This window comes from Bifidobacterium sp. SO1 (genome assembly GCF_018555335.1).
In the GTDB taxonomy this organism is placed as follows: domain Bacteria; phylum Actinomycetota; class Actinomycetes; order Actinomycetales; family Bifidobacteriaceae; genus Bifidobacterium; species Bifidobacterium simiiventris.
The window spans coordinates 173,015-230,685 of sequence record NZ_JAFEJR010000003.1; the positions used below are offsets into that span (position 1 = coordinate 173,015).

Below are 57,671 nucleotides of genomic sequence, written 5' to 3' on the forward strand. Positions count from 1 at the left end.
CACCGGCTCGGGCAAGTCGCTGGTCGCACTCGGCATGCATTTCGCCGCGCTGTGCACCGGGCGGCGCTCGTATTACACCGCGCCGATCAAGGCGCTCGTCTCGGAGAAGTTCTTCGATCTGGTCGACGTGTTCGGCCGCGACAACGTGGGCATGATCACCGGCGACACGCATATCAACGCGGATGCGCCGATCATCTGCTGCACGGCCGAGATTTTGGCGAATCGGGCGTTGCGCGAGGGCCGGCATGCCGACGTCGGCTGCGTGGCGATGGACGAATTCCATTACTACGGAGACCCGGAGCGCGGCTGGGCGTGGCAGGTGCCGCTGCTGACCTTGTCGAAGACGCAGTTCCTGCTGATGAGTGCGACGCTCGGCAACGTGGATGCGATCGCCGACAAGCTCGAGGACATGACTGACACGGACGTGGACATCATCGCCGACGCGCCGCGACCGGTGCCGCTGACGTATGAATACACGCTCGATCCGCTCGAGAAGACCGTCGAGCTTGCGTTCCGCGAAGGTTCCACGCCGATCTACGTCGTGCATTTCTCGCAGGATGCGGCGTTGGAGACCGCGCAGGCGCTCGCCTCGACCGGCGTGTCGAGCAAGGAGCAGCGTGCGGCCATCGCCGAGGCGATCAAGGGCGTCAAGTTCACCACCGCGTTCGGCAAGATCCTGCAACGACTGCTGCGCACCGGCGTCGGCATCCATCATGCCGGCATGCTGCCGCGCTACCGTCGTCTGGTCGAACAGCTTGCCCAGCAGGGCCTCTTGCCGGTCATCTGCGGCACCGACACGCTCGGCGTCGGCATCAACGTGCCGATCCATTCGGTGGTTCTCACGGCGCTCACCAAGTTCGACGGCACGCACATGCGCAAGCTGCGCGCGCGTGAGTTCCATCAGATCGCCGGTCGTGCGGGCCGCATGGGATTCGACACGGAAGGGCTTGTGATCGCGGAGGCCCCCGAGTTTGAGATCGAGAACGCGAAGGCCGTGGCCAAGGCCGGCAATGATCCGAAGAAACTCAAGAAGGTCAAGCGCAAGAAGGCGCCGGAAGGGTTCGTCACGTGGAATCAGGCCACGTTCGACAAGCTCATCGACGCGGCCCCCGAAACGCTCGTGCCGCACATGAAGATCACGCATTCGATGGTGCTGAACGAGGTCGCGCAGGGCGGCGACGCGCGCTACCGCGTTGACCGGCTCATCGACGACTCCGCGCAGAGCCCCGACCAGAAGGAGAAGCTGCACCAGCGCGCCGACGAGATCTTCCAGACCCTGTTCGACACGAAGGTCATCGAAACCGAGGATCGCGACGACGGCGGCAAGAACTACTATCTCGACGTCGACGTGCCCGACGATTTCGCGCTCGACCAGCCGCTGTCGCCGTTCCTGCTCGCGGCGTTGGAACTGCTCGACCCCGAATCCGATACCTATGCGCTCGACGTGATCTCGATGGTCGAAGCCACGCTCGAGGACCCCAAGCAGGTCCTGAAGGCGCAGGAGCGGCAGGCGCGCGACAAGGCGCTTATCGAGATGAAGGAAGACGGGCTCGAATACGACGAGCGCATGGACAAGCTGCAGGAGATCACGTACCCCAAGCCGCTTGAAGACATGCTGCAGGCCGCGTTCGACCAGTACCGGCAGGACGTGCCGTGGGCGAACGACTACTGGCTGTCGCCGAAGTCCGTCGTACGCGACATGGTCGAGACCGCGTCCGATTTCACGGGGTATATTGCCCGCTACAACATCGCTCGTTCCGAAGGCACGCTGCTGCGCTACCTGTCGGACGCGTACCGCGCGCTGGCGCGCACCGTGCCGGCCGAGAAACGCGACGAGCAGCTGGACGACATCATCTCGTGGCTGCGCGTGGTCGTCCGTTCGATCGACTCCAGCCTCGTGGACGAATGGGAGCATGCGGGCGACGAATCCGATGCGGCCGCCGAAGCCGCAGCGAACCTGGCCGCGCCGGGCGGCGCTCGCGAGGCCGTGGTCGAGGACCGTCGCGGACTGATCGTGCTCATCCGCAACGCGATGTTCCGCCGCGTGCAGCTCATGGACTTGGACAAGCCCGAGGAACTCGGCGCGCTCGACAAGGACTGGGGATACGGCGTGCACGAATGGGAGGACGTGCTCGACGATTATTACGACGAGCACGAGTACGTCGGCATCGATGCGGCCGCCCGTTCCGGCAAGCTGTTCATCCTCGACGATTCGCTCGAACAGAAGGAACATGCGTGGAAGGTGCGGCAGATCATCGACGACTCCGACGGCGACCATGACTGGGCCATCACCGGCACCGTTGATCTCGACACCACGCAGGAGACCGGCGAGGTCGTCTTCTTCGACTACCACGTCGGCAACTGAACCCATCGCGTGGCGGTTTGCTCTCACGGGGTTCGGCTCAGTGAGAGCAAACCGCCACGCGACCTTGGTCATAAACGGGAACGTATCGCGCGGGCGATGAACCGCACGATCAGCACCACACCGTAGCCGAGATAGCCGGCGACGAGATACAGCACCAGAAACGACGGCACCGTATCGACCAGCGTCGTCCAGTCGATGAACCAGCCGTTGCCGATCGGCGTGCACACGCCGTTGATCGGGCATTCATCCTGATACGGTGCAGCCAACACGAATACCGCGACCGCGCCGATCAGCGTGCACGCCGCAGGGAACAGCAGCGAACGCAGCCAATCGGGAACCACTCGCTGCCTGCCGCCGTCCGGTCCGGCTTCGCCGGCGTTCGTTCCCGGGCCGGCGACCCGGCATCCGCCCGGCATCGCCGCGTCACGGCTCGCGTATGCGCCGCACGTCACCAGCAGGACCGGCGGTACCACGAAATTGATCATCAGCGCCGCGGCCATCGCCAGCTGCCCGCGTATCAGCGAGAACGCGATCACCAATCCATAGGTGATCGCCAGCGTCAGCCAGCAGCCGAACCGCACCGCGTCACGCCGCGCCCACGTGACCATCCGGCCGCTCGCGCTCGTCTCAGATGGGGCAATGAACAGTCGGCGCAATCCGTATCGGCCAATCGCAAAGCAACAGAACGCCACTGCGGCGTACGCGAGCAGCAACACCGCGCATCCGCCCAGCGCCTGCACGGCCAACTCCCCACCATGCTCGCGCATCAGCTCCAGCCAGTCGTCCCACCGGTAGTATTCGACGTAGCCGAGCATGCGCAGATGCGCCCAGCCGAAGCCAAGCGGTCCCATCAGCGCGCTGACCAACGGAAACGAGAGCGAGCCGGAACGGATCGAGCCGAGAACGAGATTCGCGACACCCAATCCGACCGGCCAGTAACCCGCCGTCATGACGGGCGTCCAAACGAAACCATCCGGAATCGGCCGGCCGTCGAGTTCGGGCAGGAACGTGGCGAGACGGGAATACGAGATCAGCAACAGAAGGACCGCGAGGGCGATGACGCCGATCCAGTGGGCGCGGTTCCACGAGCACTGTTGCGCGAAACGGCTCACGACGCCGTGTGCGGGACGCGTCGTGCGGCGGTCGGCGTTGCCGTCCGGAGGCGTGTTCGGGCCTTGCGCGGCGGGATTGGTGTGTACCGAGGTCATGATGGCCTCCTTTCCGGTCGGCTGTGACGACCGTCCAAGCCGGGCGGCGGGCCACGTCGGATAATCGACACGGTGATCGCCCACTCGCTCGGCGTGTTGTGGTGATTCCAGTATGGAACAGACGCGAGCCGTGGAATGATGGATGTCATAGCCCGTATGACGCGGCGCGACGGTGCGGCCGCGCGGGCGCGCATGATGGTGACACGGGGAGGTGCGCATGACCGGGACGTCTGGAGAGCGGTATGACCATGCTGCTGCTGACGGTGCAAACGCGCGTATTCATATCGGCATCGTCGACAACGATCCGTACGCGGTGGCCGTGCTCTCGACGATGATCGCGCGCATGGACGCGCGGTTTGACGTGGTCTGGACGTGCGAACTCGGCGCGGTCGCGATCAGCAGATGCCTGAACCGTGCGCAACGGCCGGACGTGCTCGTGACCGACATGTCGATGAACGACGTGCCCGGCACCGAGGTATGCCGGGCGATCCGCGTCAAACGCGCGGACGTGGGCGTGGTCGGCGTGACCTCGTACGCGGTCGACTCGTTTCTGGACGAGGCGACGCGCTGCGGCATGCAGGCGTTGGTCAGCAAAACCGATCTTGCCGGTATGGCCGTGGCGATCCGACGCGCCGCGCTGGGGCTGGCGACGAACGCGAATACCGGACTGCCACAGTTCCTCGACGCCGCCGAAGCGCACACCTTACTGGAGGATGCGTCGTACGACGCCGGCCGCGGGGCGCTTTCGCCCAAGGAACGGGACGTGCTGCGGCTGTACGCGGACGGGCTGACCACGCGCGAGATTGCGGATCGGCTCGGCATCGGCACGCCGACGGTTGCCACGTTCGAGCGGCGGGCGCTCGCCAAACTCGGCGCCCGCAGCCGCGCCCACGCGATCTCGATCTGCGTGCGACGGCATGTGTTCTGATCCTGCTGCCATGTCGGGCGAAAGCCCAATGAACCGGCTGTATCGATGGGGACGACCAAATGAATTTGTCATTTCGAGCGAGGCGAAGCCGAGTCGAGAAATCTTTCTTGTCGTTGTCGCGCTGGAAAGATTTCTCCGTTCGCTTCGCTCGGTCGAAATGACATATATGTGAAAGCGAGGTGACGGAGGATGACTGAGTGGCTGGAACGGTTGGACGACGCCGACCGGCGGACGGACAACGCGTGGCTGCTGACGGCGGTGCTGGTCGTGGCGCTGGTCTGCGCCGGCGAAACCCTGGGAGCCGTGACATCCGGCGTGATGCCGGCCGCGGATGCGGCGTGCACGTTCGCTGTCGTGGCGGCGACGATGCTCATGGCGTTCCGCCCGGTGACCGGCGCGTTCACGGTCACGGCGCTGTGGTCGTCCCTCAGCGTCGCCGCGGTCGACATGCCGTCGGCCATGCTGCTGTGTCTACTGGCCGCCATCGGCATCCTCGGCTACGCCTATCGTCGCACGGCCGTGGCCGTCACCATCATCGCGCTGGCCGTCTGGATGTTCACCCAAGGCGGCGTCGCATTGCCATCGGGAAATACCGGAACCGGATCGTCGTACAGCAGTAATATGGACTCGCCATCGTCAGACAGCCAGCCGGATCAATCGAATCAGTCATCATCCGGCAACGCCGACGATCCGGCGAATACAGCCACCGATCCCAATGATCACGTTCTGCTCGGCACGGTCGCGATGTCCGGCATCGCGCCGGTCGCCGTCCTGTTCGCGGGATTCCTGCTCGGCGGCATGGCCGCACGCTGGAACCATGAGCGGCACAGCGAGCGCATGGAACTCGCCTACCGCCGCCAACGCGCCCGCGCCGCGCAGGACATCCACGACTACGTGTCGAACGATCTCGCGTACCTGATCCTGCGACTGGACAAGGATATCGCCGACGGCAAATCGCCCGGCGTCGAAGAATTGCGCGAGCTGCGCGACGTGGCGTCCGGCGCGCTTGACCGCACGCATCAGGTCATCGGCGTGATCGAGGGTCGGGAAACCGGGCAGCAGGCGACAGCGGCAAACGGTCGCACCGGTGCCACCGCTCCATCCGTGGCACCATGCATCGACGATCGGCCATCCGACCATTCCGGCGCGTCGTCGTCGTTCGGAAGTCATCATGCGCGGCGATCATCCGGATTATCCGTCGTCAATCCGAACGCCGAACGCGACGACTGCCCGCTCGCCGAGCAACTGCGTACGATTGCATACGCCGGCGATCATCGGCTCAAGGAACTCGGTTTCGACGGCCAGACGATCATCACGAATGCGAACGATAGCGCCGAGCCGGACGATCTGATCGCGGGATTCCTCGAGGAACTGTACGGCAACATCGCCAAACACGCCGATCCCGCCGGCGGCTATGTGCTTACGATCGGCATCGGCCGCGACGCCGTGCAGATCGCGCTCGTGGACACGGCGCTGGATAATACGTCATCTCACGCAAGCCTGTCTCTTGGTACCGGGCTCGATAGATATCGGATGCGGGTTGATTCTCGTGGTGGCGTGTTTGATATCAATGCGCGAAACGATGAATGGACGCTGTCAGTGTTGATTCCCCTGCGGTAGCAGAAGCGTGGGGTTGCCAGCAATTTTTGTGGCCACCGTTGCTAGTGACAGAGAAGGCTCGTCTGACATACATCAGACGAGCCTTCTCTGCCACTAATGGTAAGAGATCAGCCGACGGAGCGCTGGGAGGTTTCGGCGCCGAAGAAGCCGACGATGAGCATCGAGAAGATGGCGATCACGCTGATCGACACGAAGATCGAGGTCGCGCCGAGCGCGGTGAGCATCCAGCCCACCACCATCGGCATCAACACGTTGAGCAGCTTGGCGATCGCGTTCGCGAGTCCCACGCAACGGAAGCGGACCTTGGTGGCGAACAGTTCCGGCGCGTACACGGCCACGACCGACGCCATCAGCGTGTACAGGCACATCATGAGCAGGAAGCCGACGATGATCGCGCCGGCGGTCGAGGTCTGGAACGCGTACGCCATGCCGAACACGCCGGTGAACAGGAACGCGGGCACGATCGTGCGCTTGCGGCCGATGCGGTCGATGAGCAGGGACCCGATCAGGCAGCCGACCGGGGCGCCGAGCATCATGAGCGTGGACGTGGTCAGCGACGCAGACAGGTTGATGCCGCGCTTGACGAGGATCGTCGGCACCCACGAGGTGAACGCGTACGAGCACACGTTGGTCGCGCCCACGGCCACGATCGCCACGAGCAGGCAGATGCCGAGCGAACGGCCGCCCGCGTTGCGGTTCTGCGCGGCCGCGTCGGCGGCGGTGTCGAATGCGGAAGCCGGTTCGGAACCGTTGGCCTCCATTTCCTTGACGATCGCGTCCGCCTCATCGTAGCGGCCATGCACGGCGAGCCAGCGCGGGGATTCGGGGATGTCGCGGCGCAGCCACCAGATCACGGCGGCCACCACGCCGATGCCGACGAACAGCGGGCGCCAGCTCCAGCGCGGGATGATGAACGCGCACAGCAGCATGGCGATCGGCACGCCGCAGTTGGCGACGAGTGAGACGATCGCGCACCAGTGGCCGCGGCGGTTCATCGGCGCGAACTCGTTGACCATCGCGAAACCGGTCACGATCTCGGCGCCGAGGCCGAGACCCGCGCCGAGACGGCACAGGGAAAGCACGGCCATGTTCGGAGCGAACGCGCCGAGGAACGTGAAGCCGCCGAACAGCAGCAGGTTGATCTGGTAGGCGGTGCGGCGGCCCTTGAGATCGCCGACGAAGCCGGCCAGCAGGGAGCCGATGAGCAGGCCGAGGAAGCCGGCCGACATGAACGTCGAATTCTGCTTGACGGTAGACCAGCCGGTGGCCAGCGCGCTGGACGCGACGGCGGAGCCGATGTACACGTCGATGCTGTCCATCAGCATGCCGGCCGCGACGAGCGCGACGATGCGATGGAACATCGTGGTTTCATGGGCGCGATCCACGCGCGAGATGATGTCCTGCACTTGTGCCGGATCCGCGGTTGCCTCGCTGGTGCGGGCGGCCGCGGCGGCGGAAATCTGCTGTTCTGCAGCAGTCATGATCTTCAAACCTCTACTTGGGAATCTTGGCTGGTCGATCGGCGTCCTAACGATCCCATTGTGTGGGATGCGCGGTGTGCGCGAAAACCGGCCTTGAACCCGGAACGCCCGCCTATTGTGTAGGCGAGCGTTGTCCTTGTCGATAGATTAGGTTTGTGTGCGCCGGATGCCCGGGAACGGTCACATAGTGGACGGATCAGGCGTTCTTGCCTAGAATCTCGTCGACGATCTTGGGCTTTTCCGTGAGCTGGCCGGTGAATCCGGGGCGGATATCCATATGCAGCACGAGGCTCGTGCGGTATCCCTGCTCGGCGAGCTTCTTGGCGGCCTCGCCGGCGACGTGCAGCACCTCGTCAAGATCGCCCTCGACATCGGTGAACAGCGCGTTGGTCTCCTGAGACAGACCGGATTCGCGGATCACCTGAATGGCCTGGGCCACGTACGGCGAGACCTCGGAGCCAGCGCCGGAGACGGACACCTGAATCGCGGCGACCGTGTTGAGGTAGGGCTTGCCGGTCTTCGGGTCGATGGGGACTTCCTGCTTGACGGCATTGCGATCAATAGGCATGATGGTTGCTCCTTTGTGTTCAACGGCTCGGTCCTGCAATTACGGACGCGCCGTTGGCGCGGCGGATTTTTGCCTTCGTTCGGCTTTCGCCTCGCTCAGGGCTCGCCTACAGGAAGCCCACAGGGCTTCCTGCTTAACGGCTCGCCCATGCGTGGTCCATCGGGCCGGAACCGTGGCCGAGATTGAGTTGGGCATTGAGCGCGCCGGTCAGATAGTTCTTGGCGTGCCGGATCGCGTCGGGCAGCAGCTCGCCTTTGGCGAGGTTCGCGGCGATGGCCGACGACAGCGTGCACCCGGTGCCATGCGTGTTCGGATTATCGACGCGCGTACCCGGGAACCATGTCGCGGTGCAGTCCGGTCCGACCAGCAGATCGTTCGCGTCGGTCACGCCGTGCCCGCCCTTGACGAGTACCGCGCAGCCATATCGGCCGGCCACGGTGCGGCCGGCCTGTTCCATCGCGGCATGCGCGTCATCGGCCTGTGCGAGCGGCGAGACGGCAGGGGAGAACCATTGCGCGGTGTCGAGCGCGGCGGACTGATGCTGGATCAATCCGACCAGCTCCTCGGTTTCGGGGATGTTCGGCGTGACCAGCGTCGCCAGCGGGAACAGCCGTTCGGTGAGGGCCGCGATCGCGTCATCGTCGATGAGCTTCGCGCCGGACGTGGCGACCATGACCGGGTCGAGCACGATGTTGCGCGCGTGATGCGCGGCGAGACGGTCGGCGATCGTCTCGATGATCCCGGCCGACGAGACCATGCCGATTTTGACGGCCGCCGGCGGGATGTCCGCGAACACCGCGTCGATCTGCGCGGCGACCATGCTCGCCGGCACGTTCTCGACCGCGGTGACGCCCATCGTGTTCTGCGCGGTGATCGCCGTGATCGCGGACATGCCGAACACGCCGTTGGCGAGCATGGTCTTGAGATCGGCCTGCATGCCCGCCCCGCCGGACGAATCCGACCCGGAGATCGCCAGTACGGCGGGAAGCGTGGTGGGCATGCAAGTTCCTTTCTGTTGATGGATACGGGTCACTGGGCGGTGGTGTAGAGCTTGCCGCCCTGCTCCTTGAACTTCTCGCTCATCGCGGCCATGCCCTTGGCGATCTCCTCGGCGGACTCGTTGACGATCTGCTCCTGCTGAGCGGCGTTGCCGAACTGCTTGCGGATGTTCTGCGAGATGGCCATCGAGCAGAACTTCGGGCCGCACATCGAGCAGAAGTGCGCCATCTTCGCCGGCTCGGCCGGCAGCGTGTCGTCGTGGAACGCGATCGCGGTGTCCGGATCGTAGCTCAGGTTGAACTGGTCGAGCCAACGGAACTCGAAGCGGGCCTTCGAGATCGCAAGATCACGATCCTGCGCGTGCGGGTGGTGCTTGGCGATGTCGGCCGCATGACAGGCGATCTTGTACGCGATCACGCCCTGCTTGACGTCGTCCTTGTTCGGCAGACCCAGATGTTCCTTCGGCGTCACGTAGCACAGCATGGCCGTGCCGTAGCGGGCGATCTCCACGCCGCCGATCGCGGACGTGATGTGGTCGTAACCCGGCGCGGTATCGGTCGTCAGCGGCCCCAGCGTGTAGAACGGCGCGTCGTTGCAGATCGCCTTCTCCATCTCGATGTTCATGCGCACCGTGTCGAACGGGATGTGGCCCGGGCCTTCGATCATGACCTGCACGTCCTTGGCCCACGCGCGCTTGGTCAGCTCGCCCAGCGTCATCAGCTCGGCCAGCTGCGCCGGATCGTTCGCGTCCGCAAGCGAACCCGGACGCAGGCCGTCGCCCAACGAGAACGCGACGTCGTACTTGGCGAAGATGTCGCACAGCTCGTCGAAGTGCGTGTACAGGAAGCTTTCCTGATGATGCTGCAGGCACCATTCGGCCATGATCGAACCGCCGCGCGAGACGATGCCGGTCACGCGGTTCGCGGTCAGCGGCACGAAGCGTAGCAGCACGCCCGCGTGGATGGTCATATAGTCGACGCCCTGCTCGCACTGTTCGATCACGGTGTCGCGGAACAGCTCCCAGCTCAGCTTCGACGCGTCGTCCTCGACCTTCTCCAGCGCCTGATACATCGGCACGGTGCCGATCGGGACAGGGGAGTTGCGCAGAATCCATTCGCGCGTGGTATGGATGTCGTTGCCGGTGGACAGGTCCATGACCGTGTCCGCGCCCCACTTGGTGGCCCACGTCAGCTTCTCGACCTCCTCGTCGATGGACGAGGTGACGGCCGAGTTGCCCATGTTCGCGTTGAGCTTGGTGAGGAACGCGGAACCGATGATCATCGGCTCCGCCTCGGGGTGGTTGATGTTGCACGGCATGACCGCGCGGCCAGCGGCGAGTTCGGAACGCACCAGCTCGACGTCGCAGTTCTCACGCTCGGCCACGTACTTCATCTCAGGGGTGATGATGCCGTGGCGGGCGTACCACATCTGCGTGATCGGGTGGTCCTTGGCCTTGAGCGGGTTGTGCTTGCGGCCGCGCCATTCCTTGGTGGCCTTGCCGCGCTTGATGGCGCGCTTGCCGTCGTCCGCGAGGTTGCGTTCGCGGCCCTCGTACTCCTCAACGTCGCCGCGGTCGAGGATCCAGTCGAGGCGCAGGGGCTTCAGACCCTCCTTCGGATCGCACTTGGGGCCTTCGGTGTTGTAGTCGTGGAACGGCGGGTTCGGGCCGACGCCGGGCGTGTCCGAGAGCTTAATCTCGGTGTACGGCACCTCGAGATCGTAGGAGCCGAACTGGTTTTCGAAATGCACCGACTTGGTTTTGCGGATATGCGCCTTGTCGCGCTGCTTGGAGCCGCGGGCTGCGATGTCGACGCGCTGCTGCTTGGCGAGCTTCTGCGCCTCCTTGGCCTCCTTCGCGTTGGTGAACTTCGGCTCGGCGGACTCGGCGGCTGCGCCTTCGCTGGTTTCCGGCTTGGCGATCACGCGCTTGGCGTAGCCGTGCTTCGCGTCGCCGCGCACGGCCTTCCAGCCCTCGACCATCGCGCGGGTCGCGGCCTGCGGATCGTCCGCACCGGCGATCGCGGAGACAGCGAACCAGCCGGCGGCCTTGGTGTGCGCGAGCATGTCCATGTCGGCCGCGGTCACGCCGCCGCCGACCACGACCGGGAAGTCGCAGGCCGAGCAGATCGTGTTGATCTGGTCCGCGTCGAGCGTGCGGCCGGAACCGTCATTGCCACCGACCGAAGCCTCGGGCTTGGTCGTGGAAACGTGCAGCGGACCGGCGCCGATGTAGTCGATGCAGCCGTCGGGCAGCTCGTTGATGATCTTGACGAGGCTTTCGGTCTCCGCCGACAGGCCGACGATCGCGTCGTCGCCGAGCATCGCGCGGGCCTCGCGCGGCTCCATGTCGGTCTGGCCGATGTGCACGCCGTCGACCTTGATGCCCTTGTTGCGGCACTGCCACACGACATCCACGCGGTCATCGATCACGAACGCGACCGAATCGGACTTGTCGTTGTCCTCGATGATCTGCGCGATGTCCTGGGCAAGCGAGGTGATCTCCTTGGCGTCGGCATCCTTGGCGCGCAGCTGGATGAACGTCGCGCCGCCGCGCAGCGCCTCCTCGATCACATCGGTGACCGGTCGGTCGTGCGTGTCCTGCGGGCCGACGACGAAATACGCGGACAGGTCGAACGAGTCGCGCATCGATGCGAATGGATAGTTGTTCATGTGGTTTTCCTTTTGGGTTGATTAATAGGAAAGTCTTGGTTGATGTTGGATTGGTGCTGGCGGAGCCTTGGCTCCCTCGGCTGAGGGAGCTGGCAGCCGAAGGCTGACTGAGGGAGCGTAGATGGTGTGACCTTGATCTGTTTCTGACTGCCGGAATGCCGTTACCCCGTCACGATCGCGGAACCCGCCACCTGTGCGGGCGTGAGGTTCCACAACGCATCGAGGAAGTGCGGCTGGAACGTGCCCGGGCCGTCCGACTTCGCCTCGGCGATCTCGCCGGCGCGGTTGAACAGCAGCGAGGCTGCCAGCGCGGCCGTCAGTGGTTCGGCGACCGCTAGGTACGTCGCGGTCACGCCGCCCAGCGAGCAGCCGGCACCGGTGATCTTCGCCATCAGCGCGCTGCCGCCCGGCAGGCGGTAGACCTGCTCGCCGTCGGTCACGAGATCGACCTTGCCGGACACGGCCACCGCCGCCGTGCCGTGCGGCGCGGATCGAGCGAGGAACGCCGCCAGCGTCTTCGCCGGTTCGACCGCCGCATCAACCTCGTCCACCGACTCCACGCCGGCCGGCCGGCTCGCCTCGTCGGGGGAGACCAGTCCCCACATGGTCGCCAGCGCGATGATCTCGGACGCGTTGCCGCGCACGATCGTCGGGGGAGCGGCGCGGAATGAGCGCAGGATCTCCGTGCGGGTCTTGCCGATGCCGGCCGCGACCGGGTCGAGCACCCACGGGTGGCCGGACTTGCGGAACGCGCGGGCGATCTGCGGCAGCGCATCCTTGTAGAACGGCAGCAGCGTACCGACGTTGATGTAGTCCGCGCCCGAAATCGACGCGGTGTCGATCACGTCGTCCGGCAGGAAGCTCATCGCCGCGGTGCCGCCGGCCGCGAGCTGCGCGTTCGCGACGAGGTTGATCGTCACGAAATTGGTGAACGACTGCGCCAGCGGCGTACGTTCCCTGACATCGTGCACGGCCTGTGCGATGCGCTCGCGCAGATCGGCCAGATCGGTCGGTTCGGTGGCGGTTTGATCGATGCCGGCCTGATCACAGACGGAATGGTCGATGTCGGACCGACCGGCATCTGACTGATCGGTGCCTGATTGATCGGCGCAACCGCAACAATGCGACTGCGTGTCGGTATGCGAATCTTCGCTCATATCGCTGCTCCCTACGATGGTCTTAACCAACAGGTTCTAAGGGTCAGGCTCGCGCCTCTCTCAACCCGCCGCACCGGCCGGGTTCCCCTGCATTACGCTCCCGACGCTATGCCCCAACATGGACATATCCCCGTTCTTTCGTGTCCTTCCTCTGGCGTTTCTTGCCCGCCTGTGGTATTAAGGCGCTCCTTATATCACTGTCACGCTGTGCCTATAGACTCGGGAACGCTAACTAGTCCCCAAACCGTTCAAACCAGAAGGTGCATTGTGGCTGTATCCAAACTCGATGAAGTCGTGTCCCTCGCGAAGCGTCGCGGGTTCGTGTTCCCCGCCGGAGAAATCTACGGCGGCACCCGTTCCGCGTGGGATTACGGTCCGCTCGGCGTCGCGCTGAAGGACAATATCAAGCGCGAATGGTGGCGTTCGATGGTCGTCACCCGTGGCGACGTGGTGGGCGTGGATACGTCCATCATCCTGCCGACCCCGGTGTGGGTCGCCTCTGGCCACGTGGCTGTGTTCAACGACCCGCTGGTCGAGTGCCTCAACTGCCACAAGCGCAACCGCGCCGACAAGCTGCAGGAGTCCTACGCCGAGAAACACGGCGACAAGCTGCCCGAGAACGGCATGGCCGACATCGTGTGCCCCGACTGTGGCACCCGCGGCAAGTGGACCGAACCGCGCGACTTCAACATGATGCTGCGCACGCACCTCGGCCCGGTCGAGGACGAGAACAGCCTGCACTACCTGCGCCCGGAGACCGCGCAGGGCATCTTCGTGGACTTCAAGAACGTCATGACCTCGTCTCGTTCCAAGCCGCCGTTCGGCATCGCCAACATGGGCAAGTCCTTCCGTAATGAGATCACGCCGGGCAACTTCATCTTCCGCACCCGCGAGTTCGAGCAGATGGAGATGGAGTTCTTCGTCGAGCCGGGCACCGACGAGGACTGGCACCAGTACTGGATCGACGCGCGCACCCAGTGGTACCTCGACCTCGGCGTCAAGCCGGAGAACCTGCGCCACTACGAGCATCCGAAGGACAAGCTCGCCCACTATTCGAAGCGCACCGTCGACATCGAATACAAGTTCGGCTTCCAGGGCTCTGACTGGGGCGAGCTCGAGGGCATCGCGAACCGCACCGACTTCGACCTGTCGGCGCACGCCAAGCACTCCGGCGAGGACCTGAGCTACTTCAACCAGGCCACCGGCGAGAAGTACGTGCCGTACGTCATCGAGCCGGCCGCCGGCTTGACCCGCTCCCTCATGTGCTTCCTCGTGGACGCGTACGACGTGGACGAGGCCCCGAACACCAAGGGCGGCGTCGACAAGCGCACCGTGCTGCGCCTCGACCCGCGTCTGGCCCCGATCAAGGCCGCCGTGCTGCCGCTGAGCAAGAAGCCCGAGCTGCAGACCGTCGCGCAGAACCTCGCGTCCGACCTGCGCCAGCACGAGTGGATGATCGACTACGACGAGGCCGGCGCGATCGGCCGCCGCTACCGCCGCGAGGACGAGATCGGCACCCCGCTGTGCATCACCGTCGACTTCGACACGCTCGACGACCAGGCTGTGACGATCCGCGACCGCGACACCATGAACCAGGAGCGCATCTCCCTGGACAAGGTCGCCGAGTACGTCGACGCCCGCATCGGCGAGAAGCGCACGCACGTGCCGCAAAAGCCGGTCGCGATGGGCGGCGAGGCTTGGCCGGACTCCGTGAAGATCAACGAGGCCGGCGGCCTGTACTGATCCGCTGTTCGCCGAGCGGACCTCGGCCCCCTCTGATGAGGGGGCTCCCGGCGAAGCCGGGTGGGGGAGGGAAGAAGCCATAACGCCGATCTCTCCCCCAGTCATCCTGCGGATGACAGCCCTCTCAGCAGAGGGGGCCAAGTGCGTTATTGACCTTTGTATTCGATCCGGAACCTATTCCATCAGATGAGGGACAACATATCGTGACGAACAAGGATGCTGAAACCGTGCTCACGGCGCGTGACCGCGAGCGACTCGACCCGCGCGGCGACATGGCCGCGGCTGCGGGCGACGGATCGTCGCAGCCGGCGGCCGAGCCGTCCTCGTCGGTCTCGCCGGTGACGATCGCGCCGGTCAGGCTCGGCCCGATCACCGTGCCCACTCCGGTCGTGCTCTCGCCGATGGCCGGGGTCACTAACTGGCCGTTCCGCGTGATCTGCGAGGAATATGGTCCCGACGGCCTGTACGTGGCCGAAATGATCACCGCCCGCGCGCTCGTCGCCCGCAATCCGAAGGCGCTGCGCCTGTGTCAGTTCGCGCCGAGCGAGAAGATCCGCTCGCTGCAGCTGTACGGCGTCAACCCGGCCATCGTCGAACAGGCCGCGCACATCGTCGTCGACGAGCACATGGCCGACCACGTTGACCTCAACTTCGGTTGCCCGGTGCCCAAGGTCACCCGTCGCGGCGGCGGCTCGGCCCTGCCGTGGAAGACCGACCTGTTCCGCGAGATCATCCAGCGCGTCGTCAAGGTGTGCGGCGAGGCGAACATCCCTGTCACCGCGAAGATCCGCGTCGGCATCGACCACGAGCACGAGACGTTCATGGAGGCCGGACACATTGCGCAGGAGGAGGGCTGCGCGGCAGTGACGCTGCACGCGCGCACCACCGCCGAATACTACGGCGGACACTCCGACTGGAGCCGCATCGGCGAGCTGGTCGAGGCACTCGACATCCCCGTGTTCGGCAACGGCGACATCTGGGGTGCGGACGATGCGCTCGAAATGGTGCGCGAGACCGGCTGTGCGGGTGTCGCGATCGGCCGCGGCTGCCAGGGCCGGCCGTGGCTGTTCGCCGACATCAAGCATGCGTTCGCGGGTGACGATATCCGCGTCAATCCGACGCTCGGCGAGGTCTGCGGCGTGATCGAACGTCACGCCGAGCTCCTGACTGAGTTCTACGACGGCGATGAACGCATGGCTGTGCACGACCTGCGCAAGCATATCGCCTGGTATCTCAAGGGATTCCCGGTCGGCGGCTCCACGCGCAAGGCGTTCATGGAATGCGAAAGCCTTGACGACGTGCGCCGCGAGATCGGTCGTCTCGACCCGGCGATGACGTTCCCGGAGCGTGTCAAGGACAAGCCGCGCGGCCGCGTGCGGTTCGCCAAGAAAGTGCACCTGCCGTACGGCTGGCTGGACTCGCGCGAGACGACCCACGAGCAGCGCGAGACGTTGTTCGGGGACGATCCGATGGACGCCAGCTACTGACGGGGATGGCAGCCTTGTGGTGACGTCCCCGGCGAGTATCGTGTGAGATTGCGAAAGAATGGTGTATTCCGTGCGCGAAACGCCGATACACGCTGAGAAAAGTGCCCTCTTTATCAGGGGTTCTGCGATACAGTTATGCGTAACCGTGTGAGTGACAGGAGACAATGGTGAGCGAAATCGCCCAGAACGAGCAGCTTAGCGACAAGATCAACATCAAGGTCGTCGGCGTCGGTGGTGCGGGTGGCAATGCAGTCAACCGCATGATCGCCGAAGGACTGCAGAACGTCGAATTCGTGGCGGTGAACACCGACGCGAAGGATTTGCTGCGTTCGGACGCCGATGTGAAGATCTCCCTCACCGATAACACCAGCCGTGGTCTCGGCGCGGGCGCCGATCCCGAGAAGGGCGCCAAGGCCGCGCAGGATCACCAGTCCGACATCGAGGAGTCGCTCAAGGGCGCCGACATGGTGTTCGTGACCTGCGGCGAAGGCGGCGGCACCGGCACCGGCGCCAGCCCGATCGTCGCCAAGGCCGCGCATCAGCAGGGCGCGCTCACCATCGCCGTCGTCACCCGCCCGTTCTCGTTCGAAGGTCCGCGCCGCTCTGCGTCCGCGAACCTCGGCATCGAGAACCTGCGTAAGGAAGTCGACGCGCTCATCGTTATCCCCAACGACCGTCTGCTGGAACTCGCCGACCGCAACATGAGCATCGTGGACGCGTTCAAGACCGCCGACAGCGCCCTGCTCGCCGGCGTGCAGGGCATCACCGACCTGATCGCGGCCAACTCGTACATCCACGTCGATTTCGCCGACGTCAACACCATCCTTCGTGGCGCGGGTACCGCGCTGTTCGGCATCGGTTCGGCCCGCGGGGAGGATCGTGCCACGCAGGCGGCCGAGATCGCCATCAGCTCGCCGCTGCTCGAGGAGAGCATCGAGGGTGCGCATGGCGTGCTCATCAATATCTGCGGCCCGACCGACCTGGGCATTCAGGAGGCCGCGGCGGCCGTTGAACTCGTGCGCAAGGCCATCCATCCTGAGGCGCAGATCATCTGGGGACAGTCGCTCGACGACGCGTTTGGCGACGAGGTGCGCGTCACCGTCATCGCGGCCGGTTTCGGTCCCAAGACCAAGAACGGCGATCAGGACGCGCCTTCGGCCGCGGCCCCGATCATCGTCCAGTCTGCCGCCGCGCAGCCCTCTTCCACGCCGGCCGCCGCGCAGCCCAATCAGAGCGCACCGGTTCAGCCGCAGCCCGCAGCACAGCAGTACCAGCAGCCTGCCGTCCAGCAGGCGACGCCGGTCGTCCCGTTGCAGCAGTATGCACAGCCGGCCAACTCCACCCCGCAGCACTCCTTCGACGAGACGTCGGAGCATGAAGTGGTGTCCTCCAACGACCCGGGCGATCTCGACATCCCGGATTTCCTTCGCTGAACCGATTGAGTCGAGACGCCGAGCCTGATTGAAAGGAATCCTCATGGCAGGGTTTATGAAGAACGCAATGTCCTATCTGGGCATGACGGATGTGGTGGACGACGATGATCAGTACGAAGACGAGCCGGCCGAGGACGCCACGTTCGATTCCGATCATTCCGTCACGCCGATGACTTCCGGTGCGGCGTCCGCTGCGAGCCAGTCCTCCGGCACTCAGACGACGCGTGAGTCGAATCCGTTCCAGAGCCGTGTGACGCGCATCACCACCATCCATCCGAAAACCTATGACGATGCGCAGCTCGTCGGCCGCGCCCTGCGTGACGGCGTTCCCGTGGTGCTGAACCTGACGGGGGTTCCCGAGGCGGTGGCGTATCGCATCGTCGATTTCTCGGCGGGTGTGGTGTTCGGCGTGCGCGGTTCGATCGAGCGGGTCACGCCGCGCGTTTTCCTGCTCAGCCCGGCGCAGGTCAATATCAAGGTCGAGGAACCGCAGGCCCCGGCCTCGTCTCACGACCTGTTCTCCGACTGACGCTCTGTTTCCCGGCGAACGATCAGTTCGCGTTCAGCATGCCCCCAGCCTGCCTGATAGGCTGGGGGCATGCTGTTATATCTCCTGTCGTACATCGTCAACCGCGTCATCGACGTGTATATCGCGATCCTGTTCATCCGAATGATCCTCGATTGGGTGACCGTGCTGTCGCCCCGTTGGCGGCCGACGGGCATCCTCTATTCGCTGATCGACGTGATCTATCGGCTCACCGAACCGCCGCTGCGATGGCTGAGGCGGTATATCCGGCCGATCCCGATGGGCGCCGTATATCTCGACGTGAGCTTCATCGTGCTATATTTCGCGCTGATCGTGCTGCGCATCCTGATCTGAAGGCCCGAAAGAGTGTTGAAAACCGCCCATAATGGCGTCGAACTGCCATCTTGGCGTGGGGTACGTGATAGCATCATGTGTTGATACCAACACAGCGAGGCATGACCCCAAAGCGAGGTGTAAGGATTTATGGCTTTGTTGACTCCGAAGGATATACGGGAGCATACCTTCCAGACGGTTCGATTCAAGGAAGGCTATGACGTCGACGAGGTCGACGATTTTCTGGATCAGGTGACGGAAACCGTCGAGGCGCTCGGCAAGCAGGCCGTGGCCGCCGGTGCGGCGACCCAGTCCCTGGGACCGGACGTGGCCAACCTCAACAAGAAGATCTCCGACCTGACCGCTCAGGTGCAGGGACTGCAGAAGGAGAACGCGGAGCTGAAGTCGCAGGCTGGCAACGCTGCCGGTCAGGGCGATCAGGCGGCGCAGGTCGCGCAGTCCAAGCTCGCCGAGGCTGAGGAAAGCAACCGCGCGCTCACCGCGCAGAACGAGCAGCTCAAGGGTCAGGTCGACCAGCTCAACAAGCAGATCGATCAGCTGACCGCCCAGGCCGCCAAGGCGTCCGACAACGACGCCCTCGTCGAGCAGCTCGCGACGATCCAGAAGGAACGCGACACGTTCCGCGCCAACAGCGAGGATCTGTCCCGTCAGCTCGCCTCCGCGCAGCAGCAGGTGGTGGCTGCGCAGCAGGCCGCCGCCCAGGTTCGCGAACTCACCAAGCAGCTCGAAGAGTCCAAGCAGCGTGAGAACCAGCTGCGCGAGCAGGTCTCCAAGGTCGAGCCGAGCACCGAGACCGGCAGCCTGCAGAAGATCGCCGGCGCCGCCGCCTCCGCCAACACCGAGCCGGAGCGCGCCACCGCCATGCTCACCCTCGCCATGCAGCTGCATGATCAGTACGTCGACAAGGGCAAGGCTCAGGCCAAGGAGATCACCGAGGCCAGCCAGGCGAAGTACAACGAGCTGATCACCAAGGCCAACGACTACTCCAGCCGCACCCGCTCCGAGGCCGACGAATACGGCAAGCGTACCCACGCCGATGCCGACGCCTACTCCGATCGCGTGCGCGCCGACGCCGACGGCTACTCCGTCAAGACCCGTCAGGATGCCGACCTGTACTTGAAGAACAAGCACGAGGACGGCGACGCCTACGAGGCCGAGGTTCAGCGTCGTGCTTCCGAATACGACAAGAAGAAGCGCAACGAGGCCGACGAATACAGCAAGAACACCCGTTCCGCCGCCGACGACTATGCGCAGCAGGTGCGCGACAGCCTCACCGAGCAGTCCAAGGTCATCGAGGGCAACATCCAGGGCCTCAAGCAGTTCGAAAGCGCCTACCGTACTCGTCTGACCGAGTTCCTTACCGGTCTGATGAACCAGGTGTCCGACACGAACAGCTACAACCAGACCGAGCAGTCCGGCCAGTGAGACCATAGGACGGGTATTCGGATATGACTACTCGACAGGGACGGCCGCGCACGCGCGTGGCCGTCTTTGCATGTGTGGCGCTCGTCGCGCTCGTGATCGATCAGCTCACCAAGTTCTGGGCGCAGATCGCCCTTTCGGACGGTCGAACGGTTCCGGTTGTGCCCCCGTTGCTGTCGCTGACGCTCGTGCATAATCCCGGTGCATCGCTTGGTCTCGGCTCTTCGATGACCTGGGTCATCTCGTTGCTGGCGATCATTGCCAGCATCGTATTGGTCGTATTGGGACTGCGCACCGCATCGACGCGATGGTCGGTGATGTTCGCGCTGGCGTTCGCCGGTGCGTTCGGCAACCTGATCGACCGTGTGACTTACGCCGACGGATTCCTCAACGGCAAGGTCGTGGACTTCCTCAATTACGGCTGGTCCGTGGGCAATGTAGCCGACATCTGGCTGATGATCGCCGGCATTGGCATCGTCGTACTGATCATGCTGGGAACGCCGATCGACCATGAAGACAATGCCGCGACGGCAGGCGTCGTCACCGCCGACGACGGGTCCGGCGTGGACTCGAATGCCGTTGCCGCATCATTCGGATCGGATGCGCCGGCCGGCGCTGACGGGAGGGACGCGTCGAAAGGCGGTGCCCTATGAGCCGTCTTGTCCCTGCACCCGATGCCTTGGTCGGCAAGCGGTTCGACGTGGCCGTGGCCAAAATGCTCGGCCTGTCACGCGCCAAGGCCGCGGATCTTATCGAAAACGGTCAAGCGCGTGTGCTTGGCCGCGATATCGCCAAATCCGGCACTCTGTTGGCAGGAGAGACCGTCGAATTCGATCTGGTCGAGGAACAGACGCAGCCCGAACCCGTGGCCGACGACATGGCCATCGTCTACGAGGACGACGACGTGGTCGTGGTCGACAAGCCGGTCGGCGTCGCCGCGCACGCATCGGTCGGCTGGACCGGCCCGACGGTGCTCGGCAGCCTGCTGCAACGCGGCGTGCACATCACCTCCTACGGGGCCGCGGGGCGACAAGGCATCGTGTCGAGGCTCGATGTCGGCACCTCCGGTCTGATGCTCGTATGCAAATCGGATCTCGCATACGTGGAGATGCGGCGCCAATTCGCCGAGCATGAGGTCGTCAAAACCTATCATGCGCTGGTCCAGGGCGGGCTCAAGGAAGACAAGGCCACCATCGATGCGCCGATCGGGCGGGCGAAGGTATCCGACTTCCGGTTCTGCGTCACACCGGCAGGCAAACCCGCCATCACCCATTGGGACGTGATGGAGCGTTTCGGCGGCGAGGCCACACTCGTGTCGGTCAATCTGGAAACCGGCCGTACCCACCAGATCCGTGTGCACTTCTCATCCATCGGACATCCCCTCGTCGGCGATCCGATGTACGGGGCGAATCCTGTATTATCGTCTGAGCTGGGACTTGACAGGCAATGGCTGCACGCCATGAAACTCGGATTCCGCCATCCTCGCACCCGCGTATGGACCACGGTCACATCGCAGTATCCGGCCGATCTCTCGCACGCGCTCGACCTGATGCGTCGGCGGCATGCGCAACAGGAGTGAACCGCGGCTGAGCAGTCTCAGGCCGTTGTTCCTCACAAGCGTCGGCTGCGTCTGATTCGCAGAGCCTCGGCGCCATCTCGGTATCACACCCCGAACGAGGCCTCAGGCATCTATGGGCCAGAAAACCGGCGGTGATATGCAGCACGACTCCGGCGGCCAGACATACCGGGCACGCTGCAATGACCAGACAGGCCAGCAACAGCACCAGAACGTCGAGCGGATCGTACCTGCCACGATCCAGATGGTTCATGCACAGCAGCGCAGCGACGCCCAACGCCGCACCAGTGCCGAACATCGCGTTCGCGATGATACGAAGCGTGCGCACCCGCGACGTCCGACCGACTGCGGGCGCCGGATCTTGGCCGTTCGGGCAAGCCTCGGCGGTGAGCACGCGGGGAGCCGTACCCGGTCGTATCGATCGAGGCATCATGATCATCGGTGGCTGCTTCATCGCGCTCCTTCGCTCGTGACCGGTGCATCCGGCGAACCGATCCGTCCACTCATCATCCCGAAACTCTGCATGGTCGCACAAGCCGAACCGGGTCATGTGGACGCAATCGACGGATCCGGGCGTGTTGTGGATAACCTGCTGTGGATAACTCCATCCACAATCGTCACGGCGAACGGACCGGACAGGCCGCACGGTGTGCCAGTCGGGCATGTCGTACGATGCCGGCGGCGATCTCATTCCTTCGGACGAATCCGTCGGTGAGTCTCATACCCTACAATCGTTCATAGAACGTAGGGAAACGTCACGGATCACGGGGAGACCAGCGGTGCTGACACGCAATCAGATACGCACATTGGTAAACGAGCACGGACACGACATCATCGAGCACGAACACATGCACATCGAACGTGGCTGCTACCAGCACGGCTGCATCACCACGTTCGCCCACTCGCTACGCGTCGCATGCCTTGCCGTATGGTTCGCCGACCGACTGCACCTGTGGAACCGCGTTGACCTGCGCTCGCTCATCCGTGCCGCGCTCCTGCACGACTATTTCCTGTACGACTGGCACGACTGGGACAACGGCGACCACCGCCTGCACGGCTTCACCCACGGCAAGACCGCGCTGCGCAACGCGATGAGGGACTTCCGGCTCAACGCGATCGAACGCGACAGCATCGCCTGCCACATGTTCCCGATGACTCCCACTCCGCCCAGCTATATCGAGGGCTATCTGGTGACGATGGCCGACAAGGTCAGCGCCACCCGCGAGACGGTCAGCCTCAAACGGTTTGGCCGCCCGCCCAAGCCCATCGTTGCGACACGCACATTCGACGCACCTCACGTACACTCACATGACGGGCGAAGGAGCTGAACCATGCTGCTGATCGCGGAGAAACTCTTCCTTTGGTTTCTGTTCTACAGCTGCTGCGGCTGGGTATACGAGTCGATCCTCGTTTCGGTGCAGGAACGCCGCCCCGTCAACCGAGGCTTCCTCAACGGCCCGCTGTGCCCGATCTACGGCACCGGCGCGGTGCTCGGCGTCGTGCTGCTCGGACGCGTCCATAACCCGCTGTGGCTGTTCCTGTTGTCGTCGGTCGGCGCATGCGTGCTCGAATATTTCACCTCGTGGGCTATGGAGCGACTGTTCCATGCTCGCTGGTGGGACTATTCGCATTTCAAATTCAATCTCAACGGACGCATCTGCCTGCTCGGCGCGGTGGTGTTCGGCATCGGCGGCGTGGTGATCGTCGATGGTGTCCAGCCATACGTCGCCGAGATCACCGACATGATGCCCGAACCGGTCATTCACTGGCTGTGCCTCATCCTGTTCGTATTGACCGTGCTCGACACGGCGATCACCGTGGCCGGCATCGTCAACTTCGAGGACAGCCTCGACCAGCTCTCCGCAATGGTCGCCAAGTACGGCGACGCGATGCGAGACCGTCTGGGCGATGCGGCGGATGCGGTCAGCGACGCATCAGGCAAGGTGAGCGAGCTGGTCGGTGGTGCGGTCAACGGGCCATTGCATTCCGGCCGTGAGATGTCGACCGAACTCATGTTCAAGGTCCGGGAGGCGGCCGACGGCATCTTCAACCGCCAGCAGCGCCGCATGATCGCTTCGTTCCCGCGTCTGCGTACCGACCGTAACAACGAGACGTTGCAGCAGCTGCGCGAGACGTTCGAGAAGCTGTACCGTGGTCGCAAGTGACCGGTTGACATGGGCCAGACCCCGGTCGAGCCGTTCTGCGAAACTGATAGGCGCATAAAACCCACAATTTGATAGGGAGAAACCACAGTTATGGCTCACGTCATCGATTTCAAGGAGGCCGGATTCGACTCCGTCCTCGATGAACTGGAATGGCGCGGGTTGATTTCGCAGTCCACCGACCGCGATCAGCTCGCCGCAGCGCTGAACGGAGAGCCGATCACCTATTATTGCGGGTTCGACCCGACCGCCGCATCCCTGCACATCGGCAACCTCGTCCAGCTCATCAACATGCGCCACCTGCAGATGGCCGGGCATCATCCGATCGCCCTAGTCGGCGGTGCGACGGGTCTGATCGGCGACCCGCGCCAGTCCGGCGAGCGCACGCTCAACCCGAAGGACGTGGTGGCCGGCTGGGCCGAGCGTCTTAAGAACCAGATCGGCGGCATTCTCGAAACCGGCGGCAGCAACCCGGTACGGTTCGTGTCGAACTACGACTGGACCGCGCAGATGTCCGTCATCGACTTCCTGCGCGATGTCGGTAAGAACTTCCGCCTGGGCACCATGCTCGCCAAGGACACGGTTGCGCGCCGCCTCAACTCTGAAGAGGGCATCTCGTTCACCGAGTTCAGCTACCAGGTGCTGCAGGGCAACGACTTCCTGCACCTGTTCGACGAGTACGGCTGCACGCTTGAGATCGGCGGTTCCGACCAGTGGGGTAATCTCACCTCCGGCATGGATCTGATCCGCAAGGTGCGCGGCGCTTCGGTGAACGTGTTCACCAGCCCGATCATCACCGACGCGAGCGGCAAGAAGTTCGGCAAGTCCGAAGGCAACGCCGTCTGGCTCGACGGCACCATGCTCAGTCCCTACAAGTTCTACCAGTTCTGGTTCAACCGCCCCGACGTGGAGATGGAAAGCCTGCTGAAGGCGTTCACGTTCCTGCCGAAGGCCGAGATCGAGCGTTTGGTGGAGGAGTCGAAGACCAATCCGGGCGCCCGCGAGGCGCAGAGGACGCTGGCTTGGGAGGTCACGAGCTTCGTGCACGGCGAGGCCGCGACACAGGCCGCGATCGATGCGTCCGCCGCGCTGTTCGGCCGTGGCGGCGACCTCGGTTCGATCGACGAGGGCACATTGGAGGCCGCGATCGATGGTCTTAAGGTCGAAGGAGAGAATGGCGTCAAGGCTTTCGCGGCCGTGGCCGACGGTGATCGCGTGATTGAGGCCGGCGTGAAGGCCGGGCTGTTCAAGTCGATCTCCGAGGCTCGTCGTGCGGTCAAGTCCGGCGGCGTGTACCTCAACAACAGCCGTGTGGAGGATGAGGAGCAGACGCTGGGCGACGCCGACTTCCTGCACGGTCGTTTCGCGCTGATCCGCCGTGGCAAGAAGGCCCTCGGCGCGGTCGAGAAGCACTGATTTTTCCGATAGACAGGTATAAGACACAACAACTATCTCGGCTCTCCTGATACGGAGCCGAGCACGTCAGTGAAGGACATCAATGGCAGAAGAACAGGGCCGCTCGGGCGGCAAATCCTACGGCAATCGCAAGTCCTATGGCTCCGGCCGTCCGGGCGGTCGCGGCGGCAATAGCGGCGGACGTTCCTTCGGCGGCTCGCGCGGCGGATACCGCAAGGACGGCAACGGCAAGTCCGGTGGCTTCCATAAGGGCGGCTTCCATAAGGACGGCGGCTTCCGCCGTGACCGTGAGGGTGCCGGCGAAGGCCGCGAGTTCAACCGCGAGGGCGGCGATCGTCGCGACTTCCATCGTGACGGCGAGCGCGGCGGTTTCCGCGGCGGCAAGTCGGGCGGCTTCCACAAGGGCGGCTACCGCAAGGACGGCGGTCGCGGCGGCTACCGCGGCAACGGCGGCTTCCGTCGTGACGACGACCGCAAGGATTTCCGTCGCGACGGCGAGCGTCGTGACGGCGATCGCCGTGATTTCAAGCGTACCGACGGTGAGCGTCGCGACTTCCACCGCGATGGTGATCGTCGTGATTTCCGTCGTGACGATCGTCGTCAGGGCGGCGACAACTCGCGCTACCGTCGCGATGACCGTCGTGACGGCGGCCGTTCGTTCCGCGGCGGCGAGGATCGTCGTGATTTCCATCGCGATCATGATCGTCGCAATGATGGCGAGCGCCGTGACTTCCATCGTGACGGTGAGCGCAAGGATTTCCACCGTGATGATCGTCGTGATTTCAAGCGCGATGATCGCCGCAATGAGCGCGGTGCCGAACGCCGCAATGACGGCGAGCGCCGCGAATTCACGCCTGAAGAGAAGCGCGAATACCGCGAGACCAAGCGCCGCGAATACATGGAGCGTGGCCCGCGCCGCAATTCCGACGGCACGATGAGCTTCCCGTCGCAGAACCCGTACACCGCGCGTCGCCCCGACGAGCCAAAGATGCCCAAGGGCATGGAATGGTCGATGCTGTCGACTGACGAGCGCGAACGTCTGCGCGGCCTGTCCAAGGAGCACGCCGAGAACATCGGTCTGCACATTCTCGCCGCCTATGCGCTCGAGGAGTCCAATCCGGAGCTGGCGCTCGCCCACGCCAAGTGGGTGGCACGTCAGGCGTCCCGCATCGACTTCGCCCGTGAGACGCTCGCGTTCGTCGCGTATCGTCAGGGCGATTACAAGCTTGCGCTGCGTGAGTTCCGCACCGCCTACCGCATGAATGGCTTCCCGGACTATCTGCCGTTCATCGCCGACTGCGAGCGCGGCACCGGCAACCCGAAGAAGGCCGTCGAAGTGGCTACCTCCGACGAGGCCAAGCAGCTGCGCGGCGAAGCCAAGGTCGAGATGTTCCTGGTGTACGCGGGCGCTCTTGCGGATCTGAACCAGATCGACAAGGCCATCGAGATCGTGCATACGATCGGCCGTTCCAAGGGTCTGCCGGGCGAGTACCGCATGCGTGCCATTCAGGCAGAACAGTACTTCCTCGAGGAGGCCGGCCGTGGCGAGGAAGCTGCCGATCTCGATCCGCTGCTCGACAAGCTCGAACTGCAGTATGCGGACGATGACGAGGCCGTGGACGACGCCGTGATCGACCATGATCTCGAACGGTTCAGCGACGACGAGCTCGACATGCTCGGCATCAGCGAGGACGACGCGCAGTACGCGCCGGCCGATGACGATGAGGATGCCGATGAGGCTGAAGGCGAGTCCGAGAACGACGGCACTGCTTCAGGCGACGAGGATGCGGACGACGCCGAGGATGTGAAGGAAGTCGCCGGCATGAGCGAATCTGCCGAGCACGAGTCCGAGTTCGACGTCGCCGATGCGGATGACGAGTCCGTGCTGCCGGCTCAGGAGGCTCAAGACGGCTCCGATTCCGCCGTCGAGCCGGAAACTGGCATCGATGACGCTGCGGATGCGGACGAGTCGGCCGACGCCGAGGCGAACGATTCCTCCGACGCCGAGTGAGATGACGCGCATGCTCAAATCCACCGACAAGCCGATCGCGGCAGCCTACCGGCTCGCGCTGCTCGACCTCGACGGCGTGGTGTACCGGGGCAAGAACCCGGTCGAACATGCCGCCGAGTCGATTCGCCAAGCCGAATCGGCCGGCATGACCATCGAATATACGACGAACAACTCGTCGCGCTTCCAGCGTGTGGTCGCGGATCAGCTGCGCGGCTTCGACCTTGAGGTCGAACCGCATCAGGTCATCACCTCATCGGTGGTCGCCGCGCGCATGGTGCGCCGTCACGTGCCGGCCGGCTCCAAGGTGCTGGTGCTGGGCGCCGATCATCTGCGCGAGGAAGTCGCCAAGCAGGGGCTGATCGTAGTCGAAGGCGCGGCCGACGAGCCGGTGGCCGTGATCCAGGGCTGGTATCCGGACATGCGCTGGCAGGAGATGGCCGAGGTCGCGTTCGCGGTCGAGCATGGGGCGACGTATTTCGTCACCAACCGGGATCTGACGATTCCACGCGAACTGGGCATCGCGCCCGGCTGCGGGTCGATGATTCAGGCCGTCATCAACGCGACCGGCGTCGAACCGGTCGCCTCGGCCGGCAAGCCCGAATCCGCGATGTACGACGAGGCGCGACTGCTCGCGGCCGGCGACGACACGGAACCGGTGGCCAAGGACGCGTGCCTGGCGATCGGCGACCGTCTTGATACCGATATCGAGGCCGGCAACCGTGGCGGCTACGATTCGCTGGCCGTGCTCACCGGCGTGACCAATCCGCATGAGCTGATGCTCGCGCCGGCGCATCTGCGACCGACCTACATCGTCAAGGACCTGCGCGGACTGCTCGAAGCGCAGCCGGCCGCCGTTGCTGCCGGCGACGGTTCGTCGTGGACGTGCGGCGAGGCGTCCGCCACGCTGCATGACGGCGTGCTGACGGTGAGTGATCCGACCAGCATGAACGCCCTGCGCGCGGCATGCGCCCTCATGTGGGACCATGCCGATGCCGTCGGCGACGTTGCGACGGTCACGTTGCCTGATTTCGCGCTCTGACGTTGCCCTGGCCTCCTCCGACGATCCGACGAGGAGGCCAGCTTGTTATCAGATGTTTTACGGTGAGACAGTGGTTGTTCTGTCTTGCCCCCTTCCCGATTCATTTCTACGCAAGGAGCTATGTCATGCCTGACGATCTGTCCCAGAGGTTCCCCGAGCTGGCCGATCTGGACGCCAAGGACATGCCGCAACGCATCACGGCATTCCAGGAGGTGCTCGACCGACTCCAGCACGAACTCGACGACAATCGGTGACCTATGGCACGGCTTGACTCCTTACTGGTCGACTTCGGACTGGTCGACAGCCGCTCCAAGGCGCAGAAACTCATCAAAACCGGGCATGTGACGGTTGGGGGAGTGGTCGCGTCCAAACCGGCCATGAACGTTGACGCGGATGCGGTGATCAGCGTCGATAAGGGCGACGACTACGTTTCACGCGGTGCGTACAAGCTGGTCGGCGCGTTCGACATGTTCGCCGCCGACGGATTGCCGTCACCGGACGGTCTGCATTGTCTCGACATCGGCGCGTCTACGGGCGGCTTCACACAGGTGTTGCTGCGACGCGGCGCCGCACAGGTCATCGCGCTCGACGTCGGTCATGATCAGCTCGACCCGCGCGTTTCCGACGACCCGCATGTCATTCGCATGGACGGGGTCAACATCCGCGACGTGAGCGCCGACAGCCTGCCATACCGTCCGCAGATGATCGTCTCCGACGTGTCGTTCATCTCTCTGACCTATGTGATCCCGGTCATTGCGCGTATCGCCGCGCCCGGCGCGCATATCGTGCTGCTGGTCAAACCGCAGTTCGAGGTCGGACGCGAAGGGCTGGATCGTCACGGTATCGTGGAGGATCCGGCCCTTCGGGAACAGGCGCTGCATAAGATCACGCAATGCGCGGCAGAGCATGGGTTGGACGTCGTCGCGACGGCCGACTCGCCCATCGAGGGCACCCACGGCAACAGCGAATATCTGCTGTACGCTCGGAACCGTATTAGCCGCGGATGAACTTGTCGATCTGATCCTCTTTGCCCATGATGATGAGCTCGTCGTTGCGGTGCATGACCAGTTCCTTGGAACCGTACTGGAACTCCTTGCCAGGGGATTTGATGCCGACGACGGTGATGCCGTAGCGCTCGTGCACCTTCGCATCCTCGATGCTGTAGCCGACCACATGCTGCGGAGTATGGATCTTGACGACCGTGTGCGCGCCCTCGATCTCGATGTAGTCGAGATAGTTGCCGGACACCAGATGGCCGACACGCTTGCCGGCGTCCGTCTCCGCGTTGATGATGTGCCGTGCGCCGATGCGCTGCAGGATGCGCGCGTGCTCCTTCGACACGGACTTTGCCCAGATATCGGAGATGCCGGCGTCCAACAGGTTGCCGGTGGCGATGACCGATGCCTCGACGCTGTCGCCGATCGCCACGATGGCCGTGTTGAAATCGGACGCATTGAGTTGTTCCAGCGCCAGCACGTCGGTCATGTCCGCCTGTACGGTCGGGATCTGCGACGACCAGCGGTTGACCAGCTCCGGATCCTTGTCGACGGCCAGCACGTCCTGGCCCATCGCATCCAGCGTCGTAGCCACCGAACTGCCGAAACGGCCCAGTCCCACCACCAGAATGCTTCTGCCGTTGACTGCCATGACTGTGGTTCCTCATTTCCCGCACGCACGTGCCATCGATGACAACTAACTACCGGTTATGCATCATAGCGTTCCCTCGACCCGACACGGGGCGAAACCGCTGATGCGGAGCGACGGTCAGCCCACCACCAGCGGTTCGGTGGGATAGCGCACGGTTTCGAGCGCGCGCGGACGACTGATCGAATAGGCGATCGTCATCGGCCCGAGCCGGCCCACCACCATCGTGAACGCGAGAATGGCCAATGCCGCCGGATTGTCCTCTCTGGCCACGCCCACCGTATATCCGCCCAGACCGAACGCGGAACACGCGTCGAACAGCGCGTTCGACAGCGACGCGTCGGACACCAGCATCAGGGCCATCGCCGCGCCGAGCACCAGCATCAGGCATGTGGTGGTGATGCTCACGGCCGTCATCGCCACATCGGTGTGGATGCGGCGGCGGAACGCATTGATGTCTTTGTGGCCGGTGAACGATGCGCGGCACACCAGGAGGATCACGGCGAACGTGGTGACGCGGATGCCGCCCGCGGTCGAGGTGCTGCCTCCGCCGATGAACATGACGATGCTCATGAACACCTTCGTGGCCTCGCTGACCTGAGGCACCCACGACAGGTCGAATCCGGAGCTGCGCGGCATGACCGCCGCCACCATGGCATGCCGCAGCCGCGTCTCCACATCCGCGTTCTTGAACAGATAGGGGTTGTCCCATTCGACCGCCAGGAACCATGCCAGCGAGGCGGCGACGATGAGGAACGTCATCGTCAGTGTCACCTTCGTGTGCAGGCTCCAGCGGCGCGGCGGCACACGTTTGCGGGCGCATCGCATGAGGTTGAGGATGACGGGGAAGCCGAGCGTGCCGCAGAACGCGGACATCATGATCGGCATGCCCACGGCCCAGTTGTTCACATGCAGTCCCGCGCCGTCGGGGGTGAACCCGGCGTTGTTGTACGACATGACGGCGAAGAACAGCGCCTCCCATGCCGTTCTGCCCCAGTCGCCGCGATTGACGGACCACAGGCCCGGAAACAGCGCGAAGAACGTGATCGATTCGATGACGAACGTGGTGGTGATGACCACGGTCAACACGCCCCGGATCTCGGAAAGCTTCGTGGTGCCCAGTTCCGTGGCGGTGAGCAGCCGTTGCGTCGCCTTCATGTGATGGTTGACTGCCAGCGCGATCATCGAGGCGAAGGTCATGACGCCGAGCCCGCCCATCTGGACTGACACCAGCAGGATCGCCTGGCCGAATTCGGTCCAGTGGGTCGTGGAGTTGACGATCGAGATGCCGCAGGTGGACAAAGCGGATATCGCCGTGAACATCGCCGTTGAGAACGTCGTGGTCTCGCCCGGCGGCGTGGACATCGGCAGCATGAGCATGCCGGTGGCGATGACGACGAGCGCGGCGAAGTACATGATCGTCAGGCGCCCGGGGTGCGAGGTCATATGCTGGCGGAACGTGTGCCTGCGCGTGGCCCGGCGCTCGTCCGCGGCGGCCTTCTCGAACGTGTCGCCGGAGAACCACCATGCATATCCGCGCGAGGATTCGCGGTTGGAGGAGGATTCGTCAAAGACGAGGTTCGACATGGCTCCTCCTTTACCGGTTCGTGCGGGCGCGTGCCCTGGTCTCGATGCGTGTAGGACATTCTATGCCCTGCGCGTGAGAACGTGACGCGGGTGGATGGTCTCGGACGGCGTGGCGCAAGGTGGGAAGCGGCGTGTCATGCGAACATGTGTTCGAAATTTTCGGTCGGTTCAGTTAGGATGGGACTGTTCCTGTTTCCTGCGGCAAGGGGGATGTGATGGTCGGCGTTCGGCACGCGGTGGTGGTGACGCACACCCGTCTTCGCGAAAGCGGCACGGTGGTGGCCGAGGCGGTGGCGAGGCTGCGCCAGTGCGGGTTCGAAGTGTCGATCATCGACAATTCGGAGGCACCGGCGTTCGGGGCGAGACCGTCGGTGGTGCCGGACAACACCGAGATCGTCGTCGTGCTCGGCGGCGACGGCACGATCCTTCGTGCCGCCGAACTCGTGCACTGCACCCGCGTGCCGATTCTAGGCGTCAATCTCGGCCATGTCGGGTTCCTGGCCGAGTTCGAGAGCTTTCAGATGAGCGAGGCGATCCGTCGCGTGGCCGAACACGACTATTCGATCGACGAACGCATGATCGCGCATGTGGACGTCTGGCTGCCGGGCGCGAGCGAGCCGCTGGAGGACTGGGCGCTGAACGACATTACCGTGGAACGGGCCGACCGTGGCAAGATGGTCGAGCTGTCGATCCGCGTCGATGACGTGGAGATGAGCTCGTTCGGATGCGACGGGGTGATCGTCTCCACGCCGACCGGCTCGACCGCGTACGCGTTCTCGGCGGGCGGGCCGATCATGTGGCCGAACGTGCAGGCGTTGCAGCTGGTGCCGCTGGCCGCGCACGCGCTGTTCGCTCGTCCCCTGATCATCGGTGCGGGCTCGACGTTCGCGCTGGACATTCTCGACGATTCGATGTCGGACGGATGGATCTGCTGCGACGGCAGGCGCCAGCGCGCACTGCCAAAGGGAACACGCATCGAGGTCCGCCAGTCGAAGGACACCCTGAGACTGGCCCGGCTGTCCGGAGTGCCGTTCACCAACCGTCTGGTGACCAAGTTCGATCTGCCGGTCGTCGGATGGCGTGAACAGGCCCGTGGCGGGGTACAGACGGTACATCATGGCCATGTCTTCCCCGATGGGGTGGAGCACGGCGTGCCCGGCTCCGTTCCGATGGGCGACGTGGCGGGCACAGGGGAGAACGCGGATGCTTGAGGAACTGGAGATCCGAGACCTGGGGCCGATCCGCCATGCATTGCTGACGCCGGCGCCGGGCATGACCGCGATCACCGGTGAGACCGGCGCCGGCAAGTCCATGCTCCTGAGCGCGATCAAGCTGATCTCCGGAGGCACCGCGGACTCCGGGCGCGTATCTGCCGGCGCGAAGGAATCCTGGACACAGGGCGTGTTCGCACTCGGGACTGCCAAGCCGGAGCGGAATGGGGATGACGGCCGTGGCTCCCGTGTGCTGGCCGTGGCACGCAATGCCGGCGTCGAGCCGGAGGACGGGGAATTGTTCCTTTCGCGCGTCGTGCCGGTATCGGGCCGTTCCCGAGCCGTGGTGAACGGGCGCAGCGTGCCGCGCGCCGTACTGGGTGAACTGGCCGGCGAACTCGTCACGATCCACGGTCAGGCGGATCAGCTGCGCATCGCGGCGTCGGCGCGTCAGCGTGAGTTCCTCGACATGGTGGCCGGGGACGAGCACGAGCTCGAACGGTATCGCAAGGCGTGGGACGCGCTGTGCGCGCTGGACGATCGCCTCGAACGCATGGAGCATCAGGAGGCTTCGGCCCGGCAGCAGGCGGATTACCTGAGAGAGTCCATCGATCGCATCAACCGCGTGGATCCCCAGCCGGGGGAGGACGACGAGCTCAAGGCCAGACGATCGCACATCGAACATGCGGCGGACATCGCTCAGGGCGTGTCGGGCGCGCTTGGCGCGTTGGACGCATCCCAAGTCAACGTCGACACGGATGACGCCAGTGCGTCCGAACTCATCAACCGCGCGGTGCAGTCGCTGCGATCCATTCACGCGGATGGCAATTTCGCGGAACTGGCCAATCGGCTGGAATCCATCAACGCCGACCTGTCGGACGTCGTGTATTCGTTGAGCCGCCAGCTCGACGTGGAAGACGACATGGACGATCTCGACGAGCTCAACGCGCGCATTCATGAACTGGGCGAGCTGACCCGCCGGTGGGGGCCGACGCTGGCCGACGTGATCGCATGGCGTGACAAGGCCGTGTTTGATATGGAGGATCTGGATGCGTCGCCCGAAAAGATCGCCGAACTGCGGCAGGAACGCGCCAAGCTGTTCGACGATGCCATGGCGGCGGCCGAACGTCTGAGCGCCGTGCGTCGCTCCGCGGCCCGGTCGCTGGCTGCCACCGTAACCGGCGAGCTGTCGTCGCTGGCCATGGACGGCGCCGAACTGAAGATCAACGTGGCGAAGCGAGAAGGAACAGGCAAGACCGCTTCCTGGCCGCTCGATGCCAATGGATGCGACGACATCTCGTTCATGTTCACGCCGTACGAGGGCGCCCCCGAACTGCCGATGGGCAAAAGCGCCTCGGGCGGCGAACTGAGCCGGCTCATGCTCGCCTTGGAACTGTCCGCGGCGGACCGTCATTCGGGTGACGCTTCCCCGATGACGTTCATCTTCGATGAAGTCGACGCCGGGGTCGGCGGCAAGACCGCGGTCGAACTGGGACGGCGTCTGGCGCGGCTTGCGGCCAGCGCGCAGGTCATCGTCGTCACCCATCTGGCGCAGGTCGCCAGTTGGGCCGACCGGCAATTCGTCGTCACCAAGGAGCCTCCGGACGCGGATGACGACGCCGTCGGGGTCGTGACCACCGTCGAACCGGTGGAAGGGGATGCCCGCATACGCGAGATCGCCCGCATGCTTTCCGGCTCCGAATCGGAGGCGTCGCTGGATCATGCGCGCGAGCTGCTGGACTCATCGCGGATATAGGCACACGACCGGAACGGAGCGAACATGAACGATGTGAGGCATATCAACCAGGGCAAGGCGGCCATTTTCGACCTGGACGGCACGCTGCTCGACTCCATGGGCGTGTGGGATCAGGTCGACATCGATTTTCTCTCTCGCAGGGGCATCGTCGTGCCCGACGATTACATGATCAAGGTCGCCTCCATGCAGTTTAAGCAGATCGCCGAATACACGATCGCCCGGTTCGGCCTGACGGACACCCCCGAACAGCTGATGCGCGAATGGGACGACATGGCTCGCGTGGCCTATTCGACCGTGGTCGAAGCCAAGCCGCATGCCAAGGACTACCTGCGCCGCCTTACCGAAAGCGGGGCCCGGCTGGCGGTCGCCACATCGCTGCCGCCCGCGCTGCGTGAGCCGGCCATGAGACATGTCGGCATCGACGGATACTTCGATGCGGTCGTCAGCGTCGACGACGCAGGCGATGTCGGCAAGGACAGGCCCGACGTCTATCTGCTGGCGGCGTCCCGTCTCGGCATCGCACCCGAGCATTGCACGGTGTTCGAGGATCTGCTCGTCGGCGTCAGATCCGCGAAATCGGCGAACATGCACGTATGGGCCATGCACGACGACTCGTCGGACGGCGATTGGGCGACGATCTGCGAGGAGGCCGACGGCGTATTGTTCGACTTCGGCGACGCGCCGGACCGGCTCGCCTAGTCGGCTGCGCGGCGAAACGGCGCATTCGGATGCCTTTGGCAGCGGTCATAAGCAACGTGTATAGCCACGCGGCCACACGTCGCCGAAGCATCGGGTAAGGTGGGCACCAGCCGCGGGGCGGGGGCCATCGCGGACGGGAAACAGCCACACACGCAAACCATCTCAAGGAGGTGCGCCATGACGAGGTTCAACACGCAGCTGGTCCACGGACTGCCGGTCAACGACAACACCACCGGTGCCGTGAATCCGCCGATCTACAACTCTTCCACGTATGCTTTCGAATCGGTCGAGGCGATGCCCCGCTGGGATTACGCGCGCAGCGGCAATCCCACCCGTGATTTCCTCGAGCAGCAGATCGCGCAGCTCGAACACGGCAGCCGCGGTTTCGCGTTCGCATCCGGATTGGCCGCCATCCATGCGGTCATCAGCATCTTCAAGCCGGGCGATCGCATCGTGGTCGGCAAGAACATCTATGGCGGCACCTATTCGTTGTTCAACGAATACTTCGCCGAACGCGGCATCACGTTCGAGCCCGTGGACACCGCGGATTACGAGGCGCTTGACGCGGCGGTTCAAGGCCGTGAACGCGTCACGTTCGACGGATGCAGGCTTGACGAGACGACGCCGGCGAAGGCCGTGTATTTCGAGGTGCTCACCAACCCGCTGCTGCAGGTCAACAACGTGGGTCGCATTTCCGAGATCGCCCGCCGTCACGGAGCCCTCACGATCGTGGACAACACGTTCGTGACCCCGTATCTGCAGCAGCCTCTCGACTTGGGCGCCGACATCGTCCTGCACTCGGCCACCAAGTACCTGGCCGGGCATTCCGAAGTGACCGCGGGCCTTGTCGTCGTCAAGGACGACGAGATTGGCCGGGCCATCTACTTTGCGCAGAACCGGTTCGGCGGTGTGCTCGCGCCCGCCGAATGCAACGATGTACGCCGGGGCATTCAGACGCTCGCCCTGCGTGTGGAACGCCAGCAGGAGAACGCGCAGGCCGTCGCCGAATACCTGCTCGCCCATCCGCTCATCAAGACAGTGCACTATCCGGGCGTGAAGGGCGATCGCGAACGTCTGCTTGCCGACAATGGGCTACGTGGCTTCGGCGGCGTGCTCTCGTTCGAGGTCGTGCCGGGCGTCGATCCCGGCATCGTGCTCGACAACCTGCACGTCTTCCGTCTGGCCGTCAGCCTCGGTGCGGTGGAAAGTCTCGCCGAGCTGCCCTGCCGTATGACGCATTTCGAATTGCCGAAGGAGGAACGGCTCAAGGTCGGCATCACCGACGAACTGATCCGCCTCGCCATCGGCATCGAGGATGCCGCCGACCTGATCGAGGATCTCGGTCAGGCGCTCGACAAGGCGTATGAGGCGTATCTGCGCAATCACAGCGAGCTTGACACGTTCAGCCAGCTCGCGTCGGGCGTATTCGCCTGAACCGTAGGTCTTATATAAGAGACGTCGGGCCATCCGTGCCGATGCGGGGGCGGACGGCCCGGATCATATTTTTTTTGTTCTTTTTTTTCATTGTTCATTCAATCAAGGGGAAAACCGTATGCGTTCCACCATCACACGTGCAGTCAAAGCCGTATTCGGCATCGCGTTGTCGGCCGGGCTCGTCCTGTCGGCCGCGGCCTGCGGCACCGCCTCGGCCAACGACGCGGACACGGCGAAGACCATCCGTCTTGCCGCGTCTCCCGGCCCGTACAGCGAACTGTTCAAGAAGGGCGTCGCCCCGATCCTTGAAAAGCAGGGATACACGATCAAGGTCACCACGTTCAGCGATGCGCAGCAGGCGAACGACTCGCTGAACGAAGGCAGCACCGATCTCAACGTCGATCAGCACACGGCCTACATGGACGCATACAACGAGAAGAAGAACGGCACGCTGGAGTCGCTCATCCCGATCCCATCCGTGCCTGCCGGCCTGTACTCCAAGAAGCATACGTCCGTCGACCAGATCACGAACGGCGCCACGATCGCGGTCTCCCAAGACCCGTCGAATCTGGCTCGCGCATTGCGGCTGCTGGAGAAACTCGGCTGGATCACGCTCAAGGACGACTCCGATTCGGCCCTCGGATCGATCAACGATGTCGCGACCAACCCGAAGAACCTGAACTTGGAGACGCTCGACAACGGCCAGATCCCGCGCGTGCTGGATGATGTGGACTATGCGGTCGTCACCGGCAGCTGGTCGTACAGCGCCAAACTCGACCCGAAACTCGAGCTCGCCCAGGAGACGCTCAAGCCCGAATACGAGATCGTCGCCGTCACCCGCAAGGACGAAGCGAACAAGCAGTGGGCGAAGGACGTGGTCGCGGCGTACAAGTCCAAGACGTTCCACGATTATCTGGCCAAGAACAACACGACCGGCTACTGGTTCGTGCCCGACGAGCTCAAGCAGTAGGCAAGCAACGATGACGATCACATCGACGCCTCACCCACCGCAACAGGAAACGCCCGAGCCGACGCCGGTCCCGACGATCGGCCGTGGGCGACCGTATTACGGAGTCGGCACCGGCATCGCCATTCTTGACTCCGACATCCCTCGTCCGGTCGGAGACGTCGGCAACGCCCGCAGCTTCGGCTATCCGGTACGCTACGAGGTCGTCGCCGGCATCGGTCCCGCCGACATGTTCCGGCCGCGCAGCACCGCGGTGGCGGACGGATTCGTCGCGGCCGTCAACACGATGGCCGACCAAGGCATCCAGGTCGCCGCCACCTCGTGCGGCCTGCTCGCCCACTACCAGAGCGAGGTAGCCGCACGCACGCGGATCCCCGTGGCGATGTCGAGCCTGATCCAGCTGCCGCTCGTGCTGCGCATGCTACGGCCGGAACAGAGCGTGCTGCTAGTGACCATCGACGCACACGCGATCGGCGACCGGCATTTCGAACAAAGCGGCGTCGCGCAATCCGATCGGGATCGCATTGTCGTGCAGGACATGGCCGATGCACCGTATTTTCTGTCCGTGATCAAGGGACGGCAGGACGACTACGAGCCGGCGCGGGCCGAGATCGAAGTCCTTGCCGCCGTGCGCGCAGGACTCGCCCGTGCGCCGCAATGCGGGGCGATCGTGCTGGAATGCACCAACCTGCCGCCCTTCTCACAGACCATCCGCCGAACCACGCATCTTCCCGTCTGGGATGTGCTCACCCTGACCGACTGGCTGGCCGGGGCCACCGCCGTGGACTGAAACCAGAGCCCGCCCATAGGCAACCACTATTACCGCATCATCAGCAAGACCACGTAAGGGGAACACACCATGAGCAGCCAATCCTATCTGGTCGTCGGCGGAGGCATCCTCGGCGCGACGATCGCAGAGCGACTCGCCGTACGCGGCGCGGACGTGACCGTCCTCATCGCACCGGCGAAACCCGGGACAAGCGCCACCGAACGCACCCTGGGATGGATCAACGACACCGGCGTCAGCATCGCGGAATACCGTACGCTGCGCACCATCGGCAAACTGCGCCTCGCACAGCGCCAGCTCGTCGATGCATCCCGGCCGGAAGGGACGACCTGGTACCACCAATCCGGCCGGCTGGATTGGGCGAGCGCCGCCGGACGGCAGGAATTGCCCGCGCACAACGGCGCGCATCGCGAAAGCATCGAAGAGGAAGCCGCCAGACTCTCCTCGCAAGGCCAGGACGCGTACCTGATCTCTCCGAGTGAGGCGGCGGCTATCGACCCAGCCCTGGATGGGGCAAGTCTGTCGGGCAACGTGCTGTGGGTTCCGGAAGACGCCTGGGTCGACCTGCCCCTGTTCGCGCGGACTCTGCTCACCCGTGCGCGATCGGCCGGCGCGTGCATCGTACGCGGCAGCGCGTTGACGCTGCTGGAATCAGACGACGGCACCGTGCGCGGCGTGCGTACCGAGAATGGCGACATCACGGCCGACCGTACGATCGTGGCCGCGGGGGAGGACACCCCAGCGCTGATCAGTCGGTTCGCGGCCATTCCCAAGGCGTCCACGACCGGTGTGACCGTATTCACCACGCCGTTGGACAACCCTCCCCGCACTGTGCTGCGCGCGCCGTTCGCCGGTGCCCGCACCGATGAGCAGGGACGTCTGGTCGTCGTCGCCGACCCCTTGGAGGCAGCCATCCTGCCGGACGGCACGCTCGATCCCGATGCGCTACGGCACACGCTCGACCACCTATCCGCATTCCTGGCCGGTCACCCGGCACTGGAGGCCGAACACGTGTTCATCGGCCCGCGTCCCATTCCCGGTGACGGATTGCCGGTAGCGGGCGTCGTCGCGGCGACGGGAGGCACGCTGGCCGTCGCGTTCACGCACAGCGGCGCGACGGTGGGGTATGCGCTCGGCCAGATTCTGGCCGACGAACTGCTCGACGGCACGCGTGCCGTGGTGCTGGACGCGTTCCGGCCGGAACGCTTCGCCGTGAACGGGCTCGACGCCCGGTTCGACTGAGCGTCGTCGACACAGTCATCAACGAGCGGATGGCGCAGGGACATTCCCGCAAGGGAGGAAGCCTGTGCCATCCGCTCGTCGCGTATTGACGCACCATGCCGTTGCCGTCGGATTGCGGCCAGCACGTCCCGATCGAGAAAAAACTTATAGCCGGTTAACAAGTCCAAGAACCGGGCGGGGCCGTACAGACGCTCAAACTTTTGCCTATAGACACGCCGTGTTGCGTCCTGAACGAAGTACGTATATTCGGGATTGTCATCTTCGAGGGAAGATCCTTACACGGAGGAACGGGAATCCTCCTGACACGCAAACATCGGCAAGCAACATCATCGATCGTCCACCACAGAGAGGGGAAACATCATGACCGCACACAAGAAGACCTGGCAGATCATAGCCGCAGCCGCCACCGCCGCGCTGCTCGCCCTGACCGGCGCCTGCGGCACGGCCTCGGCCACCGGTACCGACACGGCGAAGACCATCAAGGTCGGCACGTCACCCGGCCCGTACAGCGAACTGTTCAAGAAGGGCGTCGCCCCGGTGCTCGAAAAGCAGGGATACAAGGTCACCTACCAGAACTTCAGCGACCTGCAGACCGCCGACATCGCGCTCAACGAGGGCAGCGTTGACCTGAACGTCGACCAGCACACCGCATACCTCGAGGCGTTCAACAAGAACAAGGGCGGCGATCTGGTCGGTCTGACCCCGATCCCGACCGTGCCGGCCGGCCTGTACTCGCAGAAGCACAAGTCGCTCGACGATGTCTCCGAAGGTGACCTCGTGGCGATCTCGCAGGACCCGTCGAACGAGTCCCGCGGCCTGCGCCTGCTGGAGAAGCTCGGCTGGATCACGCTCAAGGCCGACGCCGACCCGGTGACCGTCACGCCGAACGACATCGAAAAGAACCCGAAGAACCTCGACATCCGTCCGATGGATTCAGGTACGATTCCGCGCTCGCTGCAGGATCTCGACTATGCGGTGATCCCCGGCAGCGTCTCCTACAGCTCGAAGGTCGACGCCAAGCTCCAGCTCGCGCAGGAGACGCTCAAGCCCGAATACCTACTGCAGGCGACCGTCAAGAAGGAAAACAAGGACAAGGAGTGGGCCAAGGCCGTGGTCGAGGCGTACAAGTCCAAGGACTTCCTTGACTTCCTCGACAAGAACAACACCAACGACTACTGGTTCGTGCCCGACGAACTGCGGCAGTGACCCGAAAGGGCCCGTGAAACGCAATCTCGGGCCCATGCGCCGGGGCCGGCCGCGTAGGACCGGCCCCGATGCATGCCACACATCCACACGTCTATCCAAGGAAGTGCATTCATGAACACAGCCGTCACGTTCGACCATGTGTCCAAAACCTACGGTCGCGGCAGCAAAGCCCAGAAAGCGCTCAACGACATCAGCTTCGAGGTGCCGGCCGGATCGTTCTTCGGCGTCATCGGCTCCTCCGGCGCCGGCAAAAGCACGCTGATCCGCACGGTCAACGGTCTTGAGACACCCACCAGTGGCAGCGTGGACGCGCTGGGCCGCAACCCCGCGACGCTGAACAAGCCCGAACTGGCCAAGCTGCGCCGCGAGATCGGCATGATCTTCCAGCACTACAATCTGCTGCAGTCCAAGACCATCGCGCAGAACGTCGCGTTGCCACTGGTGTTGGCCGGCGAATCCAAGGACACCATCGACCGCCAGGTTCGTCACACGCTGGAACTGGTCGGACTGGCCGACCGTGCCGACGCCTATCCGTCACAGCTGTCCGGCGGCCAATGCCAGCGCGTCGGTATCGCCCGCGCGCTGGTCACCAACCCCAAGGTGCTGCTCAGCGACGAGGCGACCAGCGCGCTCGACCCGATCACCACGCGCCAGATCCTCGACCTGCTCAACGACATCAACCGGCAGTACGGCATCACCGTGCTGCTCATCACCCACCAGATGAGCGTGATCGCAAGGGCCTGTGAACACGTGGTCGTGCTCGCGCACGGCGACATCGTCGAACGCGGCAAGGTGAGCGACGTCTTCGCCCACCCCAAGGACCCGCTGACCAGGCAGTTCGTCGAAACCGTGGTGCCCCGCCAGCTGCCCAAGAACCTGACCGACCGCATCTCGTCGGGCGGCGAAGGCTCGGTGGTGCGCGTCTGGTACCGCTCGGACGCCGCCAAGCACATACTGGCCGACATCAACGCCGCCGTGCATCCCACCGACATCACCCTGCTGCACGCCAATGAGAACGCGCTGCGCGACGTGACGCTCGGACAGCTCATCATCGGGCTCGACGGCGTGGACGGCTCGTCCCTGGCCGAACGGCTCGCCCCACTGGAAAACGATCAACGTGAATTCGAGGTGCTCCATGTCTGATTTTCTCGACTCCACCGTCACCACCGAACAGTACCTGCAGGCGTTCCAGGACACCCTGTACATGGTGGGCCTTGCGCTGTTCTTCGGCGCCGTCATCGGCATCCCGATCGGCGTGGCGCTCGCCATCACGCGCAAGGGCGGCCTACTGCCGAACCAGATCGTCTACGTGGTGCTCAACACGATCGTCAACATCATCCGCTCCGTGCCGTTCATCATCCTCATGGTCGCGATCATGCCGTTCACACGACTGATCGTACACACGTCGATCGGTACGAACGCGGCGCTCGTGCCGCTGGTCGTCTACGTCGCGCCCTACATCGGACGCCTGATCGAAAGCGCGATCCTCGAGGTCGATCCGGGCATCTACGAGGCAGCCGAGGCGATGGGCGCCGGCACTGTGCAGACCATCCGGTACTTCATCCTGCCCGAAGCCAAGGGATCCATCGTGCTCGCGCTGACCACGGCGTGCATCGGACTGATCGGCGCGACCGCGATGGCCGGCACGATCGGCGGCGGCGGCGTGGGTGATCTCGCGATCTCGTACGGCTACCAGCAGTTCGACACGATCGTCATCATCATCACCGTGATCATCCTCATCGCGATCGTGCAGGTGATCCAATCGTTCGGCAACTGGTACGCGCGCCGCTCGCGGCACACGTCGAACACCGAGGAATAGGCCCGCGGCCATCTCCGCGGCCGACATACAGACGACATCAGAAAGGGAAACGGGATCGTGACGCAGCAAGAGACGACCGGATTCGAGACATTGAGCGTGCACGCCGGATACGATCCGGCAGCCAACCGGGACTCCTCGAGCGTGCCGCTCTACCAGTCCGTGGCCTACGGGATGGAGAACGCCCTGCACGGTGACGCGCTCGCGGGCGGCCAGACCAGGGGATTCTCATACTCGCGCGTGGCGAACCCCACCGTGGACGTGTTCGAACAGCGGATCGCCTCGCTTGAAGGCGGCGATTCGGCGGTCGCCGTGGGCAGCGGCATGGCCGCCGTCTCCTACGCGTTGCTGTGCGCGGCCGAAGGCGGCGGCCGCATCATCTCGCCCACCGACCTGTATGGCGCCTCGGTCGATGCGATGGAGACGTTCTTCCCCCAGTTCGGCATCCACACCGACTTCGTGCACGACATCAACGACCTGTCCGAAGTCGAATCGCTCATCGGGGACGACACCCGTGCGATCTTCGCCGAATCGGTCGCCAATCCCAGCACCGAGGTCACCGACATCGCGCCGCTCGCCGAACTCGCGCACCGTCACGGCATCCCGCTGATCGTCGACAACACCGTGCCCACGCCGTACCTGTTCCGTCCGATCGAATTCGGCGCCGACATCGTCGTGCATTCGACCACCAAGGGCATCACCGGCCACGGCAACGCCCTCGGCGGCGCGATCGTGGACGCGGGACGATTCGATTGGGACAACGGGCGTTTCCCGCAATTCACCACGAACGAGCTGATCCTGAGCGACGAACGCAACGGCGTATGGGAAAGCTTCGCCTCCAAATTCGGCCGCGGCGCGTTCATCCACCGGGTGCGCACCAAATACCTGCGTACGTTCGGCGCGGTCATGGCCCCGTTCAACGCATACCTGTCGCTCGTCGGGCTGGAGACATTGCCGCAGCGCGTACGCCAGCAGGCCGCCTCCGCGCTCGCCGTCGCCGAACACCTGCGCGGCGTGCCGCACGTCACGCGAGTCAACTATTCGGCGCTCCCGGACCATCCGCAACGCCGGCTCGTCGAACGATACCTGCCCAAGGGAGTCGGACAGATCCTCTCGTTCGAGGTGGACGGGGACGAAACCAACGTCAACCGCATCCTCGACGGCACGAACCTGTTCTCCTACGTGCCGAACATCGGCGACGCGAGATCCCTGATCGTCAACCCCGCCCGCATCACGCACCGCGAAGTGCCCGCCGTCTACCGCAAGGCCGCCGGCGTGAGCGACAACCTCATCCGCCTGTCGATCGGTCTCGAGAACGTCGACGATCTGATCGCCGACCTCGATCAGGCCATCGCCCACGCCTACCAACCCGCCTGATCCGACCGCAGCACATCCGACCAACCGCAAGCACACGAAGGGAACACCATGACCGCACAGCATCTGCAAGCAGAACTCGAAGACCATTACCGCTGGTTCCACCAGCACCCCGAGACGGCATACCAGGAATTCGAGACCACCGCGCGCATCAGGCAGATCCTTACCGAACACGGCATCGACATCCTCGACACCGGCCTGAAGACCGGACTCGTCGCACGCATCGACGGCGCGGCGAAGGACGGCCTGGGCGCCGGCCATGTGGTGGCGGTGCGCGGCGACATCGACGCGCTGCCCATCCAGGAGGACACCGGCGTGCCGTACGCGTCCCTCAACCCCGGATACCTGCATGGCTGCGGTCATGACTACAACCTCACCACCGCGCTCGGAGCGGCCCTGCTGCTTGCCGAACGACGCGACGAGTTCGCCGGCACCGTCAAGGTGATCTTCCAGCCCGCCGAAGAGGTGGCCGCTACCAAGGAGATTCCGACCGGAGCCGTCGCCGTGCTCAACACCGGCGCCCTGAATGATGTCGAGGCGTTCTACGGCGTGCACGACACCAACGGCGAGGAACCCGGCACGTTCGTCATCGCGTCCGGCCCCGACTCGGGAGCGGTCGATAAGTTCCGCGTGCGCTTCCACGGTCGCGGCACCCATGCGGCGCACCCCAACGGCGGCATCAACCCGATCCGCCCGCTCGCCGCCGCGGTCGAGGGCATTCAGTCGATCAGCGGTCAAGACGTCGAGCCCACGCATCCGTGCGTCGTCACCGTCACCCACGTCGAATCCGGCAGCACCTGGAACGTCATCGCCCCCGACGCCTTCCTCGAAGGCACCGCACGCACCGCGTTCCCCGAAGACCGCACGATCATCCACGACCGGCTCGAAGCCATCGTCAACGGCATCGCCGCGGCCTACGGAGTAAGCGTCGACTTCGAATGGGAATACGGCTCGCCGTCCGTCGTCAACGACGAGCAGTGGTCGGCGCTCGCCGCCCAGACCGCCACAGACCTCGGACTCACCGTCGTCACGCCCAAGCAGACCTCGCTCGGCGGAGAGGACTTCTCCTACTACCTGCAGCATGCGCCCGGCTCGTTCATCCACATCGGCGTCGGCAATGGCGACCGGCCGATGCACGGCCCGACCTTCTACGCCAAACTCGACGCGCTCGCCGACGGCGCCGACCTGCTCGCCACCGTCGCCACGCGCACGCTCGCACGCCTCGGCGAATGAACGGTCGGTGGACTGATGCCCGGATTCCGGGCGGTTCGTGATTCGTGCTGATACGATGGGAACCGTGAGCCGGCATCGAGGACGGTGCCGGCAGACAAGGAAGGGGACATCATGCTGTTATCCGATTTCACCGGGCCGGTCATCACGGTGCTGGTGTTGGCCGTCGTCATCGCGTTGCTGTGCGCGGCGATCTTCGTCGTGCCGCAGCAGCAGGCGTACATCATCGAACGGTTCGGCAAATTCCATAAGGTGCAGTTCGCCGGCATCCACGCGCGCATCCCGTTCGTCGACCGCATCGCCACCAAAACCAACATGCGCGTCTCGCAGCTCAACGTGCAGCTTGAAACCAAGACGCTCGACAACGTGTTCGTCACAGTGGTCGCCTCCACGCAGTTCCGTGTGAACGCCGAGAACGTGGCCACCGCATACTACGAGCTGCGCGACCCGGCCGGCCAGCTGCGCTCCTACATGGAGGACGCGCTGCGTTCCGCGATCCCGGCGCTCACCTTGGACGACGCGTTCGCCCGCAAGGACGATGTGGCGTTCGACGTGCAGAAGACCGTCGGCAACGAGATGGCGCGCTTCGGTTTCACCGTCGTCAAGACGCTGATCACCGCGATCGACCCGTCGCCGCAGGTCAAGAACGCGATGGACTCCATCAACGCCGCCCAGCGCGAGAAGGAGGCTACGCGCCAGCGCGCCGAGGCCCAGCGCATCCAGATCGAGACACAGGCCGCCGCCGAGGCCGAGAAGACGCGTCTGCAGGGCGAGGGCCAGGCGAACTACCGCCGCGAGATCGCCAACGGCATCGTCGACCAGATCAAGTCATTGCAGGCCGTGGGCATGAACATCAACGACGTGAACAACGTCGTGCTGTTCAACCAGTACCTCGATGTGATGCGATCCCTGTCCGAATCGAAGAACGCGAAGACCGTCGTGCTGCCGAGTGCCACGCCAGGCGGCTACGAGGCGCTCTACCGGCAGATCACCGAGGCGATGCTCACCGCCAACGAAACCAAGACCGACGGCGGCGACGCGCCGTCCGACGTGGCTTCCGCCGCGAAGTAGATGTTCCGGTACGGCCTACAATGGCCGTATGAGCAAGACGATCATCAACTGCCTGCCGCTGACCGACGAGGAACGGCAGGCTTTTTGCGATGCCGTGGACGGCACCGACGTGCATCAGGAATTCACGGGCGTCGCCGCACAGCGCGGCATGATGGGCTGGAAGGCGGTCGTGCCGGCCGAACTGCGCGGAACCGCCACCGCCGTCATCGGCAACATCCCGGCCGACGAGTGCGCGCACTACCCGAACCTCGAATGGCTGCAGACCTGGAGCGCCGGCGTCGACCCGTATCTGGCGCCCGGCGTGCTGACCGACGGCACGCAGGTCACGAACGCGACCGGCGCGTACGGCCAGACCGTGGCCGAACACCTGTTCGCGATGATGTGGTCGCTGATGAAGAACATCCCCATGTACGCGCGCCAGCAGACCGAACAGCGCTGGCACGACCTCGGCCGAGCGCTGTCGCCGGTCGGCGCGACCGTGCTCGTGATCGGCACCGGCGACATCGGCTCGCATTTCGCGACGTTGTGCAAGGCCGCCGGCGCGCATACGATCGGCGTGCGCCGCGACAAGACCCGCCCGGCCGACGGCATCGACGAGATGCATGATTTCAGCGAACTCGACTCGCTGCTGCCCTCCGCCGACGTGGTGGCGATGGTCGTACCGGCCACTGCCGACACGTATCATCTGATCGACGGCCGTCGCCTGACCCTCATGAAATCGACCGCCGTGCTGCTCAACGCCGGCCGCGGCACCGCCATCGACCCGCGTGCGCTCGCCCGCGCCCTGTCCGAGGACCAACTGCACGGCGCAGGTCTCGACGTCACCGAACCCGAACCGTTGCCCGCGTCCAGTCCGCTGTGGAACGAACCGCACTGCCTGATCACCCCGCACGTCGCCGGCGGCAACCATCTGGCCGCAACCGAGGATCGCATCATCGCGATCGCGCTCGGCAACGTGCGCCGCTACGCCCACGGCGAGCCGCTCGCTAACCGGCGCAGGTAAGGAGGGACATGACTGAGTCCAGCAACGTCATTCGTGTGCGTGCCGTGGTTACGGGTCTGGTGCAGGGCGTGGGATTTAGGTATTACACGGTCGAGCAGGCGCGCAGGATCGGTGTGAGCGGCTGGGTGCGCAACCGGCTTGACGGGTCGGTCGAGGTCGAGGCGCAGGGCGAACCGTCCGAGATCGCGCAGATGATCTCGTGGCTGAAGGTGGGGCCGGATTGGGCGCGCGTCGCGCACGTGGCCGTGACCGAGATTCCGATCGAATCTGAGCGCGGCGCGTTCCGTGTGCGTAATGATCGCTGAGCCGAATATCCATTTAACGGTTTTGACCGGGACTGGTATGTTGCCGGACCTAAGCTGACGCGTTCTGTGTTCTTGGCTCCCTCGGCCGAGGGAGCTGTCCGCGAAGCGGACTGAGGGAGCGTCGGACCCATCGCATTAAACCCGATAAAGTACTAGTCGGAGGTTAATCAGCTCGCCAGGAACTCGGGGATGGCCTCGGCGGCGGCATAGCCGGCGCGGTACATGCGCTCCAGTCCCTCGAACGACTTGCTCAGCGTCGACAGGCCGTACAGGCTTTCGGGCGCGAGGATGAGCACGCGGCCGTCCTTTTCGTACTCCTTGGCCAATGCCACCTCGTCGTTGTACGTCTTGTAGCGTTCCAGCAGCCGCTCGGCCGCCGCCGGGTACGAGTGGCGCAGGATACGCGCCGGCGCGATGTCTTTCTTCTGCTCGCGCAGCACGTCCTTCAGTTGGGTCAGGATCAGCACCACGCGGTCGTAGCCGTCGTCCAGCGCCTTCTGGACCGGGACCGGATCGGCGATGCCGCCGTCGAAATACGGCACCCCGTCGATCACATACGGTTCGCACGCGACCGGCACTGCGCTCGACGCCTTCATGATATTGAAATCGTCGTAATGCACGTCCGACTTGTCGAAGTACTTGGCCGAGCCGTCGCGCGCGTCGCATGCGATCACCGTGAACCCGGTCGGATTCGCCTCGAACGCCGCGTAGTCGACCGGATATTCGCCGTCATGGTTGCTCAGCGTGCCGTACACGTAGTCGAGGTTCGCGAAATTGTGGTTCTTCACGAACGAGTCGAAGCTCGCGTACTCCTTGCGGAACGCGTACTCCGTGTAGAACTTGTGGTTGCGGCCGTGCTGGCCGGAGATGAATGAGACCATGTTCGCGCTGCCCGCCGAAACCCCATAGCAGTGGTTGAACGCGATGCCGTCCTCAAGGCAGCGGTCCATCACGCCCGCGCCGAAGATCGCGCGGAATCCGCCGCCCACGTCGATCAGCGCCGTCCTGTGCTGCGTCTCCTGCGTCTGCGTGTTGTCAGCCATGCCAATTCCCCTTCGTGCTGTGCCGATATCGCGTCCGAGCTTACGTGCCCAGCCGGGACAAACCGGCATCATCCGGTCAGGAATGCAGCAGTTCGCTTGACAATGTCGCGATATGCTCGCTCGGGTCGGAATTGGCGAGTTCCACGCCGCCGGCCGCATCGTCCGGCGCAAGCTTGCCGAGCGATTCGAGCACGACGCCCAAATGCCGCACCGTGCCTTCGTTGCCGTCGATGATCGCGGTCGAGGCCGGCAGCAGCTCGCGGAAATAGTCGCGGTAGAACACGAAATGCGTGCAGCCGAGCACCACCGAGTCGATCGAATCGAGATCGTACTGATCAAAATAGCCGTGCAGCGTGCGCATCACCAGATCATGATCGCCCAGCCGGCCGTGCTCGACGATCTCCACCAGGCCCGGGCATGGCTCGGGGAAGATCGTGTTCTCGGACTTGAACCGGTCCATCAGCGCGGCGAACTTGTGCTCGCGCAACGTCAGCGGCGTCGCGGCGACGATCACTCGCTGAGCGGCATGCGAGCCGTCCGCGCGGTCGCCGCGGTCGCACGCCACCTTCAACGCCGGCTCCATGCCGATGATCGGCATGTCGTAGTGTTCGCGCAGGTCGTTCACCGCCGCCGACGTCGCCGTGTTGCACGCGATCACCACGGCCTTGACACCCTGTTTCACGAACCGTTCCACGATCGCGAAGCTCAATTCGCGCACCTGCTCCGGTGACTTCGTGCCATACGGCGCGTTCGCGGAATCGCCGAAATACAGCACGTGCTCATGCGGCATGTCGTGCATGATCTGCCGTGCCACCGAAATGCCGCCCAGTCCGGAATCGAATACGCCGATCGGTGCCGTCGAAGCCATGCCGCTGCCTCCTGCAAAAGATATGTGGACGTTCACTAGAGTACTCCGCGCATCCCACGCTAGAGTAAAGCCATGAGCATTCCGCACGTTGTATACAAGGCCCACGCCACGGGCAACGATTTCGTCGTCTACGCCGATCCGACCGGCGAATATGAACCCACGCCGGACGAGGTGCGCTTCCTGTGCGACCGGCATTTCGGCATCGGCGGCGACGGTCTGATCCGTCTTGCGCATCCGGGCGACGTGTCCGATCTGAGCGCCGAACAGGTCGCCGAGTCCGCGGCCGGCGGTGCCGAATGGTTCATGGACTACCGCAATGCGGACGGATCCCTCGCGGAGATGTGCGGCAACGGCACGCGTGCGATCACGCTGTTCGCGCAGCGGCAGGGGTACGCCGAGCCGGCCGGGGGAGCGCCGTTCAGGCTCGGCACCCGCGCCGGCGTGAAGACGCTCACCTCGCTGGGGGCCGTGGCCGGGTTCGGCAAGGACGTGTTCCAGGTGGACATGGGAGCGTGGAAGCGCGGCGAGACGGATGCGTTCGCCGTGACGATCCCCGGCACGACCGGTTCGGCGCGCGGCACGTTCGTGGACATGGGCAACCCGCATGTGGTCGCGGTGATCGAGGATTCGTTCGCGACGTTGCCCACGGTCGAGGAGCTTGATCTGGTGACGAAGCCGGAAGTCAGTCCGGTGCTCGAGTCTGATCAGAACGTCGAGTTCGTGCGCATCGATGACATGGATGAGACGAACGATGCCGGAGAGGCGACGATGCGCGTGAACGAGCGCGGCTGCGGGGAGACGCTCTCGTGCGGCACCGGCCTGTGCGCGACCGCCGTGACGCTGCGTGCCAAGACCGGCATCGACCATTGGACGATCACCGTGCGCGGCGGCACGCTGCGCGTCGACGTGACCGACGAGGATGTGAAACTCACCGGCGCGGCCACGTTGGTAGGTCGCATCGAACTGCTCTAGGGAGTCGTCGTCGCGGCTCACGAGAAGATGGCTGCGCCGTCCTTGACGAGAATTAGCACCACGAGCGCGATCAGCCACACCACGTCGGCCATGAGATCGTAATTAAGACGGTAATACGTGCGTAGGCCCTGCGAACGTGCCGGCAGTCCCTGCACGGTGACGGTTGCGTGGCTCAGTGCCATGAACTGGATGGTCGTGGAGAACATGAGCGCGAGGCACCACGGGCACAGGGCGTTGATGACGAACAGCGACTGCGAAGTCAGCCAGTACGAGTAGGCGATCGCGGCGAGACCGCCCAGCCAAGTGCAGGCCGCGAACCAGCGGGGCACTGCCACACGCGTCAGACCGATCACCGCGACCGTGACGAACACGGATTCGGCGGCGATGCCGAAGAACGCGTTCGGATAGCTCAGCCCGCCGAATTTGACGATCTCCGACTGCCACGACTGCGCGACCGTCGAACAGGAAAGCACGCTGTTGATGTCGCAGTCGAGGATCTGGTTCGGGTCGCGCGCAAGCTTGAGCGTTTCCGCCGACAACACGAACGAGACGACCAGCGCGACCGCCGAGGCGATCAGCATGATCAGATACGTCCATGTCGCGGCGTGTCGCCATCCGCTCGGCTGAACCACGGTCTCGTGTGGTTCGCTGTCCTGTTCGTTCGTCATATCAGGTTCCCTTCCGATTCGTTTCGGCATGTCATATGACATGCCGATGACCGGTTTCAGATTACGATGGTCGTATGACTCGCATCGACATTCCTTCCGAACCGCCGCGCACGGGCTGGGACATCCACTGCCACACGGTGTTCTCCGATGGTACGGAGACGCCGGCCACGCTGGTGGAACAGGGCAAGGGTCTGGGCCTGCTGGGCGTTGGCATCTCCGACCATGACACGACCGCAGGATGGCATGACGCCGAGGACGCCGCGTCCCGGTGCGGTGTACCGCTGCTGCGCGGTACGGAGATCACCGCCGATGATGAAGGAATCTCCGTGCACATGCTCGCGTTCCAGTACGATCCGCGCAGCCGGCATATCTGCGAGCTGTTCGAGGCCACACGGGCCGCTAGACTCAAGCGTGTCAGACGGATGGTCGAACTGCTGTCGGCCGATTACCCGATTACTTGGAACAGCGTGCTGGAACAGGTGCGCGAGGGGGAGAAGACGACGGTCGGTCGGCCTCATATCGCGGATGCGCTCGTAGCCGCCGGCGTGTATCCGACCCGATCCGACGCATTCTCCGACGTGGTGAGCACGTCAAGCAAATACTATATTCCAACACCATCGCCGAGTACCCATGAAGTGGTGCGGGCGGTCGGCGAAGCCGGAGGCGTGACGGTCATCGCCCATGCCGGCGATCTGAGCCGCAATGCGCGACTGCTGTCGGATCGGCAGATCGAACGGCTGATCGGCGAGGGGCTGGACGGTCTTGAGGTATGGCATCGCGGCAATCCGCCCGAACAGCGCGAACGGCTGCTGGCCATCGCACGCCGTCACGGTCTGCTGGTGACGGGCGGATCGGACTGGCACGGCAAAGGCAAGCCGAACGCGCTGGGGGAGAACCTCACCGATGAGGCCACGGTAGTCGAAATCGTGCGCCGTGGCGCGATTCCGCTGTGGAAATAGGAAAGACGAACCCATAAGTGGGCAGAACAGGCTCTAGGAAACCAAAGGTGGGTGTTTCGGTGTCATATACGGACGAACATCGTCCCCAAATAACACCGAAACACCCACCTTTGATTATTCGGATCCCGTTGTGCCCACTTTTCGCGGGAAACGGGACGGGACACGGCTTGGACCGGACGTCACAGCGCGCCGAAACCGACGGCGTGCTTGGTTTCCGAACCGATGATCGCGTAACCGAGCGCATCGGCCGGCACGACGATATGGCGGCCCTTGTCGTCGGTCAGCTCGATGGTCTGATGCTCGGAGACGGCCTTGCCGATCACCGCGTTCACCTCGTCCGCGCTCTGTTCGGTGCTGAACGTGACGGTGCGCGCCACATTGCGGATACCCAGTTCGATGTCCATGATGCTCCTTGATGACGGCCGCCACGTGGCGGCATGCGTTTTTCTCTATTGTGCCAAGCGGCGTGGCCGGTACGTTCGGTTACGCCGTCGGCGTGGACGCTTCCTCGCCGTGTTCGCCGCTCTCATGGTCATGATCGTCATGCCCGGCCGGGGTGCCGCCCTGCGCCACCGCGCGCGTGATGCCGGTGCGCGACGCCAGGCCGAGCTGCGCATCGCGCAAGGCACGCTCCTCCTGCTCGAGCAGCGGGATCAGCACGGTCTGCGCATCCTGCTCCTGGGCCGGGCTCATGCCTGCCTGCTGCTGGCGGACGCGATCCTGGTACGGCTGCGAACGGTAGACCTGCGGCTGGTTGTCCGGCGTGTCGTCGGAACCGTCATACGTCTGATCGATGAACATCGCACGGGCCTCGTCCGGGCTGATCGCCATCGTCGGGGAACTCGACGGGGTCCATGACCGGGAGTCGGGCGACGGACGGTATGCCGTCGGCGTGGATTCGGGTGTGTGATCGGCCGTGGCATCCGTCTCACCGGTCGGATCCGACACGACCTGTGCGGAATCGGTGCGATCCATGTCTCCGGTCTCATCCGATCCGGTCATGGCCGACACGGCAGGAGCAGCGGCTCCCTGACCGGCCTGTGCTCCGGCCTGTGCGAGACGCCGCTCGCTTTCGCGCAGCAGCGTGCCCACGGTGATCGTGGACGGCGCCTTGCGCTCGTCGGTCTCGTCTCCGGCGCCCTGCGGTCCGCCGTCATCCGCCGATCCCGCCGCAGGAGCCGAAAGCGGCGCGCCGTCGGCCTTGTGCGTGACGATGCCGAGCTGATGGGCCAGACGATCCACCTGCGCCTTGAACTGCATGATCTTCACGTTGTCGGCACGGTTCAGCGCCTGGATGAAATCGCCCACCTGCTCCATCTGCAACCACAGGTTCGCGCGCAGCATGATCAAATCGTCCAATCGCGAACCCATCATCCGCCCGTATGCGGCCAACACCGCGTTGCGATGTTCCTCGTCCAGTTTGGCGAAGATCCATGCAAGGTCGCGGGCGGGATCGTTGATCTGCATGCCCTGCCAGTTGGTGATCGCGGTGATCGTGGAACCGGAATACAGTACGTCGCCGTCCACGAACCCGCCATGCACAAAGCATGTGGCGAACGACCACAGGCCGTCCGTCTCGATGATCCGCGCCCAGCTGCCGGTGATCTCCGGAGGAATATGACCTGCGGCGCGCAACCGGGTGATCCACTTCGACAGCTGCGCGTGGATCTGCGACGTGCCGAACGACGGGTAACCGCCCGACCCCACCATCGTGCCTGGCAGACGGTGGATCGCGCCGATCGCCGTGCCGATCGCCGAGCAGTCGTCCAATGTGAGCAGATCGAGATTGCGCGCGATGCCGTCGAGATGGTTGATGACCATGACCGCGGTGCCCCCGGTCGGTCCCTTCTCGTTGGCGTCCTGGAACGCGACGACCTGATCCAACCCGAATCCCAGGCCGCCGGGCTCACGCGCCTGCGCCAGCGTGCGAGCGGCCCGCACGCGGTTCCTCAGCCTCTTGCATCCGGCCTCGGTGTCGGATGCGAATACGTCGTACTGCCGTCCGGTCGAATCCAGGACGATCGCCTGATCGATGCCGGCCGTGCCGTCCGCGGCATTCTGCGATCCCGCTTCGCGCACTCCGGCCACGGCGATGCTCGGCATGGCCGCGCAGGCAAGGGCCGCCAACTGGAATTTGCTTCGTTCACTCACAGTTACACCCTAATACATCCCCTGACTCGAACCGGTGTCATCAGGCCAAAACACGCATGGCGCTCGCATGAAGGTGCGGTGGCTGCCACAATGGAACGCATGACATCGGCACAGGACACCCACGCACAGGATCTGCTTGACGGTTTGGACGAATCGCAGCATACGGCGGCGGCCACCGTCGACGGTCCGGTGCGCATCGTCGCGGGGGCGGGCGCGGGCAAGACGCGCACGATCACCCGGCGCATCGCATACGCGTGCAGGAGCGGGCAGTGGGATCCGTCGGGCGCGCTCGCCGTGACGTTCTCCGTCAAGGCGGCGAACGAGATGCGTTCGCGGCTGCGCGGGCTTGGCGTGGATGACGTGACCGCGGCGACGTTCCATTCGGCGGCGCTGCAGCAGCTGCGCCGGCACTGGGAGGATATCTGCGACGCGCCATTCCCGCATATAGCCGACGATGGCGAGCCCCGGCGCATCATCGATGTGGCGCTGGGGCGGGTGTGCGCCGCGGCTGGTGCGGACGAACAGACGGCCCGCGCCGTGCAGGAGGAGATCAACTGGGCGAAGGTGTCGCTGATCGCGCCCGGGGACTATCCGCGCGTGGCCGCCGCGCTGCACCGCCGCCCGCCGGCAGGTTTGGAGGTGCAGCAGTTCGAGGACGTGTACGACTGCTACGAGCAGGAGAAGACGTCGCACGGACTGATCGATTTCGACGATATTCTGCTGATCGCATGCCATGTGCTCGACGAGTTCGATGACGTGGCGGCGGACATCCGTCGTTCGGTCCGCTGGCTGACCGTGGACGAGTACCAGGACGTGTCGCCGTTGCAGCATCGGCTGATGACATTGTGGCTGGCCGACAATCGCAATGTGTGTGTGGTGGGAGACCCCGCGCAGACGATCTACTCGTTCGCCGGCGCCAGCAGCTATGACCTGCTGTCGTTCCCCGGGCAGTTCGGACCGTTGGCCGCCGACGTGAGCCTGAACACGGACTACCGTTCCACGCCGCAGATCGTCGGATACGCGAATCGTATTCTCTCCAGGTCTCCCGAACGCGGGGACTATCTGCGTCTGGTCTCCGCCCGGATCGACGGCGAGCACGTGCGGCACACGGTCTACGAGTCGGACGCTGACGAGGCGAGAGGGGTCGCGGGGCGCATCGCGGCCATGGTTGCCAAGGGGGAGGATCCGTCCGACTTCGCGATCCTGACCCGTATCAACGTCCAGCAGCGCCTGTTCTGTGACGCGTTGCGGGAGCTTGGGCTGCGGTATCGCGTCCGGCGCGATACTGGATGGTCGGGTGCGGCCGGAGACGATCCGGCCAGCCGGCAGGCGGTCCTCGAATCGTTGGGAGCTGACGGTGCGGCGCGCGCGGGAGCGGTCAACGTGTCCACGATTCACGCATCCAAGGGTCTGGAGTTCAGGCATGTGTTCCTGGTCGGCTGTTCCGAGGGTCTGATGCCGTATGGTTCTCCCGCGGACGGCGACGCCTTGGAGGAGGAGCGTCGGCTCGCGTATGTCGGCGTCACCCGTGCCGAAGACAGCCTGCACCTGTCGTATGCGCGCGCCAAGGATCCGGCCATGCCCGGCCGGCCGCGCGTCCCCAGCAGATTTCTGACCTGACGGTCGGCCGGCGCCTACTGTCGTTCGTCGTCCGGGGAATCTCCGGAATCCTCGCCGAGCAGCTTGCTCAGCTCGGCGTCCCAGTCGATCGCATCGGAGCCGCCGGACGAACCGTTCGACCGGTCCGGAGTGCCATCGCCGTTGCCTGCGTTCGCGGCATCCGTTGCGCCGTCGGCCGGCTTGTCGCCTGGCAATGCCGGCAACAGATCCGGATGACCCCACTTCGCGTCACGGGTCTCGATGCCGTCAGTCGCGCCGATCTGCTCCCAGAGAGCCGCCGCCTCGCGCATGCGCTTCGGTCGCAGCTCCAATCCGAGCAACGACTCGAACGTCCGCTCGGCCGGGCCGCCGACCGCGCGTTCGCGCCGGATCATCTCGCGCAACTGTTCGATATGCGGGATGTGCGCCATGCCGGCACGCCAGACCACGCAGTCCACCCAGCCTTCGACCAGTGCGAGCAGCGTCTCCAACGACGCTTTCGCCTCCTGCTGCTCGGGCGTGTCCGCAATGCCCACCTTCGTGAGGTTCACCGCGCCGGAGATCGCCTCCGGATCCATCGAACTCGCCTCGCGCAGCTGCTCCTCCATCGCGTCTAGGTCGATGTCCACGCCGCGCGCGTACTTGCCGATCAGCGCCTCGAACCGCGGCATCAGCCATGGCACCGACGCGAACAGGCGCGCATGCGCCATCTCGCGCAACGCGAGGAACGACATGACCTCCGCGACCGGGATATCCAGCGATTTCGCATACTCCTCGACGTTCTGCACGATCAGGCCGCCCGCGGGATTGGCCAGCAATGCGACGCCCTGATCGAAACTGCCGTGTACCTCGTGCGACAGGTCGCCCGCCGCATGGCCCAGCTGCATCGCGAACGACGTGTTGCCCAGCAGCCGCATCAGCTGCGCCGGGTTCTTCATGCCTTCGGGGATCGGAATCGACACCGGGCCCGCGAACACGCCCGCGATCTCGCCGTTGAACGCGTCTCCCAGACGTTCGGAGATCACCGAGGCCAGCGCCTCGTTCATCGACTCGGCGACCGGTGCCGCGAACTTCGCCCACGCGTCGATCGTTTCCTCCACCCAGCCGGCGCGGGTCATCACCTCGGGTTCGCCGGCCACCGGATTCATTTCGCACGCCGTGTCCAGCCACAGGTTCGCCTCGCTCATCGCACGGCGCGCCGCGGCTCCCGACTCCGCGCTCACCGTCGGCAACGATCCCTCTCCGTTCGCCTGCTGCAAGGCGATCGACTTGGCCAGCTTCACGTTGATCGGCCCTTCGGCCACGGTCTGCTGCATTTCGCTCGGCGTGTTCAGCCCGCCCGTGGTGAACGCCTGCATCAGCGCTTGCACCTCGCTCGGCTTGGGCAGCTTCGACGGGTCCTGACTCATGAGCTGGTCCTTGATCGCGTCGGGCAGGTCGTTGAGCTGTTTGAAGGCCATCTCGCCCTGGATCGGGCCGAAGCATTCGATCAGCCACTGGTGGATTGCGTTCTCGTCCATAGTCCGTTCCCCGCTTCATGTGTTAACGTCGGTTGGTTCCATAGTATTGGAGGTATGCCGAACATGCACACGAAACGCCAGTCTCACGCCCAAGGCATATTCTCACGTATCGGCGCACGGGTGCGCGAATACTACGGGGCGCGTCCACGCGGGTATCTTACCGGGGCGTTCGCCGTGCTGCTGTCGGTTGTCGTGCTGTGCCTGCCCAGCGCCTACGCGGTCGAAGGCCCCGGCCCCACCGCCGACGTGCTTGGCAAGACGGGCGGCAAGAACGTCATCACCGTCACCGGAGCCGACACGCATCGGGACACCGGCAAGCTGCTGCTCGTCACCGTCAACGCGTCCGGCGTGCCCGGCTATCCGGTCACCAACGCGCAGACCCTGTGGGCGTGGC

51 protein-coding genes and 1 riboswitch (2 of these 52 running past the window's edge) are annotated in these 57,671 nt (G+C 64.5%); of the genes, 37 read left to right on the plus strand and 14 right to left on the minus strand.

Annotation, left to right across the window (positions count from 1 at the left end; translation table 11 throughout):
* A protein-coding gene (locus JS541_RS04340; protein WP_214373259.1) for a DEAD/DEAH box helicase crosses the window boundary here: on the plus strand, nt 1–2,365 show its 3' portion. Its footprint begins 200 nt before the window's first position; only the last 2,365 of its 2,565 coding nucleotides appear in the window; its start codon lies off the left edge, out of view; it ends in the stop codon at nt 2,363–2,365.
* 68 nt (nt 2,366–2,433) lie between these two features.
* Here the strand turns inward: JS541_RS04340 and JS541_RS04345 are convergent, their stop codons facing one another.
* A complete protein-coding gene (locus tag JS541_RS04345; protein ID WP_214373260.1) occupies nt 2,434–3,573 on the minus strand; it encodes a hypothetical protein in 1,140 nt (379 codons plus the stop codon).
* A 217-nt stretch (nt 3,574–3,790) separates the two neighbouring features.
* Here JS541_RS04345 and JS541_RS04350 point away from each other — a divergent pair, with 217 nt between their 5' ends.
* Together JS541_RS04350 and JS541_RS04355 are read left to right on the plus strand one after the other, a co-directional pair.
* Nucleotides 3,791–4,501 (plus strand): response regulator transcription factor, encoded by a 711-nt coding sequence (locus tag JS541_RS04350; RefSeq protein WP_214373261.1) that lies wholly within the window; start codon nt 3,791–3,793, stop codon nt 4,499–4,501.
* A 189-nt stretch (nt 4,502–4,690) separates the two neighbouring features.
* Nucleotides 4,691–6,121, plus strand: coding sequence for a histidine kinase (locus JS541_RS04355; RefSeq protein WP_214373262.1), 1,431 nt, complete (start codon nt 4,691–4,693; stop codon nt 6,119–6,121).
* Between the two features lie 107 nt (nt 6,122–6,228).
* Here the strand turns inward: JS541_RS04355 and JS541_RS04360 are convergent, their stop codons facing one another.
* The 5 genes from JS541_RS04360 to JS541_RS04380 form a co-directional block, all read right to left on the minus strand.
* Nucleotides 6,229–7,602 carry an MFS transporter gene (locus JS541_RS04360; protein WP_214373263.1) on the minus strand — a complete coding sequence of 458 codons (1,374 nt, stop codon included), beginning with the start codon at nt 7,600–7,602 and terminating at the stop codon, nt 6,229–6,231.
* A 196-nt stretch (nt 7,603–7,798) separates the two neighbouring features.
* On the minus strand, nt 7,799–8,170 hold the full coding sequence (locus tag JS541_RS04365) for a thiamine-binding protein (protein ID WP_214373264.1): 372 nt from the start codon (nt 8,168–8,170) through the stop codon (nt 7,799–7,801).
* Nucleotides 8,171–8,303: 133 nt separating this feature from the next.
* Nucleotides 8,304–9,170 (minus strand): bifunctional hydroxymethylpyrimidine kinase/phosphomethylpyrimidine kinase, encoded by an 867-nt coding sequence (locus tag JS541_RS04370; RefSeq protein ID WP_214373265.1) that lies wholly within the window; start codon nt 9,168–9,170, stop codon nt 8,304–8,306.
* 29 nt (nt 9,171–9,199) lie between these two features.
* Nucleotides 9,200–11,839, minus strand: coding sequence for a phosphomethylpyrimidine synthase ThiC (gene thiC / locus JS541_RS04375; RefSeq protein ID WP_214373266.1), 2,640 nt, complete (start codon nt 11,837–11,839; stop codon nt 9,200–9,202).
* A 161-nt stretch (nt 11,840–12,000) separates the two neighbouring features.
* Nucleotides 12,001–12,996, minus strand: a complete 996-nt coding sequence (locus JS541_RS04380) for a hydroxyethylthiazole kinase (RefSeq protein WP_214373267.1) — start codon at nt 12,994–12,996, stop codon at nt 12,001–12,003.
* A riboswitch (TPP riboswitch) is annotated at nt 12,988–13,095 on the minus strand. It overlaps the preceding gene by 9 nt.
* A gap of 168 nt (nt 13,096–13,263) precedes the next feature.
* On the opposite strand from JS541_RS04380, the gene JS541_RS04385 reads away from it, so the two are divergent.
* The 15 genes from JS541_RS04385 (at nt 13,264) to JS541_RS04450 (ending at nt 29,172) form a co-directional block, all read left to right on the plus strand.
* Nucleotides 13,264–14,739: a glycine--tRNA ligase gene (locus JS541_RS04385; protein ID WP_163229858.1), complete on the plus strand. Its 1,476-nt coding sequence runs from the start codon at nt 13,264–13,266 to the stop codon at nt 14,737–14,739.
* A 203-nt stretch (nt 14,740–14,942) separates the two neighbouring features.
* Nucleotides 14,943–16,226, plus strand: a complete 1,284-nt coding sequence (gene dusB / locus JS541_RS04390) for a tRNA dihydrouridine synthase DusB (RefSeq protein ID WP_338023548.1) — start codon at nt 14,943–14,945, stop codon at nt 16,224–16,226.
* 164 nt (nt 16,227–16,390) lie between these two features.
* Nucleotides 16,391–17,659 carry a cell division protein FtsZ gene (gene ftsZ / locus JS541_RS04395; protein WP_214373268.1) on the plus strand — a complete coding sequence of 423 codons (1,269 nt, stop codon included), beginning with the start codon at nt 16,391–16,393 and terminating at the stop codon, nt 17,657–17,659.
* A 43-nt stretch (nt 17,660–17,702) separates the two neighbouring features.
* A complete protein-coding gene (locus JS541_RS04400; RefSeq protein ID WP_214373269.1) occupies nt 17,703–18,188 on the plus strand; it encodes a cell division protein SepF in 486 nt (161 codons plus the stop codon).
* Between the two features lie 69 nt (nt 18,189–18,257).
* Nucleotides 18,258–18,539: a YggT family protein gene (locus JS541_RS04405; protein ID WP_214373270.1), complete on the plus strand. Its 282-nt coding sequence runs from the start codon at nt 18,258–18,260 to the stop codon at nt 18,537–18,539.
* 129 nt (nt 18,540–18,668) lie between these two features.
* The gene (locus JS541_RS04410; protein ID WP_214373271.1) at nt 18,669–19,964 is read left to right on the plus strand and encodes a DivIVA domain-containing protein; all 1,296 of its coding nucleotides are present in this window, start codon (nt 18,669–18,671) and stop codon (nt 19,962–19,964) included.
* Between the two features lie 23 nt (nt 19,965–19,987).
* Nucleotides 19,988–20,614 (plus strand): signal peptidase II, encoded by a 627-nt coding sequence (locus JS541_RS04415; RefSeq protein ID WP_214373272.1) that lies wholly within the window; start codon nt 19,988–19,990, stop codon nt 20,612–20,614.
* On the plus strand, nt 20,611–21,540 hold the full coding sequence (locus tag JS541_RS04420; protein ID WP_214373273.1) for an RluA family pseudouridine synthase: 930 nt from the start codon (nt 20,611–20,613) through the stop codon (nt 21,538–21,540). Before JS541_RS04415 ends, JS541_RS04420 begins: the two co-directional genes overlap by 4 nt.
* 776 nt (nt 21,541–22,316) lie before the next feature.
* Entirely contained in the window at nt 22,317–22,865 is a 549-nt protein-coding gene (locus JS541_RS04425) for an HD domain-containing protein (RefSeq protein ID WP_214373274.1), read from the plus strand.
* A gap of 3 nt (nt 22,866–22,868) precedes the next feature.
* The gene (locus tag JS541_RS04430) at nt 22,869–23,702 is read left to right on the plus strand and encodes a putative ABC transporter permease (RefSeq protein ID WP_214373275.1); all 834 of its coding nucleotides are present in this window, start codon (nt 22,869–22,871) and stop codon (nt 23,700–23,702) included.
* A 90-nt stretch (nt 23,703–23,792) separates the two neighbouring features.
* Entirely contained in the window at nt 23,793–25,115 is a 1,323-nt protein-coding gene (tyrS, locus tag JS541_RS04435; protein ID WP_214373276.1) for a tyrosine--tRNA ligase, read from the plus strand.
* Nucleotides 25,116–25,197: 82 nt separating this feature from the next.
* Nucleotides 25,198–27,126, plus strand: coding sequence for a helicase (locus JS541_RS04440; protein ID WP_214373277.1), 1,929 nt, complete (start codon nt 25,198–25,200; stop codon nt 27,124–27,126).
* A 1-nt stretch (nt 27,127) separates the two neighbouring features.
* Complete coding sequence (locus JS541_RS04445; protein WP_214373278.1) at nt 27,128–28,165, plus strand: HAD-IIA family hydrolase; 1,038 nt, start codon at nt 27,128–27,130, stop codon at nt 28,163–28,165.
* Between the two features lie 125 nt (nt 28,166–28,290).
* A complete protein-coding gene (locus tag JS541_RS14985; protein ID WP_276310678.1) occupies nt 28,291–28,419 on the plus strand; it encodes a hypothetical protein in 129 nt (42 codons plus the stop codon).
* A gap of 3 nt (nt 28,420–28,422) precedes the next feature.
* Complete coding sequence (locus tag JS541_RS04450) at nt 28,423–29,172, plus strand: TlyA family RNA methyltransferase (protein WP_214373279.1); 750 nt, start codon at nt 28,423–28,425, stop codon at nt 29,170–29,172.
* Here the strand turns inward: JS541_RS04450 and JS541_RS04455 are convergent.
* A complete protein-coding gene (locus JS541_RS04455; RefSeq protein ID WP_214373280.1) occupies nt 29,159–29,812 on the minus strand; it encodes a TrkA family potassium uptake protein in 654 nt (217 codons plus the stop codon). The two genes, JS541_RS04450 and JS541_RS04455, sit on opposite strands and share 14 nt — an antisense overlap.
* Before the next feature lie 117 nt (nt 29,813–29,929).
* On the minus strand, nt 29,930–31,396 hold the full coding sequence (locus tag JS541_RS04460; RefSeq protein ID WP_214373281.1) for a potassium transporter TrkG: 1,467 nt from the start codon (nt 31,394–31,396) through the stop codon (nt 29,930–29,932).
* A gap of 215 nt (nt 31,397–31,611) precedes the next feature.
* Here JS541_RS04460 and JS541_RS04465 point away from each other — a divergent pair, with 215 nt between their 5' ends.
* The 15 genes from JS541_RS04465 (at nt 31,612) to JS541_RS04535 (ending at nt 47,497) form a co-directional block, all read left to right on the plus strand.
* Nucleotides 31,612–32,607 (plus strand): NAD kinase, encoded by a 996-nt coding sequence (locus JS541_RS04465; protein ID WP_236036791.1) that lies wholly within the window; start codon nt 31,612–31,614, stop codon nt 32,605–32,607.
* The gene (recN, locus tag JS541_RS04470; RefSeq protein ID WP_214373282.1) at nt 32,600–34,363 is read left to right on the plus strand and encodes a DNA repair protein RecN; all 1,764 of its coding nucleotides are present in this window, start codon (nt 32,600–32,602) and stop codon (nt 34,361–34,363) included. Before JS541_RS04465 ends, recN begins: the two co-directional genes overlap by 8 nt.
* Before the next feature lie 24 nt (nt 34,364–34,387).
* Nucleotides 34,388–35,062 carry an HAD family phosphatase gene (locus JS541_RS04475; protein ID WP_214373283.1) on the plus strand — a complete coding sequence of 225 codons (675 nt, stop codon included), beginning with the start codon at nt 34,388–34,390 and terminating at the stop codon, nt 35,060–35,062.
* Between the two features lie 177 nt (nt 35,063–35,239).
* A complete protein-coding gene (locus JS541_RS04480; RefSeq protein ID WP_214373284.1) occupies nt 35,240–36,496 on the plus strand; it encodes an aminotransferase class I/II-fold pyridoxal phosphate-dependent enzyme in 1,257 nt (418 codons plus the stop codon).
* Nucleotides 36,497–36,614: 118 nt separating this feature from the next.
* Complete coding sequence (locus JS541_RS04485; RefSeq protein WP_214373285.1) at nt 36,615–37,466, plus strand: MetQ/NlpA family ABC transporter substrate-binding protein; 852 nt, start codon at nt 36,615–36,617, stop codon at nt 37,464–37,466.
* 10 nt (nt 37,467–37,476) lie between these two features.
* Nucleotides 37,477–38,253 carry a hypothetical protein gene (locus tag JS541_RS04490; protein WP_214373286.1) on the plus strand — a complete coding sequence of 259 codons (777 nt, stop codon included), beginning with the start codon at nt 37,477–37,479 and terminating at the stop codon, nt 38,251–38,253.
* A gap of 69 nt (nt 38,254–38,322) precedes the next feature.
* Nucleotides 38,323–39,492, plus strand: a complete 1,170-nt coding sequence (locus JS541_RS04495; RefSeq protein WP_214373287.1) for an FAD-binding oxidoreductase — start codon at nt 38,323–38,325, stop codon at nt 39,490–39,492.
* A 360-nt stretch (nt 39,493–39,852) separates the two neighbouring features.
* Nucleotides 39,853–40,698 carry a MetQ/NlpA family ABC transporter substrate-binding protein gene (locus tag JS541_RS04500; protein ID WP_214373288.1) on the plus strand — a complete coding sequence of 282 codons (846 nt, stop codon included), beginning with the start codon at nt 39,853–39,855 and terminating at the stop codon, nt 40,696–40,698.
* A gap of 111 nt (nt 40,699–40,809) precedes the next feature.
* Complete coding sequence (locus JS541_RS04505; protein WP_214373289.1) at nt 40,810–41,841, plus strand: ATP-binding cassette domain-containing protein; 1,032 nt, start codon at nt 40,810–40,812, stop codon at nt 41,839–41,841.
* Nucleotides 41,834–42,517 (plus strand): methionine ABC transporter permease, encoded by a 684-nt coding sequence (locus JS541_RS04510; protein ID WP_214373290.1) that lies wholly within the window; start codon nt 41,834–41,836, stop codon nt 42,515–42,517. Before JS541_RS04505 ends, JS541_RS04510 begins: the two co-directional genes overlap by 8 nt.
* 57 nt (nt 42,518–42,574) lie before the next feature.
* Nucleotides 42,575–43,891, plus strand: coding sequence for an aminotransferase class I/II-fold pyridoxal phosphate-dependent enzyme (locus JS541_RS04515; RefSeq protein WP_214373291.1), 1,317 nt, complete (start codon nt 42,575–42,577; stop codon nt 43,889–43,891).
* Between the two features lie 48 nt (nt 43,892–43,939).
* Nucleotides 43,940–45,121: an amidohydrolase gene (locus JS541_RS04520; RefSeq protein WP_214373292.1), complete on the plus strand. Its 1,182-nt coding sequence runs from the start codon at nt 43,940–43,942 to the stop codon at nt 45,119–45,121.
* A gap of 114 nt (nt 45,122–45,235) precedes the next feature.
* Entirely contained in the window at nt 45,236–46,189 is a 954-nt protein-coding gene (locus JS541_RS04525; RefSeq protein WP_214373343.1) for an SPFH domain-containing protein, read from the plus strand.
* Nucleotides 46,190–46,217: 28 nt separating this feature from the next.
* Nucleotides 46,218–47,192, plus strand: coding sequence for a D-2-hydroxyacid dehydrogenase (locus tag JS541_RS04530; RefSeq protein ID WP_214373293.1), 975 nt, complete (start codon nt 46,218–46,220; stop codon nt 47,190–47,192).
* Nucleotides 47,193–47,200: 8 nt separating this feature from the next.
* Nucleotides 47,201–47,497, plus strand: coding sequence for an acylphosphatase (locus JS541_RS04535; protein ID WP_214373294.1), 297 nt, complete (start codon nt 47,201–47,203; stop codon nt 47,495–47,497).
* Between the two features lie 167 nt (nt 47,498–47,664).
* On the opposite strand, the gene JS541_RS04540 is transcribed toward JS541_RS04535, so the two are convergent.
* Together JS541_RS04540 and murI are read right to left on the minus strand one after the other, a co-directional pair.
* On the minus strand, nt 47,665–48,540 hold the full coding sequence (locus tag JS541_RS04540) for a patatin family protein (protein WP_214373295.1): 876 nt from the start codon (nt 48,538–48,540) through the stop codon (nt 47,665–47,667).
* 76 nt (nt 48,541–48,616) lie between these two features.
* Nucleotides 48,617–49,408 (minus strand): glutamate racemase, encoded by a 792-nt coding sequence (gene murI / locus JS541_RS04545; RefSeq protein WP_214373296.1) that lies wholly within the window; start codon nt 49,406–49,408, stop codon nt 48,617–48,619.
* Nucleotides 49,409–49,480: 72 nt separating this feature from the next.
* On the opposite strand from murI, the gene dapF reads away from it, so the two are divergent.
* Nucleotides 49,481–50,380 (plus strand): diaminopimelate epimerase, encoded by a 900-nt coding sequence (dapF, locus tag JS541_RS04550; RefSeq protein WP_214373297.1) that lies wholly within the window; start codon nt 49,481–49,483, stop codon nt 50,378–50,380.
* A gap of 17 nt (nt 50,381–50,397) precedes the next feature.
* Here dapF and JS541_RS04555 read toward each other — a convergent pair whose 3' ends face one another.
* The gene (locus JS541_RS04555) at nt 50,398–51,048 is read right to left on the minus strand and encodes a vitamin K epoxide reductase family protein (protein WP_236036792.1); all 651 of its coding nucleotides are present in this window, start codon (nt 51,046–51,048) and stop codon (nt 50,398–50,400) included.
* Between the two features lie 74 nt (nt 51,049–51,122).
* Here JS541_RS04555 and JS541_RS04560 point away from each other — a divergent pair, with 74 nt between their 5' ends.
* Nucleotides 51,123–52,007, plus strand: coding sequence for a PHP domain-containing protein (locus JS541_RS04560; protein ID WP_214373299.1), 885 nt, complete (start codon nt 51,123–51,125; stop codon nt 52,005–52,007).
* 179 nt (nt 52,008–52,186) lie between these two features.
* Here the strand turns inward: JS541_RS04560 and JS541_RS04565 are convergent, their stop codons facing one another.
* Nucleotides 52,187–52,411 carry a DUF3107 domain-containing protein gene (locus tag JS541_RS04565; protein WP_214373300.1) on the minus strand — a complete coding sequence of 75 codons (225 nt, stop codon included), beginning with the start codon at nt 52,409–52,411 and terminating at the stop codon, nt 52,187–52,189.
* Between the two features lie 79 nt (nt 52,412–52,490).
* The gene (locus JS541_RS04570; protein ID WP_236036812.1) at nt 52,491–54,110 is read right to left on the minus strand and encodes a phosphotransferase; all 1,620 of its coding nucleotides are present in this window, start codon (nt 54,108–54,110) and stop codon (nt 52,491–52,493) included.
* 138 nt (nt 54,111–54,248) lie between these two features.
* Between JS541_RS04570 and JS541_RS04575 the strand changes: the two genes are divergently transcribed.
* The gene (locus JS541_RS04575) at nt 54,249–55,778 is read left to right on the plus strand and encodes an ATP-dependent helicase (protein ID WP_214373344.1); all 1,530 of its coding nucleotides are present in this window, start codon (nt 54,249–54,251) and stop codon (nt 55,776–55,778) included.
* A gap of 14 nt (nt 55,779–55,792) precedes the next feature.
* On the opposite strand, the gene JS541_RS04580 is transcribed toward JS541_RS04575, so the two are convergent.
* Complete coding sequence (locus JS541_RS04580) at nt 55,793–57,277, minus strand: zinc-dependent metalloprotease (protein WP_214373301.1); 1,485 nt, start codon at nt 57,275–57,277, stop codon at nt 55,793–55,795.
* Nucleotides 57,278–57,331: 54 nt separating this feature from the next.
* On the opposite strand from JS541_RS04580, the gene JS541_RS04585 reads away from it, so the two are divergent.
* On the plus strand, nt 57,332–57,671 hold the 5' portion of the coding sequence (locus JS541_RS04585; protein ID WP_214373302.1) for a S16 family serine protease. The gene runs 530 nt beyond the window's last position; 340 of the gene's 870 nt are visible here — the first part of the coding sequence; the start codon lies at nt 57,332–57,334; its stop codon lies off the right edge, out of view.

Coding starts and splice junctions, on each gene's coding strand:
- JS541_RS04345 (WP_214373260.1), bottom strand. CDS start 3,573: ATGACCTCGGTACACACCAATCCCGCCGCGCAAGGCCCGAACACGCCT.
- JS541_RS04350 (WP_214373261.1), top strand. CDS start 3,791: ATGACCGGGACGTCTGGAGAGCGGTATGACCATGCTGCTGCTGACGGT.
- JS541_RS04355 (WP_214373262.1), top strand. CDS start 4,691: ATGACTGAGTGGCTGGAACGGTTGGACGACGCCGACCGGCGGACGGAC.
- JS541_RS04360 (WP_214373263.1), bottom strand. CDS start 7,602: ATGACTGCTGCAGAACAGCAGATTTCCGCCGCCGCGGCCGCCCGCACC.
- JS541_RS04365 (WP_214373264.1), bottom strand. CDS start 8,170: ATGCCTATTGATCGCAATGCCGTCAAGCAGGAAGTCCCCATCGACCCG.
- JS541_RS04370 (WP_214373265.1), bottom strand. CDS start 9,170: ATGCCCACCACGCTTCCCGCCGTACTGGCGATCTCCGGGTCGGATTCG.
- thiC (WP_214373266.1), bottom strand. CDS start 11,839: ATGAACAACTATCCATTCGCATCGATGCGCGACTCGTTCGACCTGTCC.
- JS541_RS04380 (WP_214373267.1), bottom strand. CDS start 12,996: ATGAGCGAAGATTCGCATACCGACACGCAGTCGCATTGTTGCGGTTGC.
- ftsZ (WP_214373268.1), top strand. CDS start 16,391: ATGGTGAGCGAAATCGCCCAGAACGAGCAGCTTAGCGACAAGATCAAC.
- JS541_RS04400 (WP_214373269.1), top strand. CDS start 17,703: ATGGCAGGGTTTATGAAGAACGCAATGTCCTATCTGGGCATGACGGAT.
- JS541_RS04405 (WP_214373270.1), top strand. CDS start 18,258: ATGCTGTTATATCTCCTGTCGTACATCGTCAACCGCGTCATCGACGTG.
- JS541_RS04410 (WP_214373271.1), top strand. CDS start 18,669: ATGGCTTTGTTGACTCCGAAGGATATACGGGAGCATACCTTCCAGACG.
- JS541_RS04415 (WP_214373272.1), top strand. CDS start 19,988: ATGACTACTCGACAGGGACGGCCGCGCACGCGCGTGGCCGTCTTTGCA.
- JS541_RS04420 (WP_214373273.1), top strand. CDS start 20,611: ATGAGCCGTCTTGTCCCTGCACCCGATGCCTTGGTCGGCAAGCGGTTC.
- JS541_RS04430 (WP_214373275.1), top strand. CDS start 22,869: ATGCTGCTGATCGCGGAGAAACTCTTCCTTTGGTTTCTGTTCTACAGC.
- tyrS (WP_214373276.1), top strand. CDS start 23,793: ATGGCTCACGTCATCGATTTCAAGGAGGCCGGATTCGACTCCGTCCTC.
- JS541_RS04440 (WP_214373277.1), top strand. CDS start 25,198: ATGGCAGAAGAACAGGGCCGCTCGGGCGGCAAATCCTACGGCAATCGC.
- JS541_RS04445 (WP_214373278.1), top strand. CDS start 27,128: ATGACGCGCATGCTCAAATCCACCGACAAGCCGATCGCGGCAGCCTAC.
- JS541_RS14985 (WP_276310678.1), top strand. CDS start 28,291: ATGCCTGACGATCTGTCCCAGAGGTTCCCCGAGCTGGCCGATCTGGAC.
- JS541_RS04450 (WP_214373279.1), top strand. CDS start 28,423: ATGGCACGGCTTGACTCCTTACTGGTCGACTTCGGACTGGTCGACAGC.
- JS541_RS04455 (WP_214373280.1), bottom strand. CDS start 29,812: ATGGCAGTCAACGGCAGAAGCATTCTGGTGGTGGGACTGGGCCGTTTC.
- JS541_RS04460 (WP_214373281.1), bottom strand. CDS start 31,396: ATGTCGAACCTCGTCTTTGACGAATCCTCCTCCAACCGCGAATCCTCG.
- JS541_RS04465 (WP_236036791.1), top strand. CDS start 31,612: ATGGTCGGCGTTCGGCACGCGGTGGTGGTGACGCACACCCGTCTTCGC.
- recN (WP_214373282.1), top strand. CDS start 32,600: ATGCTTGAGGAACTGGAGATCCGAGACCTGGGGCCGATCCGCCATGCA.
- JS541_RS04475 (WP_214373283.1), top strand. CDS start 34,388: ATGAACGATGTGAGGCATATCAACCAGGGCAAGGCGGCCATTTTCGAC.
- JS541_RS04480 (WP_214373284.1), top strand. CDS start 35,240: ATGACGAGGTTCAACACGCAGCTGGTCCACGGACTGCCGGTCAACGAC.
- JS541_RS04485 (WP_214373285.1), top strand. CDS start 36,615: ATGCGTTCCACCATCACACGTGCAGTCAAAGCCGTATTCGGCATCGCG.
- JS541_RS04490 (WP_214373286.1), top strand. CDS start 37,477: ATGACGATCACATCGACGCCTCACCCACCGCAACAGGAAACGCCCGAG.
- JS541_RS04495 (WP_214373287.1), top strand. CDS start 38,323: ATGAGCAGCCAATCCTATCTGGTCGTCGGCGGAGGCATCCTCGGCGCG.
- JS541_RS04500 (WP_214373288.1), top strand. CDS start 39,853: ATGACCGCACACAAGAAGACCTGGCAGATCATAGCCGCAGCCGCCACC.
- JS541_RS04505 (WP_214373289.1), top strand. CDS start 40,810: ATGAACACAGCCGTCACGTTCGACCATGTGTCCAAAACCTACGGTCGC.
- JS541_RS04510 (WP_214373290.1), top strand. CDS start 41,834: ATGTCTGATTTTCTCGACTCCACCGTCACCACCGAACAGTACCTGCAG.
- JS541_RS04520 (WP_214373292.1), top strand. CDS start 43,940: ATGACCGCACAGCATCTGCAAGCAGAACTCGAAGACCATTACCGCTGG.
- JS541_RS04530 (WP_214373293.1), top strand. CDS start 46,218: ATGAGCAAGACGATCATCAACTGCCTGCCGCTGACCGACGAGGAACGG.
- JS541_RS04535 (WP_214373294.1), top strand. CDS start 47,201: ATGACTGAGTCCAGCAACGTCATTCGTGTGCGTGCCGTGGTTACGGGT.
- JS541_RS04540 (WP_214373295.1), bottom strand. CDS start 48,540: ATGGCTGACAACACGCAGACGCAGGAGACGCAGCACAGGACGGCGCTG.
- murI (WP_214373296.1), bottom strand. CDS start 49,408: ATGGCTTCGACGGCACCGATCGGCGTATTCGATTCCGGACTGGGCGGC.
- dapF (WP_214373297.1), top strand. CDS start 49,481: ATGAGCATTCCGCACGTTGTATACAAGGCCCACGCCACGGGCAACGAT.
- JS541_RS04555 (WP_236036792.1), bottom strand. CDS start 51,048: ATGACGAACGAACAGGACAGCGAACCACACGAGACCGTGGTTCAGCCG.
- JS541_RS04560 (WP_214373299.1), top strand. CDS start 51,123: ATGACTCGCATCGACATTCCTTCCGAACCGCCGCGCACGGGCTGGGAC.
- JS541_RS04565 (WP_214373300.1), bottom strand. CDS start 52,411: ATGGACATCGAACTGGGTATCCGCAATGTGGCGCGCACCGTCACGTTC.
- JS541_RS04570 (WP_236036812.1), bottom strand. CDS start 54,110: ATGCCGAGCATCGCCGTGGCCGGAGTGCGCGAAGCGGGATCGCAGAAT.
- JS541_RS04575 (WP_214373344.1), top strand. CDS start 54,249: ATGGAACGCATGACATCGGCACAGGACACCCACGCACAGGATCTGCTT.
- JS541_RS04580 (WP_214373301.1), bottom strand. CDS start 57,277: ATGGACGAGAACGCAATCCACCAGTGGCTGATCGAATGCTTCGGCCCG.